The 46,088-nt window shown below is 51.9% G+C and carries 30 protein-coding genes and 1 tRNA gene; 14 read left to right on the plus strand and 17 right to left on the minus strand.

Going from position 1 to position 46,088, the window contains the following annotated elements:
- Positions 1–14: 14 nt before the first annotated feature.
- A complete protein-coding gene (locus AC5E51_RS05630; protein WP_491778247.1) occupies positions 15–1,994 on the minus strand; it encodes a sensor domain-containing diguanylate cyclase in 1,980 nt (659 codons plus the stop codon).
- Between the two features lie 163 nt (positions 1,995–2,157).
- On the opposite strand from AC5E51_RS05630, the gene AC5E51_RS05635 reads away from it, so the two are divergent.
- Both AC5E51_RS05635 and AC5E51_RS05640 read left to right on the plus strand, forming a co-directional pair.
- On the plus strand, positions 2,158–2,691 hold the full coding sequence (locus tag AC5E51_RS05635; RefSeq protein ID WP_491778248.1) for a TlpA family protein disulfide reductase: 534 nt from the start codon (positions 2,158–2,160) through the stop codon (positions 2,689–2,691).
- 35 nt (positions 2,692–2,726) lie between these two features.
- On the plus strand, positions 2,727–3,560 hold the full coding sequence (locus AC5E51_RS05640; RefSeq protein ID WP_068444101.1) for an SDR family oxidoreductase: 834 nt from the start codon (positions 2,727–2,729) through the stop codon (positions 3,558–3,560).
- On the opposite strand, the gene zapE is transcribed toward AC5E51_RS05640, so the two are convergent.
- Together zapE and AC5E51_RS05650 are read right to left on the minus strand one after the other, a co-directional pair.
- On the minus strand, positions 3,561–4,676 hold the full coding sequence (gene zapE, locus AC5E51_RS05645; RefSeq protein WP_068444099.1) for a cell division protein ZapE: 1,116 nt from the start codon (positions 4,674–4,676) through the stop codon (positions 3,561–3,563).
- A 106-nt stretch (positions 4,677–4,782) separates the two neighbouring features.
- Positions 4,783–5,418: an alpha/beta hydrolase gene (locus tag AC5E51_RS05650; RefSeq protein WP_068444097.1), complete on the minus strand. Its 636-nt coding sequence runs from the start codon at positions 5,416–5,418 to the stop codon at positions 4,783–4,785.
- A gap of 153 nt (positions 5,419–5,571) precedes the next feature.
- Here AC5E51_RS05650 and cysD point away from each other — a divergent pair, with 153 nt between their 5' ends.
- From cysD to AC5E51_RS05670, 4 genes are all read left to right on the plus strand, one after another.
- Complete coding sequence (gene cysD, locus AC5E51_RS05655; protein WP_068444094.1) at positions 5,572–6,480, plus strand: sulfate adenylyltransferase subunit CysD; 909 nt, start codon at positions 5,572–5,574, stop codon at positions 6,478–6,480.
- Positions 6,480–8,090 (plus strand): sulfate adenylyltransferase subunit CysN, encoded by a 1,611-nt coding sequence (gene cysN / locus AC5E51_RS05660; protein ID WP_491227614.1) that lies wholly within the window; start codon positions 6,480–6,482, stop codon positions 8,088–8,090. The genes cysD and cysN overlap by 1 nt, the downstream gene beginning before the upstream one ends.
- Positions 8,091–8,294: 204 nt before the next feature.
- Positions 8,295–8,371: transfer RNA gene (locus AC5E51_RS05665), tRNA-Met, on the plus strand.
- Between the two features lie 178 nt (positions 8,372–8,549).
- Positions 8,550–9,467, plus strand: coding sequence for a fructosamine kinase family protein (locus tag AC5E51_RS05670; protein ID WP_488045702.1), 918 nt, complete (start codon positions 8,550–8,552; stop codon positions 9,465–9,467).
- 62 nt (positions 9,468–9,529) lie between these two features.
- On the opposite strand, the gene pdxH is transcribed toward AC5E51_RS05670, so the two are convergent.
- Positions 9,530–10,168: a pyridoxamine 5'-phosphate oxidase gene (gene pdxH, locus AC5E51_RS05675; RefSeq protein ID WP_068444089.1), complete on the minus strand. Its 639-nt coding sequence runs from the start codon at positions 10,166–10,168 to the stop codon at positions 9,530–9,532.
- Between the two features lie 32 nt (positions 10,169–10,200).
- Here pdxH and AC5E51_RS05680 point away from each other — a divergent pair, with 32 nt between their 5' ends.
- Positions 10,201–10,716, plus strand: a complete 516-nt coding sequence (locus AC5E51_RS05680; protein ID WP_297531828.1) for an RDD family protein — start codon at positions 10,201–10,203, stop codon at positions 10,714–10,716.
- 6 nt (positions 10,717–10,722) lie between these two features.
- Here AC5E51_RS05680 and lptG read toward each other — a convergent pair whose 3' ends face one another.
- Together lptG and lptF are read right to left on the minus strand one after the other, a co-directional pair.
- The gene (gene lptG, locus AC5E51_RS05685) at positions 10,723–11,787 is read right to left on the minus strand and encodes an LPS export ABC transporter permease LptG (protein WP_297531830.1); all 1,065 of its coding nucleotides are present in this window, start codon (positions 11,785–11,787) and stop codon (positions 10,723–10,725) included.
- Positions 11,784–12,854: an LPS export ABC transporter permease LptF gene (lptF, locus tag AC5E51_RS05690; protein WP_301378352.1), complete on the minus strand. Its 1,071-nt coding sequence runs from the start codon at positions 12,852–12,854 to the stop codon at positions 11,784–11,786. The genes lptG and lptF overlap by 4 nt, the downstream gene beginning before the upstream one ends.
- 226 nt (positions 12,855–13,080) lie before the next feature.
- Between lptF and AC5E51_RS05695 the strand changes: the two genes are divergently transcribed.
- Positions 13,081–14,544: a leucyl aminopeptidase gene (locus AC5E51_RS05695; RefSeq protein ID WP_068444086.1), complete on the plus strand. Its 1,464-nt coding sequence runs from the start codon at positions 13,081–13,083 to the stop codon at positions 14,542–14,544.
- 25 nt (positions 14,545–14,569) lie between these two features.
- Here AC5E51_RS05695 and AC5E51_RS05700 read toward each other — a convergent pair whose 3' ends face one another.
- The 8 genes from AC5E51_RS05700 to AC5E51_RS05735 all read right to left on the minus strand — a co-directional run bounded on the left by AC5E51_RS05700 (position 14,570) and on the right by AC5E51_RS05735 (position 37,169).
- Positions 14,570–18,544 (minus strand): OmpA family protein, encoded by a 3,975-nt coding sequence (locus AC5E51_RS05700; RefSeq protein ID WP_491778249.1) that lies wholly within the window; start codon positions 18,542–18,544, stop codon positions 14,570–14,572.
- 190 nt (positions 18,545–18,734) lie between these two features.
- Entirely contained in the window at positions 18,735–28,949 is a 10,215-nt protein-coding gene (locus tag AC5E51_RS05705) for a DUF8202 domain-containing protein (RefSeq protein WP_491778250.1), read from the minus strand.
- A gap of 313 nt (positions 28,950–29,262) precedes the next feature.
- Positions 29,263–30,498: a substrate-binding periplasmic protein gene (locus AC5E51_RS05710; protein ID WP_297531840.1), complete on the minus strand. Its 1,236-nt coding sequence runs from the start codon at positions 30,496–30,498 to the stop codon at positions 29,263–29,265.
- A 104-nt stretch (positions 30,499–30,602) separates the two neighbouring features.
- On the minus strand, positions 30,603–32,180 hold the full coding sequence (gene guaA, locus AC5E51_RS05715; RefSeq protein ID WP_491778251.1) for a glutamine-hydrolyzing GMP synthase: 1,578 nt from the start codon (positions 32,178–32,180) through the stop codon (positions 30,603–30,605).
- 79 nt (positions 32,181–32,259) lie between these two features.
- The gene (gene guaB, locus AC5E51_RS05720) at positions 32,260–33,744 is read right to left on the minus strand and encodes an IMP dehydrogenase (protein ID WP_076517511.1); all 1,485 of its coding nucleotides are present in this window, start codon (positions 33,742–33,744) and stop codon (positions 32,260–32,262) included.
- Between the two features lie 73 nt (positions 33,745–33,817).
- A complete protein-coding gene (locus tag AC5E51_RS05725; protein ID WP_491778252.1) occupies positions 33,818–34,729 on the minus strand; it encodes an alpha/beta hydrolase in 912 nt (303 codons plus the stop codon).
- Entirely contained in the window at positions 34,713–36,629 is a 1,917-nt protein-coding gene (locus tag AC5E51_RS05730) for an Lnb N-terminal periplasmic domain-containing protein (protein WP_491778253.1), read from the minus strand. Before AC5E51_RS05730 ends, AC5E51_RS05725 begins: the two co-directional genes overlap by 17 nt.
- 66 nt (positions 36,630–36,695) lie before the next feature.
- Entirely contained in the window at positions 36,696–37,169 is a 474-nt protein-coding gene (locus AC5E51_RS05735) for a DUF3015 family protein (RefSeq protein ID WP_076517496.1), read from the minus strand.
- Between the two features lie 152 nt (positions 37,170–37,321).
- Between AC5E51_RS05735 and xseA the strand changes: the two genes are divergently transcribed.
- Genes xseA through AC5E51_RS05750 form a run of 3 tightly spaced genes read left to right on the plus strand, consistent with a single transcriptional unit; the run spans position 37,322 to position 39,783 of the window.
- Positions 37,322–38,713: an exodeoxyribonuclease VII large subunit gene (gene xseA / locus AC5E51_RS05740; RefSeq protein WP_491778254.1), complete on the plus strand. Its 1,392-nt coding sequence runs from the start codon at positions 37,322–37,324 to the stop codon at positions 38,711–38,713.
- Positions 38,703–39,554: a peptidoglycan DD-metalloendopeptidase family protein gene (locus AC5E51_RS05745; RefSeq protein ID WP_491778255.1), complete on the plus strand. Its 852-nt coding sequence runs from the start codon at positions 38,703–38,705 to the stop codon at positions 39,552–39,554. The genes xseA and AC5E51_RS05745 overlap by 11 nt, the downstream gene beginning before the upstream one ends.
- A 13-nt stretch (positions 39,555–39,567) precedes the next feature.
- Complete coding sequence (locus tag AC5E51_RS05750; protein ID WP_491778256.1) at positions 39,568–39,783, plus strand: hypothetical protein; 216 nt, start codon at positions 39,568–39,570, stop codon at positions 39,781–39,783.
- A 14-nt stretch (positions 39,784–39,797) separates the two neighbouring features.
- Here the strand turns inward: AC5E51_RS05750 and AC5E51_RS05755 are convergent, their stop codons facing one another.
- Together AC5E51_RS05755 and AC5E51_RS05760 are read right to left on the minus strand one after the other, a co-directional pair.
- Entirely contained in the window at positions 39,798–40,397 is a 600-nt protein-coding gene (locus AC5E51_RS05755; RefSeq protein WP_068437871.1) for an acyl-CoA thioesterase, read from the minus strand.
- Entirely contained in the window at positions 40,394–41,272 is an 879-nt protein-coding gene (locus tag AC5E51_RS05760; RefSeq protein ID WP_301387487.1) for an acyl-CoA thioesterase, read from the minus strand. The genes AC5E51_RS05755 and AC5E51_RS05760 overlap by 4 nt, the downstream gene beginning before the upstream one ends.
- Before the next feature lie 186 nt (positions 41,273–41,458).
- Here AC5E51_RS05760 and trmA point away from each other — a divergent pair, with 186 nt between their 5' ends.
- The 3 genes from trmA to AC5E51_RS05775 all read left to right on the plus strand — a co-directional run bounded on the left by trmA (position 41,459) and on the right by AC5E51_RS05775 (position 45,336).
- Entirely contained in the window at positions 41,459–42,565 is a 1,107-nt protein-coding gene (trmA, locus tag AC5E51_RS05765; protein WP_491778257.1) for a tRNA (uridine(54)-C5)-methyltransferase TrmA, read from the plus strand.
- Entirely contained in the window at positions 42,562–43,938 is a 1,377-nt protein-coding gene (gene dbpA, locus AC5E51_RS05770; protein WP_491778258.1) for an ATP-dependent RNA helicase DbpA, read from the plus strand. The genes trmA and dbpA overlap by 4 nt, the downstream gene beginning before the upstream one ends.
- Before the next feature lie 63 nt (positions 43,939–44,001).
- Positions 44,002–45,336, plus strand: a complete 1,335-nt coding sequence (locus AC5E51_RS05775) for an SLC13 family permease (protein WP_491778259.1) — start codon at positions 44,002–44,004, stop codon at positions 45,334–45,336.
- A gap of 93 nt (positions 45,337–45,429) precedes the next feature.
- Here AC5E51_RS05775 and AC5E51_RS05780 read toward each other — a convergent pair whose 3' ends face one another.
- On the minus strand, positions 45,430–45,975 hold the full coding sequence (locus tag AC5E51_RS05780; protein WP_491778260.1) for a hypothetical protein: 546 nt from the start codon (positions 45,973–45,975) through the stop codon (positions 45,430–45,432).
- Positions 45,976–46,088: the final 113 nt, after the last annotated feature.

The following is a 46,088-nucleotide window of genomic DNA, read 5'->3' on the forward strand; positions in this document are numbered from 1 at the left end:
TAAACAGGCGAGGATTAGTTCTTCGCCTGAACTTCCTCCGACCAGCACTCCACACGATTACGACCATTCTCTTTCGCGCGATACAGCGCTTCATCTGCTTTCGACAACCAGATTTCAGGACTATCAGTATCATCTGGAATCGCCGAGTGACAGCCGACGCTGATAGTCACACGGAAGCCATCTGCGATGCGGTCAAGATTGATAGACGCTACCGACAAGCGAATAGCTTCAGCAATGGATGCAACCTGCTCCTGATTAATCCCAGGAAGAACCACGGCAAACTCTTCACCACCGTACCTTGCGACCGAATCTTTATTATCGATCGTTTCACTGATAGCCCCGGAAATACAACGCAGAATCTCATCACCCGCTTGGTGGCCATAGGTATCGTTAACCTGTTTGAAGTGGTCGATATCTAACAAAAGTATGGAAAAGTTCGCCATATCGTGACGCGCTAATGCAAACTCACGATCCAGGAAATCATCAAAGAAACGACGGTTTCTGACATTCGTCAGTGCGTCTGTCGTACTCATACGCTCAAGCTGCTCGTTTACATTCTCAAGCTCCAGTGTTCTTTCCCGAACACGGCGCTCCAGTGTCTCTGTTGCTCTTTTTTGAATATCCAGTGCTTTTGCCTGTGCTTCCCGCGCAGCCCGCTCGTGTTCAAGGGCCTTTTCCTGCGCTTTACGCGCATTACGTTCCTGATCCAGGGCTTCAGTCTGTGCCTTGCGAGCCAGTTTTTCGTGTTCCAACGCACTGATCTGAGCTTCGTAACGCTCACGTTTTTCCTGATTAAGACGATCGGCCAATGCAAACGACAGCAGAATAACTTCCATTGCAGAGCCGATCTGAAGCGAATTTTCTGTAAAGAAGTTTCTGGGAATAATGTTGAATTTATTAAGGGCGAGAACGATGCCGCCAAGCAGGAAACTGGTCCAGGCAATGGTGTAATAACGCGCTGCGACAAACCCTTCAGCCCAACGCCTTACGCCAAGTACGATAGCGCCGATCATCGCAAGCATAGCGACAACAATCAGTACCCGAATCAGGGTGTGATAAACCACCAGGTTACTCAAAAATACGATGCCGATACAAATCAGAATCAGCAGCCCGATCAGCTTATTAAAGAACGACTGATCGGTATGAAGATAGAGAAATTTTCTCGTGAATATGCCGGCAAAAATAATGACGCCGGATAACAGCACAATAATACTTTGATCGTTCCAGTGAATCGCTGAGGGCCATAAGTACTGGAAATTGATGCCCTGCAAACTACCGAGAAAACCCGCCATACAGCCGACATAAAGAACGTAAAAAAGGTAATTCCCCTCTTTAACTGAGAAAAACACAAAGAGGTTATAAAACACCATGATGAGCATAATGCCGTAATACAGACCCAGCCCGAGAAGCTGATTCTGATCATGCACAAAGAAGTCACGCTCATCCCAAAGCGTCATAGGTACCTGCATTGAGCTGGAGGTTTCTACCCGGAAGACCCATTCCTGGACATCGCCCGGATCGATCTCGAACGGAATCAGAAAATGACGATGGGGCAACAGGCGATCACTGAATTCCTGCTTGTCTCCCAGACTAATAAGCTGCCACTTACCGTCGTTGGTCTTCCGGTACAGATCAATATAATCAAGAACAGGATACGAGATACTGATCAAGCGGCTGAGGTGCCTGTGACCGGAGTTGGTCAGATTGAATCGGAACCAGTAAACGGAGTTGGTGTAACCGAAGGATAAGTCCTCTCGAGCTGCTTTCCAGCCCAGGCTCTCTTCGTCACCAATCACCAGGTCGCCGGAGGTATCCTCAACGTAGCGGGTAATAAAAGCCAGATTCTGACCCGACTCTGCTTCGGCGACATCAAGCACATTGTTATCTGGAGAATAACCCGGTATCGAAGCCACTCGTGCTGACGCGTCGCTAATTCCAACCAAATGCAATAGTAAACCCAGCAGCATCGCAATCAGCGGCTTCTGTAATTTCATTCCTATTCCCTCTGCAAATACTCATTACAGTGTAGACGACACTGTCAGTCCTGCAGGGGCATAAACGAAAACCACCCGAAGAGGTGATCTGGCTGAAAAGCCCGGATTGTCAAATACAAGGATACCGCTCAGAATACAGTCTCAATTTTTCAGGGAAACTGTTATGCCAGTTGCTGCGCGTTTTGTGTCGATCATCAAAGTAATCACCCGCCTTCTCGCTCTCGTAGTGCTCACCGGGGTTGCCTGTGTTCACGCAGAAGGCAAGATTAATGCACCTGAATTCACTCTGAACACGCTGGACGAAGAACGCCAGATATCCCTGAGCGACTACCGAGGAAAGGTTATCTACCTGGATTTCTGGGCATCCTGGTGTGGTCCGTGCCGGAAATCATTACCCATGCTCAACGAACTCCGCAACGAACTTAGAGATCGAGGCTTCGAAGTTCTGGCTCTGAATGTTGATGAAACGCGTGAAGAGGGCCTTCGCTTCCTGAAGGAATACCCGGTTGATTACCCTACTCTGTTCGATAACGAAGGAACGGCAGCAACCTATCAGTTGCGAGGTATGCCAACCGCCTTTCTTATTGACCACAAGGGCAAGCTGCACAGTCAGCACGTCGGCTTCAACCCTAAAGATATGAGTAGCATCCGAAAAGAAGTCCTGGATTTGCTTGAAGCCGCAGAAGGGCCCCAATAACAAGGCACAACGGATTCCATGACGGAGAAACGGACATGACCACGAGAAATGTGTTTATTACTGGCTGTTCAACAGGTATTGGCAGAGCACTGGCGCGCGCCTGTATTTCTCGTGGAGATACTGTTGTGGCGACGGCCCGTAATGTGGATGACCTGCAGTACCTTGATCATGACAATGCCATACGGATGGCACTTGATGTAAACGACGACTCTGCCATCGAACGTGTTTTTGAAGAAGTAAGCGCACGACTTGGTCATATCGACCTTCTGATCAACAATGCCGGTTATGCCGCGATGGGGCCCGTGACCGAGCTATCCCGCGAGAAGCTTCTCCGTCAGTTTGAAACCAACGTACTTGCCCCTGTAAGTGTCACGCGACAAGCGCTACCGATGCTGAGAGCTTCAGATAACGCTCAGGTGGTTAACATTGGCTCTGTTTCTGGCATCCTGACGACTCCTTTCTCGGGCGCCTATTGCGCAACCAAAGCTGCTTTACACTCGCTGAGCGACGCCATGCGTATGGAGCTTGCGCCTTTTGGTATTGAAGTAATTACAGTCCAGCCAGGGGCGATTCAGTCCAGTTTCGGCGATAACTCCCTGGCAGGGGTCAGCGGCCTACTCATGCCCGATTCTTTATTTAAGGCAGTCGAAGATAAAATCCGGGAACGGGCGGTCGCGTCTCAGCAGAACCCCACCACAGCGGAAGCCTTCGCCAAAGAAATGCTACTGCGCATCCAGGGGCACCCTGCCCCTGAAATCAGAATTGGAAATGGCAGCACAGCATTACCGCTGTTGAAGCGTTGGCTGCCTCTACGTATGCTGGATCGTATACTCAGCCGTAAATTTGGGCTTGACCAGTTGAAAGGCTGATCAGTCCGGACGGTGCTCGCGGGCAAGATAATCGTGAGACTGCATCTCCAGCATCCGCGATGTCGTGCGCTGAAATTCAAACTCCAGTTTACCAGTGCTGTATATCTCAGGGATTGACGCATCGGCTGACATAATCACTTTCACACCGCGATCGTAAAACTCATCAATCAGATTGATAAAGCGGCGCGCAAGGTCGTCGTTCTTCGAGCCCATAGCGGGCACGTCTGAGACAATAACGGCATGAAATAGTTTGCCGAGTTCGATGTAGTCATTCTGTGAACGTGGTCCATCACAGAGGGCATAGAAATCGAACCAGGCAATATCATCACACACGGCTTTCGCCGGTATTTTGCGCCCAAGAATCTCAACGCTGGCGTTAGCTTCGACATGGCGCGGGTCGGCTATCAGTCCCTGAAAGCTTTTCTCCAGACTGGAATTCGCATCGCCATCGAGCGGGTAGTGATACAGCTCAGCCTGCTCCAGCGTACGCAAACGGTAATCAACGCCACTATCGACGTTGACCACTTCGGTAAATTGATTAAGAAGCTTGATAGCCGGAATAAATCGATCGCGCTGCAGGCCGTCCTTATACAGACCGTCAGGCACGATATTAGAGGTCGCAACCAGAGTAACACCTCGGTCAAACAGCTCCTGCATCAGGCCACCAAGAATCATAGCGTCACCGATATCAGACACGAAAAATTCGTCAAAGCAGATGACACGTGCTTCCTCAGCGATCTGATCAGCGACCACAGTGAGTGGATTCTTAGCACCCGCAAGCTTCGTCAGGTCACCGTGAACACGCTGCATAAAACGATGGAAGTGTGTGCGCATCTTGCGCTTAAACGGCAACGCGTCGTAGAAGGTATCAACAAGGTAAGTTTTACCTCGGCCCACGCCTCCCCAGAAGTAAATCCCCTTCTCTGGTTCAGGCTTTGTCCGGCTCAACTTTTTCGACAGCTTCCCCAGAACTCCCTGTTTTGAACGGCGCTGCTCAGCGGCCACAAGGTCATCGTAAAGACGCTGAAGATGCTTTACCGCCATCTCCTGAGCTGGGTCGTATGAAAAATCGTCGCGCAGCAGATCTGCCTGATACAGTTCCCACGGGGTAGACACGGACACTCTCCAATAAGGATTTTCGGGGGGCGAAATTTACCGCCCGGGCTGCAAAAGTGCAAATGAAGCGGGTCTCAGGCACCTGCCTTACTTAACATTCCTTCTATTAACCTTCGGCGAACACCGACAACTCTTCCGTCAGGGTGGACTTCAGATCGGTAATACGACCATGGAAAAAGTGACCAGCTCCCTCAAAAACCAACCAATGAGGTTGAGGAACCACCAGCTGAACCCACCCCTCTACTTCATCGAATGGCACAACCTCATCGGCATCGCCCATCAGGACCCAGGTTTCAATCCCCTGCGGCAAAGTAGTCGGAGCATCGAAGTGATGAACCGCAGGCGCGATCAGAACCAGTCCATCAATCGTTTCGGCATGATCACATCCATACAGACAGGCCATGCCGGCACCAAACGAGAACCCAGCGAGAATAATCCGCTCCCAACCAAGCTCTTCTTTCGCATAACGGACGGCTGAGGCGACATCCTGCTGCTCTCCAACGCCATGATCATGCTCGCCGTCGCTGCTGCCAACGCCCCGGAAGTTAAACCGGAGTGTGTTCAGCCCCAGGCCTTTCGCTGCCCGAGCTGCCGTTGTGACCACTTTATTGTCCATAGTGCCCGAAAATAATGGATGAGGGTGACACATCACCAGTCCGGTCCTGGCACCATCGATTTCCATCACTCGGGCATCAAGCTGTCCCTCCGGGCCCGGAATCGCAACGGTCCTCTCTGTTCCCATAACGCAACCTCTCTGAAATTTATGGATTCGAACACCATATTGTTATAGCTATTTGTTATCAATAGCGCCTTTTTATATACCTCACGCCTTGGTATATTTGCGTCAAATTTATTTTGCCGGTTTTATACCTTTCAGAGAGCTAACAGGCCAACCATGACCGACTACAATCTGACCCACCTGAAACAGCTAGAAGCGGAGAGTATGCACATCATCCGCGAAGTGGCTGCCGAATTCGACAACCCCGTAATGCTTTACTCCATCGGTAAAGACTCTGCGGTAATGCTGCATCTTGCGCGCAAGGCTTTCTACCCAGGCAAGCCGCCATTCCCACTGATGCACGTGGATACCACCTGGAAATTCCGGGAGATGATTGAGTTCCGCGACAAGATGGCGAAAGAAATTGGTATGGAGCTGATTGTTCATACCAATCAGGAAGGCGTTGAACAGGGTATCGGCCCGTTCACTCACGGCTCATCAAAGCATACTGATGTTATGAAAACCCAGGCGCTGAAGCAGGCCCTGGATAAGTATAAATTCGATGCTGCCTTCGGTGGCGCCCGTCGTGACGAAGAAAAGTCCCGTGCAAAAGAGCGCGTGTACTCCTTCCGTGACAGCAAACACCGCTGGGACCCTAAGAACCAGCGTCCAGAACTGTGGAACATCTATAACGGTAAAGTGAACAAAGGCGAAAGCATCCGTGTTTTCCCTCTGTCAAACTGGACCGAACTCGATATCTGGCAGTACATCTACCTCGAAGATATCCCACTGGTACCCCTATATTTTGCTGACAAGCGTCCTGTCGTCGAGCGCGATGGCATGCTGATTATGGTCGACGACGACCGTATGCCTCTTGAAGAAGGCGAAGTACCAGAGATGAAATCTGTACGTTTCCGTACCCTGGGTTGTTACCCGCTGACTGGCGCGGTTGAATCTGAAGCCGCAACACTCCCTGAAATCATTCAGGAAATGCTGCTGACCACCACATCAGAACGCCAGGGCCGCGCCATTGATCACGACTCATCAGGTTCGATGGAGAAGAAAAAACAGGAGGGGTACTTCTAATGTCACACCAATCCGATCTGATTGCTTCCGATATCCTTGAGTACCTGAAGCAGCACGAAAACAAACAAATGCTGCGTTTCCTGACCTGCGGAAACGTGGACGACGGCAAATCCACCCTGATCGGCCGTCTTCTGCACGACTCGAAAATGATCTATGAAGATCAGCTGGCAGCAATCGAAAAAGACAGCGCTAAGTCCGGTACTACCGGCGAGAAAATCGACCTGGCCCTGCTGGTTGATGGTCTCGCCGCTGAGCGTGAGCAAGGCATTACCATTGACGTAGCTTACCGCTACTTCTCAACCGCCAAGCGTAAGTTCATCATTGCTGACACCCCGGGACATGAGCAGTACACCCGCAACATGGCGACCGGCGCGTCGACCTGTGACCTTGCAATCATCCTGATTGATGCCCGTTACGGTGTGCAGACTCAGACCAAACGCCACAGCTTTATTGCTTCTCTGCTAGGCATCAAACACGTGGTGGTTGCGGTCAACAAGATGGACCTGATGGACTTCAGTGAAGACCGCTTCAATGAAATCCGCGAAGACTACCTTGAGTTTGCCGGCAAACTGAATCTGGAAGACATCCGCTTTGTACCTATGTCTGCCCTGGACGGCGATAATGTTGTAGAACGCTCCGAGCGCTCAACATGGTTCAAAGGTCAGACCCTGATGGAGATTCTTGAGACCGTCGAAATTGACGAAGATAAGAACCTCGACAACTTCCGTCTGCCAGTGCAATACGTAAACCGCCCTAACCTCGACTTCCGCGGCTTCTGCGGCACGATTGCCTCAGGCACGATCAAGCCGGGTGAAACCATCATGGCGTTGCCATCGCAGAAGACCAGTAAGGTCGAAAGCATTGTCACCTATGAAGGCAACCTGGAAGAAGCATTCGTTGGCCAGGCCATCACACTGACACTGGAAGACGAAATTGACATTAGTCGTGGTGACGTCATCGTTAAAGCGAATGACCTTCCAGAAGTAGGTAGCAAGCTGAACGCGAACATCGTCTGGATGACCGAAGGCGCAATGGTGCCGGGCAAGCCCTACGACCTTAAGTTTGCCTCCAGCGCGACTACAGGTACCTTCACCCAGATTCATCACCTGATCGATGTGAATACGCTTGAGCACAGCGCGGCTGAACAAGTTGCGCTCAATGAGATTGCCCTGGTTGAAGTGTCTCTGGATAAAGCGATTCCATTTGATACCTACGGAAAAATCCCGGGTACAGGCGCCTTCATCATTATTGATCGCCTGAGCAACGTCACCATCGGTGCTGGTATGATCGTTGGTGCTGCAGCGGCTGACGGCAGCAACACCTCGCCTGTGTCTGCTGACGAAAAAGCACGTCGCTTCAACCAGAAGCCTGCCATCGTTGCAGTGAACGCCGCTAATGCAGAAGACATCGTTAATGCTCTGGATCGTCGACTGTACGAGATGGGCCGTGTTTCCGGCATTGCTACTGCGGAAACCGCTCAGGTTCTGAAAGCGAATGGTCTGGTTGCTTTGGTTGCCGGCGGTGCTGACGGCGCTGATATCAGCCTGGCAGCAGATCAGGAGTCTCTGGACAACCTGGTGGCCGACCTGCAGGAGCAAGGTATTATCTGATCTCAGGTCAACGCTGATACCTGAAAAGCCCGGATTCCGGTGGCAGAGAAAGCCTCTGCCACCTGCCTTCGGGCTTTTTTATGCGTGTAATCCGGATATCCGGTAAGCCGTTGAAATTCATAACGAAAAACTGTTGACAGAGTTAAAAATGGTGGCATAATACGCGCCACTTGAGACGCACACGCGACCAAGGAAGTTTGAAGTGGCTATGTAGCTCAGCTGGTTAGAGCACAGCATTCATAATGCTGGGGTCACTGGTTCAAGTCCAGTCATAGCTACCACGAATTCTTAAGGCCCCGACGGTTAGTAACCGCTTCGGGGCTTTTTTTTGCCTGTTTACTTTCGTACACAAAACCCACACACGACCTTACCTGGGTTACGCTATTCTGAGAACTGATCATCATTATCGTCTTCAAGGCGATATATACTGATCAAATGTTCAAATAATGGTGTCTGCTTATGCCACTCCCACAGACTGCATCGCACAGTAATCCCGAGTACACGCTCACTCGCCTGCTTGCCGATGCGATTGACCAACGCAAGCTACCCGTCGGCGCGTGCGATATTCTTAACTATTGCCAGCATCTTAATAACAGTAAGCAGCAGCAGTTTGTCATTCACACCGAAGCAGGCGATTTTTTTCTGAAAATGCAGCCAGCATCCGGGCTGGCGAGTGAACAATTTGCCGCTGAGGTATCAGGCCTCCTTGAAATTGCCAGAACACAGGCCATCCGGACTGCCGTTCCCTATGCGACCGGTGAGGTCGACGGTCATTCATACATCCTGTTGTCTCACCTGCCGCTCGCAGTGCACGGAGACTGGCAACAAGCGGGAGTAGAACTCGCCAAGCTACACGGTAACCATAGCGATCAGGGCTACGGCTACGGCAAGACCACATTCTGTGGTCCTACACCGCTGAATAACAGCTGGCGTCATAGCTGGTCAGACTTTTTCGTCGAGCAGCGCCTTGAACCTCTGGTACGGGAGCTTGCTAGTCAGGGGGATGTGTTTGCCAGTGCAGATCGGGTACTGCATGCCTGTTCGAATGCCTTAAAAGATCACCAGCCGGATTCATCTCTCCTTCATGGTGACCTCTGGTCCGGAAATATCGGTTTTATTCCTGACAGTCGCGGGTCTCTCCCGGTTATCTACGATCCGGCATGCTACTACGGCGACGCCGAAGCTGATCTTGCGATGACAGAACTCTTTGGACGCTTCCCTGACGCCTTTTATAAGGGCTACCAGAGTGTGCGTAAGATCGAGGAGGGATACGAAGAGAGAAGAGGTATCTATCAGCTGTTCCACCTGCTGAACCATGCCGTACTCTTTGGTGGGCATTACGTCACTCAGAGCCGCGATCTGATGCGCCGGCTCTGAGGTCAGAAAGTTCAGTAAGTACCGCTTAAAGGCGGATTAAGGAGACTGACTAAAGAGCCTCATTAAGGATTGAGGCGCTGTTTAGTCCAGCCTTTAGCATCATGCAGATATTCCAGACGGTCGTGCAGGCGCGCCTCCCCTCCTTGCCAGAATTCGAAACGCTGAGGGCTCAGACGATACCCTCCCCAATGATCAGGTACTGGAATTTCACACCCTTCGTATTCACTTTTAAGCTTTTCAAAGCGGGCCTCCAGTTCAGCGCGGTTACCGAGCGGTGCACTCTGGTCTGATGCCCAGGCCCCCAACTGACTCTCGCGAGGTCGCGAGTGAAAATAGGCTTCGGTCTCTTCCCGGGAGATTTTCGTCACCACTCCCTGAACCATGGCCTGCCGCTCCTGAGCCAGCCAGGCAAAATGCAGAGCGGCTTTCGGATTATCCCCGAAGTGACGGGCTTTATTACTGGTGTAATTCGTGAAAAACACGAAGCCGTCTTCATCGTAACTCTTCAATAAGAGAATACGTTGCCACGGCTGACCTTCGCTGTCGCAGGAGGCGACCGTCATCATGGTAGGCTCGTCTGGGCTTGCAGCTTTTTGCTCTTCAAACCACGCATGAAACTGAGTCATAGGGTTTTCTGCCGCCGTATTTTCATCCAATCGCCCGGCCGTATATTCACGACGGATATCAAACAGATCAACCATAAGATGACTCCTGTAATTTTGGTCTTGGGCTTATGTTAACATTCCCATCCGGACGCGTCCTGACCGGCGTCAGTTACCAGATTGCAGAGGTTATTTACCCCATGTCGCTACAAAACTACCCTACCGCATCTCTTGTTCGTCGCCTTGCAGCCATGGCATACGATGCGCTGGTGCTTCTTGCTCTCTATATTATTCTGGGGGGGCTGCTGGTCACGGCGATATCGGCAATGACAGGTCAGGAAGAGATGGTTCGCCTGAGCCCGGCAATGGTCGGCTCTGTCTTTTATACGATCTGCTTTCTGTACTACATGCACTCATGGCGCCGTGGTGGTCAGACCATTGGCATGAAAGCCTGGAACATCTATCTGATTACCAATGACAACTCACCCGTCAAACTCAGTCACTGCATACTGCGCAGTGCGACTGGCTTTTTCTCATTAGCCATTGTTGGGCTGGGTTATTTCTGGATGCTGATCGATAAAAAAGAACGCACCTGGCACGACATTGCGTCGCTGACACGTATTGTTTATCGCCCGAAAGGCAGCTGACTTTCGTCAGCCGCTCTTACGAAGCAAGTACACTCCGATCAGTGCACTCAGAACAATGGGAATAATACTGGCCATAATTGGCGCGAAGCCAAGCACAATGCTGGCCGGTGCCAGCATCTCTTCCAGATACTTATACACCAGCCCCACGAGAATCCCTGAAAAGATCCGCGAGCCAGCAGTCACCTGACGCAATGGCCCAAAGATAAAGGCGGCACCGAGCAGTACCAGTGCAAAGGTACTCAGAGGTTGTGTCACCTTTTTCCAGAACGACAACAGATAGTTATCTGCATTGAGATCCTGATCGTCCAGATACTGCGCATAAGCGTACAGATTGGAGATCGACATATCGCGTGGTTCGATCATGACGACGCTCAGGCTCTCGGGAGTCAGTCCGGAATCCCAACGTTTAGAGCCGTATGAAGTCACGCTGCTTTGATCGTCGCTAATCAACTGCTCACGGACATTCTGCATCTGCCAGTGGCTACGCTGAAAGATCGCCCTCTCCGCACGCACAACGCGAGTCAGTTCTTTTTCTGGCGAGAAGTAAAAGACAGCAATACCGTGCAGAACACCATTAGGCTCAACGGCACGGAAGCGCATGAACTGGTCACCCTCACGGTGCCAATAGCCCTTGCCTTTATTCGACAGCAGCTCTCCTTTGCCTTGTTGCACCGCCTTCTGAGACTGAGCCATTCTCTCCAATGTAGGAATCGCATACTCCGCCAAAGCAACACTAAGAACCATCAATACCGCAACCGGCTTAATCACTGACCAGATGATACGGGTAACCGAGAGTCCAGCGGCTCTCATCACCGTCAGTTCACTACTGGCTGCGAGTCCGCCGAGACCAGCCAGACAACCAATCAGACACGCCATCGGCATGTACTCGTAGGCCCGGCGAGGTAGCCTCAGAGCCATGAACTCAAGCGCCTCGACGAAACCATAGGCGCCTTTGAGCTGATCCAGCTCATCTACTAAGGTAAAAATTGCATCGAGACCCACAATCACCAGAATAACGACCAGTGTGGCCATCAGGACGCTTTTACCAACGTAGCGGTCAAGACGGGTCATAGGACTCTCCCAGCCCGACGACGTCGGAGAATTTCAGGGCCAACCAGAAGCGCCAGCCCTATTAGCAGGTAAATTAGATGAAGTGCCCAGATAGCCATAGCCGGAACGCGCTCTTTCTCGAGCATACCGCGCATAGCGATGAGCAGAGAGATGTAGACCATAAACAGAATGATGGCTGGGAACATACGGGCAAAGCGTCCCTGCCTTGGATTAACCTTAGACAGAGGGAAAGCGATCAACACAAGCACAGGCACCATCACAATCAACGACAAACGCCAGTGCAACTGCGCCTGAAACTTAGGGTCTTGCGAAGACAAAAGATCCAGTGTGGCTACCGCATCCTTACGTACTTTACGACGATCCTCGGATTCATCCGCGATCTTCACACCGTAACGCTCGAACTCGAGCACCTGCAATTCCGCACTATCAGCAGCCAGGTCAAAACGCTTACCGTTATGCAGTTCCAGAAAACGCGAGCCGGTTTCCTGACTGAAATACTGGCTGCCTTTCTCGGCAAGCATCAAAGTATCACCATCTGCGATGAACACCTGGTTCATCACCGTCTTATTGTCAGACAATGATTCGGTATAGGTGACACGGGTTCCTTTCTTCATACTCTGAAAGCGGCCCGGGGCAAGTAACTCAAACTCGGTCATTTCTGCTTGTTTTTCGTACAGATCTTCCATTTTCTCTGCACCAAGAGGGCTGAGATATAACGAAAAAGACCCCACGATCACCATCACGACCGCGCCAGGAATCATCGTAAACAGTAACAAGCGACGGTCAGAAAACCCAGTTGCTGAGAGCACACTCATTTCGTTCTCTGAATACATACGACCGTACGCCAGCAGTACAGAGATAAACAGCGCCATTGGAAGGATCATTTCGAGGAACGACGGCATTCTCAGAAGCAGCGTGAAGAAAACGACTTCCAGAGGAATTTCACCGGCAGCCGCGGACGCCAGCTGATTGATAAGCCGGCCGCTCATCATGATCATGAGAAGCACGATCGTAACGGCGCCCATTGTGCCGAGCAATTCACGTGATAAATATCGGAATAAGATCAAACGGTGCCGCACCTGTTTTGTCTGGTCGTCATCTGCCTGTCGGGTCTGATTGGCATCTGGCAGTTGTCGTGTAAATCAGAGAGTAACCACAAGGCAGCATTGTACTGTTTTTTTTAGCTTCCGTTACCCCAGCCACTTGTATTTTCACGGTCTGGCCGCACACTTAGCTGGAACACTTTAATTCGCTACACCGAATACGACCGAACCTGCCCTCTAAGGAGCTACGATGGATTTTCAGATTTTCACCGGTAACCCTGCAGAACTGACTGCAGATACTCTTGTTGTCACGATTAACGATAACGGTGAGCTTTCTGCCTCTGCCGAAAAGATAGACACCGCATCGGCTGGCGCGGTTCAGGCCCGAATCAAGGCAAAAGATATTACTGGTGCCGCAGGTAGCTCCCTGACCCTGTATTCACTGGCCGGAACAGAAGCCAGCCGCACTGTGATTATTGGCGGTGGCAAAGACAACCTCAATGCCGTTGACGCCAACAAAATCGCCAGTGCCATAGGTAAAGCGATCTCTGGTAAAGAAGGTACCGCCGCGGTAGACGTCTCTGCATTGGCGACGGACAGCCGGCCACAAGCCTGGTGGGCAGAACAGATCGTACTCGCGGTTCACGCGGCACAGTACAAGTTCATTGCTACCCTTCCCGGTAAAGAGCCAACACCTGCGCTAGATACCCTGATCTGGATCGGCGATGACGTCAAAGATGCCCTGACCGTTGCCGACGCCAAAGGCCTCGGCACATCGTACGCCAAAGAACTCGGCAATATGCCACCGAACATCTGTACGCCGACCTATCTGGCAGACGAAGCACAGAAGCTGTCTGATGGCGCAGGCTTTACCTGTAAGGTGTACGATGAAAAAGAAATGGAGGAGATGGGCGCTGGCGCATTTTATTCGGTCGCCAAAGGCTCTTCAGAGCCTGGCAAGCTGATCATTATGGAATACAAAGGCGCAGGCGATGATGCTCCTCACATGATCGTGGGCAAGGGCATCACCTTTGATACCGGCGGTATCAGCCTGAAACCTGGCGCTAAAATGGACGAGATGAAGTACGACATGTGCGGTGCAGCTTCTGTACTGGGCACAATGAAAACTCTCGCCGAACTTAAACCGGCCATTAACGTAGTGGCTATCATTACCAGCGCTGAAAATATGCCTGCGGGCGACGCCAGCAAGCCGGGTGACGTAGTAACAACCTTATCCGGTCAGACCGTGGAAATTCTGAACACTGACGCCGAAGGCCGACTGGTGCTGTGCGATGCTCTGACTCTGGGCATCCGTGATTACAAGCCGGCCACCTGTGTGGATGTTGCCACCCTGACTGGCGCCTGTATGGCGGCTCTCGGGAAGGTGAATTCTGGCTTGTTTACCACAGATGAAGAATTGGCTACTGAGCTGAATACTGCAGGCGCTTACTCCGGCGACCGCGTCTGGCGTTTACCACTGGAAGACGATTACCAGTCACTGCTCGACAGCAACTTTGCTGACATCGCTAATATCGGTGGCCCACTGGCGGGCGCGACAACAGCGGCTTGCTTCCTGTCCCGCTTCACCGAGGGTACCCGCTGGGCTCACGTTGATATTGCCGGGCCAGCATGGGGCGGTGACGGCACCAGCAAAGGCGCAACAGGTCGCCCTGTTCCTCTGCTTACTACCTATCTGTTGAATAAAGTAAGCTGATATCAGAGCTGACTTTTCGCCCGCATCAGCGGGCGAAAAATACCTCGGCGCGGTGCTCAGATGCCGCGTCGTCAACCGGACGCGTTGAAATCACAACCCGGTTAGACGGCACTCCTCGTCTCACCAGATATTGATACACAGCACGGGCACGCTGATAAGCCAGATCATCGCGACGTGAGTCCTGATCCAGGCCGGCCTGTTCTCCTGTTCCAACCACAACGAGTGTTACCCCCGGACACTTAAAGAAGTCGTCGCTGATTTTATCTAAACGAGAGAAGTATTCACGCTGCAACAAGTAAGAGCTCTCTGAGAACTCTACCTGAGCATTCTTAAGCTGCAGCCCACAATCCGCAACATGAGTTCTGGCAACCCGTTGGCTGGCCACCTGATACGGCTGATACAAGGGTGTGCGTTCTTCGTCTGGGTCATAGCTACGCCCGGCTTGACCACGGCTTGCCGGAGCGTATGGATACCAACTGAGCCCCAGCCCCCAACTGAATACATCACCCGACAGTCTCTCTGCGGTTGCTTTCAATTCAACACCGGAAGAAAGACCGTAGGTCACACCGCCACCAAGCGACACGTTGACCGGGTTCTCCAGCTCATTGTTAGCACTTCCAGAAACAAACATGCGGCTAACGCCGCTGGAAATGAACCAATTCAGTTTGTGAGGCCAGGTATCATCATAGCGCCGGTTCGAATACCAGATGGATGGATACCAGGCGACAGAGGCTGCCGCAAAACTGTATTCAGCATTCTCTACCGTATTGTCTCTTAGGGCCTGAAGCTCACCCTTCTGACTGAAGTCGAACTCCATCGCCCACTGATCAAACAAGTCATAGCCTGCACCGAGACTCACACCCCAGTCATGTCGGTCTGAGACTGTGTATACGCTGTCCTCTGTCTCCGGGCTGAAACGAGAATATTCTGCACTGCCCGTCATGTACAGACGTTGTTTCGACCATTCGGCCGCTGTCGCAGGCACAGTCAGCATGGTGCTTAAAATAAGGATCAGCGCGATTGAACCGCGACGAATTAACAGAAGAGCAAACATTCCCCAAAGCACTGAGAAAGCGCCGACACCAGTTGAGGAAGTCATATGATCTGACAGGGCCTCTGGTGCCTCCGGAGCCTGCTCGCCCTCCCCGTCACCGGAATCTGTATTTTCATCCGGAGCCTGATACTGGGTGTCATCGTCCAGATAATCCGGAATGCCGTCGCCGTCTGAATCCGGGCATTCACCAGCCACCGGGCACTCTTCTGCGTCGCCAATACCATCGCCGTCCGAGTCGCCACCACCAGGAGAGGTGTCCGGATCTTCGGCATCGGGAATACCATCGCCGTCACTGTCTACCGACATATAATCCGGTGTACCATCACTGTCGGTATCGCGGCAGTAAGGATAACCTTCAGGGCACTCCTCTGAATCGGCCAGACCGTCCCTATCGCTGTCTCCGCCATTCTCCCCTTGCGACGCATCAACTTGCGATGGAATACCATCACCGTCTGCATCATCAGTGAGTGCACTGCCGAACAGGGTCTCGTCCTCATCACTGACGCCGTCATTGTCACTGTCGGTGTCCGCATAATCGGGTTGACCATCGCCATCCGTATCAAGAGGCAACCAGTTGTCGCGCAAGCCATTACTGTCAGCATCCGGACCGTTGTCCAGAACGCCATCTCCATTTATGTCGGCGTCGTAGCGGTTGTCATACCCGTCGCCATCATCATCTGCCGGGCTGATTATGCCTGCCTCATAACCATCAGGAATCGAATCAGAATCACTGTCTGACTGCATATAGTTGGGAACACCGTCCTGATCGGCATCACCACAGCATTCGAAAACATCAGGTAAGGCATCAGAATCGCTGTCACCACTACCCAATGAATTATCGGAGTCACGAACATCGGCGATTCCATCATCATCAGTATCATTCAAGGTTTCGGTCAAGTCATCGATGCCATCAGCGTCACTGTCGGTATCCAGCAAGTCTGGGGTCCCATTGCCATCGGTATCGCGAAGTGCAAAATCTGTGATGCCATCACCATCGCGGTCCGCTGCACCGGTGGAGTCCGCATCCATAGCATCATCAATACCGTCGTTGTCAGCGTCGCTACCGGCCAGAGTGACCGCCAGCTCCTCGTCATCGCGGAAGTCATCACCATCAGAGTCACGGCGTGTCGGATCAGAGCCTATTAAGGTTTCTACATAGTTCGATAAGCCGTCGTGATCCGAATCATTAGTCGGTGTAAAGACATCAGCGACACCATCACCGTTCTCATCCCGCGGGTTGCTCGCATCGCTACCGACTTCAGCGCCATCAAGCACCCCATCATTATCTGAGTCGGGGTTTTCCGGGTCAGTCCCTACGAGCGCCTCATCCGTGTCGCTCAGCCCGTCGTTATCATCATCGGTGTCTGTAACGTCAGAGATACCATCGTTATCGTTGTCCGCCGGCACACTGCTATCGTCCTTGGGATCAGAACCTGCGAGTACTTCGTCATCGTCGGTATAACCATCACCATCATCATCGGAGTCTGCATTATCACCAATGCCATCGCCGTCGGTATCTTCTGTTTCGATAGGATCATTCGGGAATGCGTCTTCAGGATCGATCACGCCGTCTTCATCGGAGTCGAGGGTGATAGCCAAGGTGAAATAATCGCCGTCGGTTAATTCAATGCCTGCTATTTCACCGGTCGAAGCGTTCACTTCACCAAGAGTCACTGCACCAGCAGAAAAATCATCATCAGCATTACGACGCACCAGATACACCTTTGACCCCGGTGCCAGAGCAGGCAGGTCGAATTTCATGGCAAGCGGAGCGATAAGACTGCTTGCCTGATACAGCCACACACGCTCTGACCGATAAGAATATGATCCTGAAACATTCGTGCTTGAAAAAGACACTGCACCACCGTTATGCCCCATCAAGGCGAAAGAGCGGTCAGCGCCAAGGACCGGACGAGCAGTATTATTACCGGAAGCAAAATCAGTCGTCGTAGAAACGGTCAGTTCGGGAGAAGTAACCGACCGGGAAATAAGCTGGTTCAGGCCACTCGTATCATCCCGCCCGAGGCCAAAAACGTCGGTGTTATAGGCTGAGTTTACGGTCGACTGCCAGACAACGGTGTTGTCCGAAGCCAGGTAGTCACTTGACAGCCCGATTCCGTGTTTTACGGCCAGGTAGCTATTCACCCGCATTAATTCATTGTCAGAGAGAGCGGTTTCAAACCAAAGCACTTCCATGATGTCGCCGTTAAACCCAACAGCCTGGTCGTAGTAAACACCGTATCCTAACGAGAAATTATCACCATCAATGGCGGCTGGGCTGTCCAATACACTAAATGAGCTCTCGTTGTTAATACCAATGGTCACCTCGGTATTGTTAGATCCCCCGACTTTTGCATAGGTAATCGAAGTGTCGGAGAGAGGCACAGGCGAACTGTAGAGATAATCGGGAGCAGTATAAGGGTCAGACATAACCCGTAGCTCAACGCGTCCAGGATAATCCGAATCTGCACCAGTGACAGAAATGCCCGGCTCGTTAGCCTGCGACCATACCGAGTTACTGGAAACCCCCATAATACGAGCAACGCTGTCGGTGTCTGGCAACTCAGATAAACGGGTAACCGCAATCATAGTCAGAGGAACAATAACTCTGTCATCGGCGACGAAAGATGCGTTACGCTCCCGGAAGAAACGGTCTTTGGTAAACCCTGTCGCATATGGATGAAAGTTGTGTTCCGCGTCTGGGGAAGTCATAGACCATGGAACGGTATCGTATTCCGCTTCAACGCTGTTTGAATGTCGGGAGTGATCTTTCCAGGCATCCCATCGATCAGGATCAGTAGGGTCATTAGAAATAATTGCATCGTCAGATTTGAGCCAAAGCCCAACATCTTCCGAGCTGACACCACCCGGCGCGGCCTGAACTGAAACAGAAAAAGTACAGAGTACCGACAGCAAAGAGGCCGCCGACCATTGAAACGCCTTCATACAATTATCTCCGTCCCGTCCACGTGTGGGGATCTGTCAGCTGACCGTTATTATTGTTAAATGCCGACAGCAGTGGCGGTAAGGATGTATCTTAAAAAGACAGCCCCCAGATTACAACGTGTAACCTGAGGGCTTACATATGATTTACGGGTGTTCATAGAACAGCACGGCAACGCTGCCGCCCTATAGATCACTCAGAGTGGTCACCGAAATAGAGTTCCACACGACGTTTCTCGTTTTCGCTCAGACCTCTTGAGACATCGATACCTCGCGAGATTTTCACGATACGGTTAGAAGGAATACCTCGCTCCATCAGGTATTGCGCCACAGATTCTGTGCGCTTCAGAGCAAGCGCTTCGTTGTAGCGCTTCGAGCCACGGCTGTCGGTATAACCAATCAGTGTGATCTCGAGATCAGGACAGGTGAAAAAGTCTTCTGCCGCCCTATCCAGGCTTTCATCAAACTCGGAAGTCAGTCGTGAAGAATCATAGGCAAACAGAACATCCGCTCGTGAGCGCTCTACCTGGCACACCTCCTCCGGGCCTGCGGCAGTAGGTTCGATCACTACGACCGGCTTAGCAGACGGAACAGCAACATCAACCGGCGCATAAACCGGCAGTGCGGCCTCTTCGATCACCTGAGACTCACGTTTCCAGGAACGACTTTCGGAAGCAAACGGATACCAGATCAGACTCAGACCGTAAGTCAGGACATCGCCGGAGATGCGATCCAGTGATCCACGCAACTGAAGCTTAGGCGTCAGACCATAGGTCACACCGGCGCCATACATGATGTTCATTGAGTTCTCACTCTCCGACAGAGCATCACCTGAAGTATTCAGGCGCGACACGCCACCGGTAAGGTACCAATTGAACTTCTCTGGCCAGTCTCCAGCATAGCGGTGATTCTCTCTCCAGATCGCAGGGAACCACTTTGCCGACAGCACTGCAGCATTGTATTCAACACCGACATCGTTACCGCCGGTCGCGGCTTCCAGCTCACCTTTAGCGGCATAAGAGAACTCAATCGCCAGCTCATCCAGCACGTCGTATCCCACACCCAGTCCAGCACCCCAGTCATGACGGTCAGTAATTCTGATACCGCCACCTTCCGTGATAGGCGCAAAGCGTGAGTACTCCAGTGCACCGAGTACATAAAGACGCTCTTTATCAACTTCTACCGCTACCACTGGTAAAGACGCTGCTGCAAGTAGCACCGCCAGGTGCCGGCGGCGAACCAGAAGAAGAGCAGCAGCCATCCAGAGAAGGCTCATAGAACCCGACCCTGTTGACGTTCGCAGGTAGCCTTCATTGCTATCGACCACGCCATTCTTGTTGCTGTCTGTATTTTCCTCACCATCTTCAATGCCATCTCCATCAGAGTCTGGGTTCAGCGGATCGGAACCCGCAGCCACTTCGTCGCCATCAGACACACCATCGTTGTCCGAGTCTGCATTGTTAGGGTCAGTACCAAGCTCGTCTTCTTCTTCATCGGTCAGGCCATCGTTATCGGTATCTGTATTACCCGGGGCCTGATCGATGCTGTCATCAGTGTCATCAAGATAATCCGGCGTTCCGTCACCATCACTGTCTTCACAGTTCGGGTAACCCGCAGAACATTCATCTTCATCACTAATGCCATCACCATCGCTGTCACCGCCAGAAGTACCAGCATCACCGTTGTCACCATCAACACGATCAGGGATGCCATCACCGTCGGTATCACGATCCGGGAAGGCGCCATAGCCAGACTCTTCCTCGTCAGGGATACCATCGTTATCGCTATCCGTATCGCGATAATCAGCCAGGCCATCGCCATCTGAGTCTATCGGCTGCCAGAAGTCGTTGATGCCGTCCAGGTTGCCGTCAGGACCATTATCGACGTTACCGTCACCGTCTATGTCGGCGTCATAAGTGTCATCGTAACCATCCAGATCAGTGTCATTACCACTGATGCCAGCTTCAATTACGTCGTCAATAAAGTCACTGTCGGTGTCTGTCTGCATGTAGTCAGGCTGACCATCACGATCGGTGTCGTAGCAGCACTCGATCGCATCCGGGATAAAGTCACCATCGCTATCACCACCGCCCACTGCAGTCACAGGGTCTACCAGATCAGGAATACCATCACCATCCGCGTCGGCCAGCGTTTCATTGATGTCATCAATACCATCATTGTCGCTGTCTGTATCTAGCAGGTTAGGTATGCCATCACCATCCACATCAACAATTGCGAAGTCAGCTACACCGTCACCGTTCTCGTCGGGTGCTCCGATGACGCTTGCATCCAGCGCATCATCAATACCGTCTTCATCAACATCCTCGCCAGTCAGAACAACAGCAATCTCTTCATGGTCGCGATAGCTATCGCCATCACTGTCACGAGACTCTGGATCTGAACCAATCAGAGTTTCGAGATAGTTTGAAAGACCATCGCTGTCACTGTCATTGGTGCTATCAAGAGCATCTGGAGTACCGTCACCATCTTCATCAGAAGGGTTGTTGGTATCACCAATTTCAGTGCCATCATCAACGCCATCACCATCTGAATCAGGGTTCTTCGGATCAGTACCGAGGTTCTCTTCATCTTCGTCAGAAATGCCATCGTTATCATCGTCGTCATCGTTAACATCAGAGATGCCATCACCGTCGTTGTCCGCAGGAACATCGTTCGGATCCAGTGGATCAGTACCATTCTGAGTCTCATCGTCGTCAGAGTAGCCATCGCCATCATCATCAGTATCAGCGTTGTTACCTATGCCATCACCGTCGGTATCCGTATCTTCATTCGGATCGTTCGGGAAGGCATCGTCTTCGTCGTTGACACCGTCGTTATCATCATCGTCGTCGTTAACATCAGAGATACCGTCACCGTCGTTATCCGCTGGAGTATCGTTCTCATCCAGAGGGTCCGTACCGCTATCGATTTCGTCCTGGTCGCTGTAACCATCGTTATCGTCGTCGGTGTCGGCATTATTACCTATGTCGTCGCCATCGGTATCCGTATCTTCATTCGGATCGTTCGGGAAAGCATCTTCATCATCGTTCACGCCGTCGTTGTCATCGTCGTTGTCGATGTTGTCAGGCACCCCATCTCCGTCGTTGTCATTTCCAACATCGTTCGGATCAAGCGGATCTGTTCCGGCTGCAACTTCGGTCTCGTTATTAATACCGTCATTGTCTGAGTCGTTGGTCGGATCATTATTCGCCGCATCCAGCTCATCCGATACACCGTCGTTATCTGCGTCGTTATTGGCAGATTCAAGCGCATCAATGATGCCATCACCGTCAGTATCCGTGGTGCCTTCAGCGCCGTCGTTTTTGCCATCACCGTCTGAATCACCATTCAACGGATCAGTACCGTTGGTCGCTTCATCCGCATCCGACACACCGTCGTTATCATCGTCGGAATCGATGTTATCTGGCGTACCGTCACCGTCGGTATCTGTTCCAACACTGCTCGGATCGAGCGGATCAGTGCCTGCAGCAACTTCGGTCTCGTTATTAATACCGTCATTGTCTGAGTCGTTGGTCGGATCATTATTCGCCGCATCCAGCTCATCCGATACACCGTCGTTATCTGCGTCGTTATTGGCAGATTCAAGCGCATCAATGATGCCATCACCGTCAGTATCCGTGGTGCCTTCAGCGCCGTCGTTTTTGCCATCACCGTCTGAATCACCATTCAACGGATCAGTACCGTTGGTCGCTTCATCCGCATCCGACACACCGTCGTTATCATCGTCGGAATCGATGTTATCTGGCGTACCGTCACCGTCGGTATCCGTACCCGCGTCGTTCGGATTCAGAGGATCGGTACCCGCCGCAACTTCAGTCTCGTTATTGATACCGTCGTTGTCCGAGTCGTTGGTCGGATCATTATTCGCCGCATCCAGCTCATCCGATACACCGTCGTTATCTGCGTCGTTATTGGCAGATTCAAGCGCATCAATGATGCCATCACCGTCAGTATCCGTGGTGCCTTCAGCGCCGTCGTTTTTGCCATCACCGTCTGAATCACCATTCAGCGGATCAGTGCCGTTGGTCGCTTCATCAGTATCCGATACACCATCATTATCATCGTCGGTATCGATGTTGTCTGGCGTGCCATCACCGTCGGTGTCAGTACCCGCATCGTTCGGATCAAGCGGATCAGTCCCGGCTGCGACTTCGGTCTCGTTATTGATACCGTCGTTGTCAGAGTCGTTGGTCGGATCATTATTCGCCGCATCCAACTCGTCAGATACGCCGTCGTTATCCGCATCGTTATTGGCAGACTCGAGCGCATCAATGATGCCATCACCATCAGTATCTGTGTTGCCTTCAGCGCCGTCGTTTTTCCCGTCGCCGTCAGAATCAGCATTCAGTGGATCAGTGCCGTTGGTCGCCTCATCAGTATCCGATACACCGTCGTTATCGTCGTCGGTGTCGATGTTATCAGGCGTACCGTCACCGTCGGTATCCGTACCCGCGTCGTTCGGATTCAGAGGATCGGTACCCGCCGCAACTTCAGTCTCGTTATTGATACCGTCGTTGTCCGAGTCGTTGGCCGGATCGTTATTCGCCGCATCCAGCTCGTCAGACACACCATCGTTATCTGCATCTTCGATAGATGATTCCAGTGCATCGATGATGCCATCACCATCAGTGTCGGTAGCGCCGTAGATATTACCAATTTCAGCCTGGTCACCTTTGCCGTCACCATCGGTGTCTGCGTTCAGAGGATCTGTTCCAAGAGCTGATTCGTCAGTGTCATTCACGCCATCGTTGTCATCGTCAAGGTCAAGCGTATTTGGTATACCGTCACCATCCGTATCGGTCCCTGCATCGTTCGGATTCAGAGGATCAGTGCCTGCCGCAACTTCGGTCTCGTTGTTGATACCGTCGTTATCTGAGTCGTTCGTCGGGTCGCTATTCGCCGCATCCTGCTCATCAGAAACACCGTCGTTATCTGCGTCGTTATTAGCAGATTCCAGTGCATCGATGATGCCGTCACCGTCAGTATCTGTGGTGCCTTCCGCAGCATCGCCTTTGCCGTCACCGTCTGAATCAGCATTCAGCGGATCTGTGCCGTTAGTCGCTTCGTCTGCATCCGATACACCGTCGTTATCATCGTCGTTATCGATGTTATCCGGTGTGCCGTCACCGTCGGTGTCAGTACCTGCATCGTTAGGATTCAGAGGATCAGTACCCGCCGCAACTTCAGTCTCGTTATTGATACCGTCGTTGTCAGAGTCGTTGGTCGGATCGTTATTCGCCGCATCCTGTTCGTCAGATACACCGTCGTTGTCTGCGTCGTTATTGGCAGATTCCAGTGCATCGATGATGCCGTCACCGTCAGTGTCGGTAGTACCTTCAGTGCCGTCGTTTTTACCATCGCCATCCGAGTCAGCATTCAGCGGATCAGTGCCGTTGGTCGCCTCATCAGTATCCGATACACCGTCGTTATCGTCGTCGGTGTCGATGTTATCAGGCGTACCGTCACCGTCGGTGTCAGTACCTGCATCGTTCGGATTCAGAGGATCAGTACCCGCCGCAACTTCGGTCTCGTTGTTGATGCCGTCGTCGTCAGAGTCATTGGTCGGATCGTTATTCGCCGCATCCAACTCATCAGATACACCGTCGTTATCTGCGTCGTTATTGGCAGATTCCAGCGCATCGATGATGCCGTCACCGTCAGTATCTGTGGTGCCTTCAGTGCCGTCGTTTTTGCCGTCGCCGTCGGTATCAGCATTCAGCGGATCTGTGCCGTTTGTCGCTTCGTCTGCATCCGATACACCGTCGTTATCATCGTCGGTATCGATGTTGTCTGGCGTGCCGTCACCGTCGGTATCCGTACCCGCGTCGTTCGGATTCAGAGGATCGGTGCCTGCCGCAACTTCAGTCTCGTTATTGATACCGTCGTTGTCCGAGTCGTTGGTCGGATCGTTATTCGCCGCATCCTGCTCATCCGATACGCCGTCGTTATCCGCATCGTTGTTGGCAGATTCCAGCGCATCAATGATGCCGTCACCGTCAGTATCTGTGGTGCCTTCAGCGCCGTCGTTTTTGCCGTCGCCGTCAGAATCAGCATTCAGCGGATCTGTGCCATTGGTCGCTTCGTCAGTATCGGATACACCGTCGTTATCATCGTCGGTATCGATGTTGTCTGGCGTGCCGTCACCGTCGGTATCCGTACCCGCGTCGTTCGGATTCAGAGGATCGGTGCCTGCCGCAACTTCAGTCTCGTTATTGATACCGTCGTTGTCCGAGTCGTTGGTCGGATCGTTATTCGCCGCATCCTGCTCATCCGATACGCCGTCGTTATCCGCATCGTTGTTGGCAGATTCCAGCGCATCAATGATGCCGTCACCGTCAGTATCTGTGGTGCCTTCAGCGCCGTCGTTTTTGCCGTCGCCATCGGTGTCACCATTCAATGGATCAGTACCGTTCGTCGCTTCGTCAGTATCGGATACACCGTCGTTATCATCGTCGGTATCGATGTTATCTGGCGTGCCATCACCGTCGGTGTCGGTACCCGCATCGTTCGGATCAAGCGGATCAGTCCCGGCTGCAACTTCAGTCTCGTTATTAATACCGTCGTTGTCCGAGTCGTTGGTCGGATCGTTATTCGCCGCATCCTGCTCATCCGATACGCCGTCGTTATCCGCATCGTTGTTGGCAGATTCCAGCGCATCAATGATGCCGTCACCGTCAGTGTCGGTGGTACCTTCAGCGCCGTCGTTTTTGCCGTCGCCATCGGTATCAGCGTTGAGTGGATCAGTACCATTGGTTGCTTCGTCAGCATCCGATACACCATCGTTATCATCGTCGGTATCGATGTTATCTGGCGTGCCATCACCATCGGTATCTGTTCCTGCATCGTTCGGATTCAGAGGATCGGTACCCGCCGCAACTTCAGTCTCATTGTTGATGCCGTCGTTGTCGGAGTCGTTAGTCGGATCATTATTAGCCGCATCGAGCTCGTCAGACACACCATCGTTATCCGCATCTTCGATGGAAGGCTCCAGAGCATCGATAATGCCGTCACCATCGGTGTCGGTAGCGCTGTATATATTGCCAATTTCAGCCTGATCACCTTTGCCATCGCCATCGGTGTCAGCATTCAGAGGATCAGTTCCCAGCGCTGATTCGTCGGTATCATTCACACCGTCATTATCATCGTCCTGGTCCAGGCTGTTCGGCGTTCCATCACCATCGGTGTCAATGCCGGCATCGTTTGGATCAAGCGGGTCAGTGCCTGCTGCAACTTCGGTTTCGTTGTTGATGCCGTCGTTGTCAGAGTCGTTGGTCGGATCGTTATTCGCCGCATCCAACTCATCAGATACACCGTCGTTATCTGCGTCGTTATTGGCAGATTCCAGCGCATCGATGATGCCGTCACCGTCAGTATCTGTGGTGCCTTCAGTGCCGTCGTTTTTGCCGTCGCCGTCTGAATCAGCATTCAGTGGATTGGTGCCGTTGGTCGCTTCATCAGCATCCGATACACCATCGTTGTCGTCATCGGTATCGATGTTATCTGGCGTACCATCACCGTCGGTATCCGCTCCAACACTGTTCGGATCGAGCGGATCAGTGCCTGCCGCAACTTCGGTCTCGTTGTTGATGCCGTCATTATCGGAGTCGTTGGTCGGATCGTTATTCGCCGCATCCTGTTCATCAGATACACCGTCATTGTCTGCATCATTGTTTGCAGATTCGAGCGCATCAATGACGCCGTCACCGTCAGTATCGGTAGTGCCTTCAGCGCCGTCGTTTTTACCGTCGCCATCCGAATCAGCATTCAGCGGATCAGTGCCGTTGGTCGCTTCATCAGTATCCGATACACCATCATTATCATCGTCGGTATCGATGTTGTCTGGCGTGCCGTCACCATCGGTGTCGATACCCGCGTCATTCGGATCAAGCGGATCAGTTCCGGCTGCAACTTCGGTCTCGTTATTGATTCCATCGTTATCAGAATCGTTGGTCGGATCGTTATTCGCCGCGTCCAGCTCATCAGAAACGCCGTCGCTGTCCGCGTCGTTGTTGGCAGATTCGAGAGCATCAATGATGCCATCACCGTCAGTATCTGTGGTGCCCTCAGCGCCGTCGTTTTTGCCGTCGCCGTCGGAATCAGCATTCAGTGGATCTGTGCCGTTTGTCGCTTCGTCTGCATCCGATACACCGTCGTTATCATCGTCGGTATCGATGTTGTCTGGCGTGCCGTCACCGTCGGTATCATTACCAACACTGTTCGGATCGAGCGGATCAGTGCCTGCTGCAACTTCGGTCTCATTATTAATACCGTCGTTGTCAGAGTCGTTGGTCGGATCGTTGTTGGCAGCGTCCAGCTCATCAGAAACACCGTCGCTATCCGCGTCGTTGTTTGCAGATTCGAGCGCATCAATGATGCCATCACCGTCAGTATCTGTGGTGCCTTCAGCGCCGTCGTTTTTGCCGTCACCATCAGAGTCAGCATTCAGTGGATCAGTACCATTCGTTGCTTCATCAGCATCCGATACAGTGTCGTTGTCATCGTCAGTATCGAAAGCGTCTGCAATGCCATCACCGTCGGTGTCTGTTGGCGTGCTGTTAGGGTCAAGAGGATCAGTACCGAGCTGTGTCTCCTGAATATTGCTGACGCCATCGTTATCAGAGTCGTTGTCAGGATCGTTATTGGCCGCATCCTGATGATCCATTACACCGTCACTATCAGTATCGGTGGTGTTGGACTCGAGTGCATCAATGGTACCGTCATTGTCGGTATCTGTTGGAGAAGCAACACTACCGACTTCGGTCAGGTCGTCGATACCATCGTTGTCAGAATCGGTATCAAGAGGATCAGTACCCAACAGACCTTCGTTGTCATCACTCAGGCCATCGTTATCGTCGTCAGTATCCGCGTTATTACCTACGCCATCGCCATCTGTATCGACAGTTTCATTCGGATCAAGAGGAAATGCATCCTGGAGATCTGGCACACCATCATTATCGTCGTCAGTATCGGCATTGTTACCGATACCATCGCCATCAGTATCTACTGACTCGTTCGGATCATTAGGAAACGCATCGTATGGGTCCAGCACACCATCGCCGTCAGAGTCGACAGTGACCGCCACAGTAAAGTAATCGCCTGAACTCAGACTCACGCCATTGATAATGCCTGTGGCCTTATTGATTTCACCGACCGCAATTGCGCCTGAGGTAAAGTCAGAGTTAGTACTTTTACGAACCAGATAAAGACGCGCACTAGCCGGCAATCCCGAAGGAATCGCGAACTGCATTGATACCGACTGGCTGAAACTGCTCTTCTGAACCAACCATTCGCGTCCAATACGATACGAATAAGGAGCACTGATTTCCGACGTCTGCAGGCTGTAGGCGCCTGCATTACGCCCGACAAAGAAGAAGCTGCGATCAGCTGAAATTGCTGTTGTACGTGCAGAGGCAGAGTTAGCTGAGGTGAAATCGTTCTGTGTTGCCAGAGTCAGACGCGTACTTTTGACTGAACGGGAAACTTTCTGGTTAAGCGTTGCTGCGTCGTCACGACCAAGGCCAAATACCGCATCCTGGAAGTTAGCATCCAGTGAGTCATCCCAGACGGTGGCGCCTGCACTGTTAACGTAGTTACCCGCAAGATCGATGCCGTACTTCACGGCCAGATAAGAGTTAATTCTTTGAGCTTCTGCGGAGGATACGGCACGCGTGAACCAGATGACCTCCATAATGTCGCCCTGGAAGGCATCGCCGCTGTCTTTGCGCCCATAGCCAACCAAGAGGTTGTCTCCACGGGTGACAGAAGCAAAGTCTGAGTTATATACATAATCCGCACCATTCATCCCCAAGGTGAATGTACGATTCTGGCTACCGCCAATAATCGCCGAACCTAAGACATTTTGCGACAAAGGAGCCGGCGTCGGGAACTCTACATTGATATCACTGCCTGAAGATCGCTCTGGTCGCAGTAGGAACTTACCCGCGCCGCTATTGCCGGTGCCCTGCAACGAATAACCGGGCTCACCCGCATAGTCCGTAGTGCTGTCGAGGCCGGTGATACGCCCTGAATTTCCGCTGACGTAAGAGCTTGTGCGAGTTACCGTAAAGATTGAAAGCGGAGTTTCTCTTTCTCCGCCCTGAACAATATTGGTGCGGTTGTTTCGGAAATGGCGACTACTGGTGTAGCCAGTAGTGTATGGATGGAAATTATGAGCGGCATTGGCCCCCGACACAGACCAGGAACCCACAGCGTCGATATCGCGCCCATTCCCGGAGCGGTCAGCCCAGGCATCGTTAATGTTGCCCGCATCATCTGACCTCAACCAGAGCGCAGAACCACTTACACCGCCTGGCGCTGCGAGAGTGATACTGGATACAGATATAGCTGCCCATGAGGCTACGAGAGCCAGGCCCTTAGAAAGTTTCATACGATCGCTCCATACCGAACCAGTTCGTCAGAATGAGAACTGGCTCACAATCCATTCAGATGTTTTTGCGGGATTCTATCGGCTGTGATACCCGCCAGCAATAGGCCTTAAGAGGTATATCCGGCATAGGAGCCACACAAACACTCCGAAAGGGCCATAAATTGGCCAATTAGTGTCATGTGGCGATATTAATGAACAACTGTCTGATTCACAAGATGTAACGAGAAGTAACATGCTGACATTTACGTATAAACGACAAAAGCCACATTCAGCGGCTTTCAAAGGGGCACTTACGGGAGGATTGTCTGTTCTGTCACTGGTCACTCCGAAGCGCTTCTTCCACATCAATCCCAAGGATCAAGATACCCTTTCTCTCTCCCCGGCTGTCTTCAATTGTCCAGCTCACCTTTACCTGAAACTTGCGCGATGACCCATCATAACGGATACCATCAATATGATATTCGGAGGACGGGTTGCTGATTAACGCTTTCCATGCAGCCTCATCGGCTTGATAGTAATCCGTGGTTATATCACTCTGAGCGGCATTAAGACCTGCACTTCCCACTAGAATGGCTTCGGTAATTAACCCATTACTGAGCTCCTTCACCGACCTCAGATAAGCTGACGTTGGTCTACTGATAGTTTCACTGATCAACGGCTGTTCTGTTGCAGAAACCTCGTGTCGCCATTGCACATCAAGCGCATCAATAACATCAGGAGCCAGTGTCCTTTGCATCTGATTAGAGATATCTAAAGCTGCAACAAGCCTATCATCATCGATGATGGTCCTGATTCTTTTCGCTACAACGGAAAGGAGGTTTTCCCTCTCAAAATCATTCAGCGCGATGGTGTCACCAGCGCAATCAGATATCTGCTGATCAAACCGTCCGATAAACTCAGGATGCTGCTCGAGAAATTGATTAGCAAAGTACACCCCCAAAGGCATGTATCGGACAAAGGTTTTATCCAGATAACTGTTAAAGTCAGAAGCCTCCGATACTAACTCTTCAAAATAGCGCGAGTCCGCAATAAAGGTATCTATCCGCCCGGCCTGAACAAGGCGTACTAACTGCATCCCTTCATTGACCAGCTCTGTGACAGGAATCCCCTCAGTATCAAGCCAGGTCGCCTGATTGCTTGATCTGACCGCACCGATTCTCAGAGATTTCGGGTTCTTCAGGTCGATGGCGCGGGCATGGTACCAGTACCACTTTTCCAGAGCGAAAGGAGCCGACATGGTCGCGACCTTGTCTAGCTCAGGTGAAGGCCCGGAAGTAAAAATACCATCTGCAACCGAGTGTTTAATATCCTGAATCGCGCGCTGCCACGGCATGACCTGCACCGAAAATGATTCATTGATATCACGAAAGATACAACGCAGCGTCTCGGTCGACTCACCAGATAACTCCCCTTGCAGCATCATCTGATACGGAGGCCAGATCGTGGTCCGCAACTTCACCGCACCGTACGTCGGTGCAGGCGCCAACTCTGCTGCAATAACACTGACAGAGAAGAAAGTAAGGCAGAGAGAAATTAGTCTAAATTTCATGACCTTAGCCCAAACGGATAATTGCTCTAATAATAGCAGGCCCTACGAAAAAGCCCGGTCAATGACCGGGCTTTTTCGCGTTCTTTAGTGACGACGCGGTGTAATTATTCCCACTCAATCGTCGCTGGCGGCTTACTCGATACGTCGTAAGCAACACGAGAAATGTGCTCGATCTCATTAATAATACGATTTGAGACTTTCTCCAGCAGCTCATAAGGGAGGTGAGCCCAGCGTGCTGTCATAAAATCAATGGTTTCTACAGCGCGCAAAGAGACAACCCACTCATAACGGCGCTGGTCGCCCACTACGCCAACGGATTTCACCGGCAGGAAGACCACGAACGCCTGAGAAGTTTTGTGGTACCAGTCGAAGTTATGCAGCTCTTCAATGAAGATGGCATCCGCTTCACGCAGCACGTCAGCGTATTCTTTCTTCACTTCACCGAGGATTCGCACGCCCAGACCAGGCCCAGGGAATGGGTGACGGTAAACCATGTCGTAAGGGAGGCCGAGTTCCAGGCCAATCTTACGCACTTCGTCTTTAAACAGCTCACGCAGCGGTTCAACCAGATCCATCTTCATGTCATCTGGCAGGCCACCCACATTGTGGTGTGACTTGATCACGTGCGCCTTGCCGGTTTTCGCCGCCGCAGACTCAATCACGTCTGGGTAAATAGTGCCCTGCGCCAGGAATGGAACATCTTTCAGTTTGCTGGCTTCTTCATCGAAGACTTCGATAAAGGTGTTACCGATCACTTTACGTTTCTGCTCAGGATCAGACACGCCTTCCAGCTTGCCAAGGAAGAGCTCTTCCGCGTCGGCACGGATGACTTTAACGCCCATGTTCTTGGCGAACATGTCCATCACCATGTCGCCTTCGTTCTTGCGCAGCAGACCGTTATCAACAAACACACAGGTCAGCTGATCACCAATGGCTTTGTGCAGCAGCGCCGCCACAACTGATGAATCCACACCGCCAGACAGGCCCAGGAGAACCTTCTGGTTACCGACCTGCTCACGAACACGTTCGATCTGATCTTCAATAATTTTCGCTGGTGTCCACAGTGCTTCACAGCCACAGATATCCATGACGAAATGCTCCAGCAGGCGCTTGCCCTGCAGTGTGTGCGTCACTTCTGGGTGGAACTGTACACCGAAGAAATTTTTCTCGGCATTGAACATGCCTGCAATCGGGCAGCTCGGCGTGGTTGCCATCAGCTCAAAGCCTTCAGGCATCGATGCCACTTTATCGCCGTGGCTCATCCACACATCAAGAAGACTTTTACCGTCTTCACTGACGTGGTCCCGGATGTCTTTAAGCAGTGCGTTGTTCGTCTCAACCTGAATCTGGGCATAGCCAAATTCACGGATATTGGAGCCCTGCACACTGCCACCCAACTGCTCTGCCATTGTCTGCATGCCGTAGCAGATACCAAGCACTGGCAAACCAAGCTCGAACACCACCTGAGGTGCACGCGGCGAACCCTCCTCTGTCACAGACTCAGGGCCACCTGCCAGAATAATACCGGACGGGTTGTACTCGCGGATTTCCGCTTCGTCCATGTCCCAGGCGCGGATTTCAGAGAACACACCGATTTCACGCACACGACGTGCGATCAGCTGAGTGTACTGTGAACCGAAATCCAGAATCAGAATACGTTGAGCGTGGATGTCTTGTGACATTGGGCTTTCCAGATAAAAGATTTAAAAACAAAAGCGGGGATGACTCTCGTCATCCCCACGTCTTAGCATTTTTCAGCGATCAGCCTAAGCGATAGTTTGGCGCTTCTTTGGTGATCTGTACGTCGTGTACGTGTGATTCGGACATACCCGCCGCCGTGATACGGACAAACTCAGGCTTAGTGCGCATCTCGTCGATCGTCGCGCAACCGGTGTAGCCCATGGAAGCACGTACACCGCCCATCAGCTGGTGAACAATGTTCGTCAGTGGACCTTTCACTGCGATGCGACCTTCGATGCCTTCAGGAACCAGCTTATCAACACCGGCTTTTTTATCCTGGAAGTAACGGTCAGACGAACCCTGGCTCTGCCCCATAGCGCCAAGAGAACCCATACCACGGTATGCCTTGTAAGCACGTCCCTGGAACAGTTCAACTTCGCCCGGAGACTCATCAGTTCCCGCCAGCATAGAACCAACCATAACGACGCTTGCGCCAGCAACGATGGCTTTAGAGATGTCACCAGAGAAACGGATACCGCCGTCAGCAATCACAGGCACATCGTATTTCTTCATAGCTTCAGCCACATTAGCAACCGCTGAGATCTGAGGCACACCCACACCAGCAACGATACGGGTAGTACAGATAGAGCCAGGGCCGATACCGACTTTAACGCCGTCTGCACCGGCTTCAGCAAGCGCGATTGCCGCTTCAGCAGTCGCGATATTGCCGCCGATCACCTGAACTTCAGGGAAATTCTCTTTCACCCAGCGAACGCGGTCGATAACGCCAGTGCCGCCCGGGTTCGATGTATGGCCGTGTGCGGTATCAACAACGATCACGTCAACACCGGCTTTAACCAGCGCTTCGACACGTTCTTCAGTGCCTGCACCTGTACCGACAGCAGCACCAACACGCAGACGACCCTGGTCATCTTTTGCAGCACTAGGGAAGGCTTTGGCCTTCTCGATGTCTTTTACGGTCATCATGCCAACGAGCTGTTCGTTGTCATCAAGAACCAGAATTTTCTCAATGCGGTGAACGTGCAGAAGATCCTGAACGTCCTGGGGGCTGGTGCCTTCTTTAACGGTAACCAGCTGCTCTTTCGGCGTCATCACCGAGGCGACCGTCGCATCCAGGTTTTTCTCGAAGCGAACATCACGGCTGGTAACGATACCCACCAGCTCTTCGCCATCAACCACAGGCATACCAGAGATGCTGTGCTGTTGAGTCAGTTCGAGAATTTCGCGGATGGTGCTCGTACTCGGCACAGTGATCGGATCTTTGACCACACCGCTTTCGTATTTCTTGACCTTACGAACCTCAGCAGCCTGTTCCTCGATGGTCAGGTTTTTATGGACGATACCTAAGCCACCTTCCTGAGCAATTGCAATTGCCAGGCGCGCTTCAGTAACCGTATCCATCGCGGCAGAAATAAGGGGAACGTTCAGCTCAATGCCTTTGGTCAGGCGTGTCTTCAGACTAACCTGGTTTGGCAGGACCTCGGAATAACCGGGCACTAGCAGCACGTCATCAAAGGTGAGTGCATCTTGAGCGATTCGCAACATAGAAGAGCCTTCCGAATGAGGTTGTAGGAAAGGCGGGGCATTATACCGGAAGGTCATTCGCCGGTAAATCCCGCTACGGATTCTGTTTTGATGTATCCGCCACGACAGGCGGACACACTCCCCTGACCAGAAAATCCGCGACCTGTTCCCGGAACTTGTTGTATCGGAAACTGGCGATATGAGGCCCCTGCGATGCGACGTAACACCGCATGCTCTCTGGCAGCGCGTCATACAAGGCCTGCCCTTCAGCCACAGGCACAACCTCATCCATGCGACTGTGCAGCTGCATGACCGGAATGTGGATATTCGGGGCGCGATCCTTTGGGTCCCAGTCTGACGGAATTAAGTAAACAAGGGGTGAGACAATGGTACCGACCACGGTACGCTGCAACATCTCTCTGGCCACACTGCGAAATCCGGCAAACGGCGCTTCGAGTATGAGCTGAGAAACGTCATAGTCACGGCCATAGTCTGCAACGAAATTGACCGCGAGCGCTGCCCCCATCGACTGACCAAGAACAACCAGAGAGTGATCCGGGTAAGCATCCCGCAGCCAGCTGGCGCCGGCTTTCGCATCCATAAGAACGTCCGGCAGAATAGGCCGCCCCTGTGATGCGCCAAAACCACGGTAATCAAGGGCCAATACGGTATAGCCCTTCTCAACCAGCCAGAAAACACTGCGCGAATGCGTCGAGATATTCTCAGCATTGCCATGCAAATAGAGAATCACCTTAGCCTGCTTGATTGTTGGCTCGGGCTTGAGTAACCAGGCATGAAGTTCTGTGCCGTCATCCGCACTCAGCCAGACATCTTCATAATCGATGTCAAAACGGTCCGGCGTCTGTAACCAGACTTCTTGCGGGTGAAAATACAGGGTCGTCAGCGAGGCGCAACCACTCAGCCAGAGCGCCGGAACCATAACTAGCAGCGCAACGGATAAGCCTCGTAACCAGCGGCGATACGAAAAATCAGAAATACCAGGCATAAGTCAGCTTCCAGCTGTTGGCAGCCTCAGACGACGCCCACTGACGACTGAAGCCGAAACGCAGCTGAACATTGTCAAACCCATTAAAGGCCTCTTCTACTGTCAGCTCCCGCCGGGAAGTATCGTCCCCTAAAGCTGCGGGTTGCCAGCGAAACTGAATCAGTTCCTGATTCAGACGTCCCTGCCACAACCAACCGGCACGCAAGCCTGCAGATATCTGATAACCGTCATCAAATTGATTATCCGCTCTCGCGGTAAGATCGCCTAATGCAAACAATCGAGCGCTGCCCAGTCGCTTACCATCACGAAGTCCAAGTGGCAGCTGCCACGCACGACCAAATCCAAGATTGAAACGGCTATAGAGCTCACTGCCCTCGTGATTAAACCGATCAAGACCAGCACTCACTGTCCATGCAACCGGGTTCTGAAAACGCGTTTTATGACTGAGGGACAGTACATTTACCAGAGTCAGCTTCTGCAAACGGACATCGCCGTCCTCTGTGACGCGCGTATAAAAATCCCCCATCTCTATCTGCGCACCGGGCGAAAAGCCCTTCGATGGATCAAGGACGTCGTGGTAAGCAATGCGCCAGTTAATATCACCGTGCCATTGCTCTCCGGTATAACCACCACCCACACTTAAACGCGCTGTGCCGTGCCCCTCATCATCACGAAACTCTGGCTTTCTTGGTGCAGGAAAAACATCGCCCGCCGGAAGCTTGCTGCGAGCAGAGAGAATCTGCAGTGTTCGTTTACGAAGCACCGGGTTCGCCTGCTTTTTCTTAACCGACAAATAACGTGCGTAGCTGTACGCCAGCTCAAGGACACGGGTTTGTGATTCTTCAGGCACCCCTGCCAGCAGGTCGCCAATGGGGATATCACTTTCGACCAGAGTACGAGCAAGGTCCGCCTCTTGTTCTGACGCCAGAGCCGCATTTGACTCCATCACAGACGCAGCAGAAGGCCGGTACACCTCTCGCGAGACAAAACCAGCGCTATAAAGAGCACGAATGGTGTCGACCGGCACCGCCTTCATTTTAAAGTCAGCCGCCAGATCTGATCGCGAGGACGCCGCATCGAGCATCGTCAGCAATCGGTAGGAACAGTTTTCATCAAAAAAGAAATAATCGAACGCCGTGTCCTGCAACTCCCAGACATGCCGCACGAACTGATCCACTTCCGCGCTACCGAAGTCAAGCTCGTACTCCCAGGTATCACGGTATTCCATATGCTGGTACTGATTGGTTTTGACGTAATACGGCATCACCGAGACTTCACCGGGATAACCACCAGAAAGCCCCTTGTAACTGAACACCAGCTCATTGTCGGTAGGGTCAGCGTTGGCCGCAAAATTAACACTGTAGGCGAGCAACTTACTGCTGGACTGGTCTTCTCTGTCCATGCGCACCAGCGTATGTCCGTACATGGATGACGGCGAATTGATATGAGAGGCAGGGAAAATCAACGTCAGGCGGTGAGCGTTTAATTCATCACGCCACTCATCAAACTCTGAACATGGCTGGTCAACAAAACCAACCTGCGGAAGTCTGTGTTTTAACCAATGGTACCGCGCTGGAAAACGACACTGCGCAGACGCATTATCGGCCTGATCCGTTAACAAGAAGGCACTGAGATCGGCTACCAGCTCTTCGTGAGCATTGGTTTTCCCCTTCTCAGCAAGAAAAAACTCTGGTGAATCATTCTGACTGATGAAGCGAAACGTATACGGGTGTTGTCGATAATGAAGCAGATGCAGCCATTGCTGATGCAACGCCAGATCGCGAAGCTCATCAGCCGGAACAACTTTGACTTGACTGGTATCAGAAGCAGCGAGAACAAATGAGGAGGAGAACATTGCCAACAAAGCGGCAATCAGAATCAGCTTTAACTGATGACCCACGGAAAATCCTTAACAAACAACACTGAGACGCAAAGAATGCGCCTCAGAGTATGACAGACTGATGTATCAGCCTACGTATTTCTGCAGAGCTTTGTCCTGAGACATTGCTTCAGTCAGAGAACGGAACGCATCACCAGCAGTCGCTTCGGTAGTAAACATGCTATCGAAGTTAGACTGAACAGTTGCGCGGAAAGCAGCAGTATCAGCCGCTTCTACACCCATAACCTGAGCAAGTGCGTCGAGAGTTTCACCCTGACCACGTGCACTGTCAGCAGCCAGCTGATCCATATTGTCGTTCATAAAAGCTTCAGCCGCTTTCAGTGGGCCATTTGCTGATTCACAACCCAGGGTGCCTGAAGTCATACCAAAAGTCTGGTTACCAGAAGTACCATTGGTGGTCGCAGCCAGTACGTGCTCGTGCCATTCGTTAGCATCTGGGAAGACAACCGCAGTACCCAGACCACAGCCCGCAGGACCGTTGTCAGCCATTGCGAAAGAAGACGCAGAAATCAGTGCTGCAGCAGCAATCAGTTTTTTCATGGATCATTTCCTTGTTCTGATCAAATTAGGTCGTTTTAAAAACGACCCGACTAACCTAGAACGCTTTTCCGCCGCTGTCTAGCATCATGACAAAAACTGGCCAAAAACACCTCCTTATGTCAGCCTTTGACTATCTAACCAGCAGATTGTTTATGTATCAGACAGACCACCCTCGCGATCCCGGTATATTTACCGTCTCGGATCTGAACCGCCGCGCAAAACAAATGCTCGAAGTTTCCTTCGCATCTGTGCGCGTTGAAGGTGAAATTTCCAACCTTGCCCGCCCATCATCTGGCCATTGGTACTTCACATTGAAGGACAGTGGCGCGCAGGTGCGTTGTGCCATGTTCCGCTCACGCGCTGGCATGGTTAAATTTCAACCAAAAGAAGGCGATAAAGTTGAAATCCGCGCCAAGGTCAGCCTTTACGAAAACCGCGGTGACTATCAGCTGATTGTCGATGCGATGAAGCCCGCCGGCGAAGGCGCCCTATTGCTCGCGTTCGAACAACTCAAACGCAAATTAACCGCAGAAGGTCTGTTCGCTGAAGAGCGCAAAAGACCCCTGCCCGCCGTAAAACGGGTAGCAATTATTACCTCGCCAACCGGTGCAGCCATCCACGACATGCTGACGGTGCTGAAGCGGCGCTGGCCCATGCTCGAAGTGGATCTCTACCCTGCTGCTGTTCAAGGAGAAGAAGCACCACAGCAATTAATCAACGCGCTGTATCGTGCGAACCGCGACAACATGGCCGACGCTATTATTATCGGCCGTGGCGGCGGTTCACTCGAAGATCTCTGGGCATTTAACAATGAGATTCTGGCGTGCGAAATTGCCAACTCTCAATTGCCTGTTATCAGTGCTGTCGGTCACGAAGTCGATTTTACCATCGCAGATTTTGTCGCCGACATGCGGGCACCGACTCCCTCGGCAGCGGCTGAACTGATCAGCCCGGATGGTCAACAGATACTGCGCTACGTTAATGATCTTCAGCAACGATTGATCCGTAATCAACGAGAGCGCTTTATGCATGCACAGCGCTCTCTGACTCAACTGCAGTCACGATTGCGTGGCCCAAGACAAGCACTGCAATCCAGAGCCCAGCATCTTGATCAGCTGGAAATACGCCTCCAACGTGCGATGACGTCGCGCCTGAAAGAACCTCAACAACGCCTGCAACGACTCCAGACATCATTAGCGCATCTGCATCCACAGCGCGGACTTAATCAGAGTCAGCAATCGCTGAATCAGATACGCGGGCGCCTCGAGCGTGCGATGCAGCAACAACTGCAAAAAAAGAAAACGGAACTTGGTGCCGGTATGCGACTTCTTAACAGCGTCAGCCCGCTTGAAGTCCTGAGCCGCGGTTATTCTATTACCCGAAAAACCGATGGCACCGTAGTACGTGATACCAAAGAGCTGAAAGCCGGCGATGAAATAGAAACACTGATCCGCTCGGGCACACTCACCAGTACTGTGACTGGCGTTCAGAATGAAGCCCAAAAGCAAGAAGTGAAACAAGAAGCGAAAAGAAATGATGATTAAAAAGACAGGCCTTGTACTCGCACCTGTATTGCTCTCAGCATTCATTCTCAATGCGACTGCCAGCCAAACTATTGAGAAATCAGACAGCTCAGAATCAGCACTGCCGAATCATCCAATCGCTGGTGGCATCATCTCCATGCCGTTAAATGAAAACAGCAAAGTTACCTTGAACGACAAGCCCGTTCTGACAACAACGGTAGACGGCCAGCGTTATGCCGTTATTGGTGTACCGCTAAAAGCAGAAGAGAGCCTGCAACTTAAAATCGATGGCAAAGAACAGTCTCAGATTCTTGAAGACTTTGCGTACGAAGAACAGCACATCGAAATTAAGAATAAGCGTAAAGTTAATCCGCAGAAAAATGATATGGACCGCATTGGCCGCGAGTACAACCAGATGACTCCGGTCTACAAAAGCTTCTCGGCAAAATTAACGCCCGACTGGAACCAGATGATCCTGCCAACTACAGGGCCATACAGCAGCGCCTTTGGCTTAAAGCGTTTCTTTAATGGTCAGGCGCGCAACCCGCACAGCGGAATTGATATAGCCGCGCCCGAAGGCAAAGACATCGTTGCTCCTGCAGGTGGCAACGTTGTGTTAACGGGTGATTTTTTCTTTAACGGAAACAGCGTCTTTATCGACCATGGTCAGGGGCTTATCAGCATGATGTGCCATATGAGTCGTGTCGACGTAAAAGAAGGCGATGTCATCAAACAAGGCGACTTATTGGGTGCCGTCGGTAAAACCGGCAGAGCCACCGGCCCCCACCTGCACTGGACGGTCAGCCTCAATAACGCACGCGTAAATCCTAAGCTACTGCTCAGACAAGATCAGCCTAAATGAACGAGGTACTGCCATGAAAAAAGCCCCCGGCACTTCAGGACTAATGCCTGTCAAAGGCAGTGGGTGTGGCATACGCCCAAACATTGAAGAAATGGAAGATTCTGAAGGCTTCGATTTCTCTGCAGCGAGTGAACTGCTACAGGAAGATGAACAAGAAGATCAGGCCTCAGATGAGAAGGATGATTCTCAATCTGAGGCCAGAATGAAACCAGGGAGCAAGTTAGATTAAATCGGAAGGTTAGACTAAGAAATAACCTTATTTTCTTCCGAATCTTTTTCAGCCTCGGCCTGGGCGCGCGCCAGTTCAGCGTCACGCTTTAAGGTCAGCAGATCAATCTTAGCCTGGATTTCAGGCGTTGGTTCAGGGGCGATGTATTCCCCCGGCTCTCGGCCATGATACTTATCAATGGATTGCAGCAGCGAGCTGAAACTGCGCACACGACCACCACGAACCAGAGCAATTCGCCCCAGCGCTTTGCAATGCAGCTTGCCTTCCACCAGAAAACGATGCTCTGAATACAGGTACTTTCTGTCCCAATACAGAACCCGACTCTCGATATCTACCTTAGTGAACGGCTTAATTTCACGCACAAAGGTCACGGTCTGACTGGCGACGACCGTGCGCCAGCCATTGCTCATGATCAGTGGCAGTAAACCAATTTCCGCAAACCACTGAACCCGGCCCACATCAATCAAAGCCGGATACCGTGTATTGGTCAGATGCAGGTTAAGATCCATATCCCAGGGCATCACCCGGAATTTATAGGTCGTCATGGCCAGAGGGTCTTTATTGTCGTTCCACTTCTGGCGGAAGAAAATAAAGATAAAACGAAGCAGCATCATGATTTTTCTTCCGGCTCGCGATAGCGGATCAGGCCTTCCTGAGCGACGGAAGCGACCAGCTCACCTTTCTGGTTAAATACCTGACCACGGCAGAATCCACGGCCGCCGCCTGCGTTCGGGCTATCAATGGCGTACAGCAGCCACTCATCCATGCGGAACGGACGATGGAACCAGACGCTGTGATCAAGACTCGCCATCTGCATCCCCTTCTGCCCGTAAGAACGCGCGTGTGGATGCAACGACGTTGGCAATAGATTGAAATCAGATGCGTACGCCAGAAGCTTAGCGTGCAGATCAGTATCTTCTGGCAGCGAACCGTCGGCTTTCATCCAGAGGTACTTCACTGGATCTTTCTTAGTCGGCGCAAAGATATTGACCGGATCAAGCACTCGCATTTCGATCGGCTTATCGGCGGTATAGATATCGCGTACTTTCTCCGGGAAGTAGTCACGGAACATACGCGCCAGCTCAACCTGCGAAGGAATACCATCCGGTCCCTTCACTTCAGGCATCGCAGCCTGGTGCTCAAAGCCCTCTTCGGTCTGCTGGAATGAACAGATCATGGTCAGAATAGCGCGACCATTCTGAATCGCCTTCACCTGACGGGTGCAGAAGCTACGGCCATCACGCAGTCGATCAACCTCAAACTCAAGATGATCAGTCACCGTTCCGGCCAGCATGAAGTAAACATGGAACGAGTGCGCATGCCACTCGCCTTCAGGCAGCGTCTTGAGCGCAGAAGACAGGCTCTGAGCCATCACCTGGCCGCCGAACAAAGCCCGGAAACCTAAGTCCTGAGTCTCGCCACGAAAGGTGTTTTCCCCGATCCCTGTAGGTTCCAGCAGCTCTACTAACCCCTGTAACACGTCACTCATACACACCTCTCTATTCTCGTCAGACATTTACAACGAATAATTTATAGCAATTATTTACAACTATGATTGGAACAATACCCGATAGAAATACCCAATCATTGGCCGAAATGACATTATGCGCCACACTCGCACTCTTTGCGGGGCCGCGTATAATACCGGCCCTTACGCTTAAGCCCCGGTTATCTCATGTCAGAAATCTTTCCAGATCCTATCAATCCTGCGGAATACGATACCCAGCTTGCCGAGAAAAAGGCACGCCTGAACAGTCTGTTCGCAGAATTCGCACCGCCCGCTCTGGAAGTCCACGACAGTGCTGTGTCTCACTATCGCCTGCGCGCCGAATTCCGCCTCTGGCACGAGGGAGACCGCTGCTTCTACGCCATGTTCGAACCGGGCAACCGCAAGAAAGCGTACGAAGTCCGTGAGTTTAATATAGCCTCTCCGCTCATTAACGAACTGATGAACAAGCTACTGGCTGAAATTCACACCAGTGAGCTGTTACGTCGGCGCTTGTTCCAGGTCGAATTTCTGACCACGTTAAGCGGCGACGCCCTGATTACCCTCATCTACCACAAGAAGCTGGATGACGTCTGGGAGAGCGAAGCGCGCGAACTGCAGGAACGTCTTGGCTTCCCGATCATAGGCCGCTCACGTAAGCAGAAGGTGGTGCTTGAGCGCGATTACGTGACTGAAGTGCTCAAGGTCGATGGTAAAGAGTTCAGCTATCGCCAGATCGAAGGCGGCTTCACCCAACCCAATGGCGAAGTGAACCAGAAGATGCTCAGCTGGGCGCGCTCTGCCTCTGAAGGCATCGGTGGTGACCTCGTTGAGTTGTACTGCGGCAACGGCAACTTCTCAGTAGCATTAGCTGACAAATTTGACCGCGTTCTTGCCACTGAGATTTCTAAAACCTCAGTGAATGCCGCGCAGGTAAACATTGCCGACAACAGGATCGACAATCTGATTATTGCGCGCCTGTCGTCTGAAGAGTTTGTTCAGGCCTTACGAGGCGAGCGCAAATTCACCCGCTTAGAAGGCGTTGACTTAACCAGCTACGACTTCCGCACTGTATTGGTTGATCCGCCTCGTGCTGGGCTGGACGACGAATCCGTGAAACAAACCGCCGGTTACGACAACATCATTTACATCAGTTGTAACCCGGACACTCTTCACGCGAACCTGACCGAACTCTGTAAAACCCACGACATCGTGCGTTTCGCCATGTTCGACCAGTTTCCGTATACACACCACATCGAAACGGGCGTCGTTCTTAAACGCAAGGCAACCGCGTGAGTACTTCATTTAAAGATATAAAAGGCATCGTCCCAGCGATGCAGGACAACCTGCAAAAGCTGGGTTTCAACGACGCGACTGACATCCAGGCACAGTCGCTGCCCATCAGCATTGCAGGCAACGACGTACTGGCACAGGCAAAAACCGGCAGCGGTAAAACCGTAGCATTCGGTATTCCGCTGTTGCAGAACCTGAACCCTAAGTTCTTTGGCATTCAGGGCTTGGTGCTCTGCCCCACTCGCGAACTGGCAACCCAGGTCGCCGATGAGTTACGTAAGGTCGCCCGCTTTACGCCAAACATTAAAATCGTAGTTATATCGGGCGGCGTCTCAATTGGGCCGCAAATCGGCTCGCTTGAACGTGGCGCACACATTGTTGTCGGTACTCCGGGCCGCATTAAAGACCATCTGCGCAAGAAAACCATGTCGCTGGAGCACGTGAGTACACTGGTTCTCGACGAAGCCGACCGCATGCTGGAAATGGGCTTTGCCGACGACATCCGCGACATTGCCTCGCATACCAAACACAAGCGTCAGACGCTGCTGTTTTCGGCCACTTACCCAGACAACATCAAAGCGCTGAGCAAAGACCTGATGCACGAGCCTGAGACGATTAAAGTCGAGGCCGTTCATAAAACCGATCATATCCGCCAGCAGTTAATTGGCTGCGATAAATCAAGCCGCACCGATGCTCTGTTAGCCGCCATGCAGCACTTTGCCATCGAGCAGGCAGTAATTTTCTGCAACACCAAACAGACCGTAAATGAAGTCTCTCAGGCGCTGCGCCATGCCGGATATTTATCCCTGGGTCTGCACGGTGACCTCGACCAGCGGGATCGTGATCAGACTTACATCCGCTTTAAACAAGGCAGTGCCCATTGCCTGGTCGCCACCGACGTGGCGGCACGCGGGCTGGATGTTGATGAGCTACAAGCCGTCATTAATTACGACCTGCCACGCGACCCTGAAGTATATGTACATCGCATTGGCCGTACTGGTCGTGCCGGCAGCGAAGGTCTGGCCCTGAGCCTGTTTACCGAGCGCGAGCAATACAAGCGCGAAGCGATTGAAGACCTGCTCAAACACAACATTCCGGCCATGCATCAGAGTGACCTGACAGATTCGCACGACACGGCTAAGCCGCCGTATGTGACCATCTGCTTTGCGGAAGGCCGTAAGAACAAGCTACGCCCGGGCGACATCGTCGGAGCGATAACGGCTAAAGGCAAAATACCGGGCACAGTGATTGGTAATATCACCGTACTGGATTTTGTCGCCTTCGCCGCCGTAGAGCGTGAATACGCTAATGAGGCACTGCGCTTGTTGGAAAAGAGCCGGATAAAGGGGCGCCAGATCAAGGTCCGGCGCATCTGACACCTTACCTCGTTCGTTATTTTTCATTACTCTCTATAGATAATAAAAAACAACGGATGACGTATGCCGGGCTCAAACCTTATTATTCTGATCAATGCTGCACTCTTCGTAGCTCTGCAACTCTGGCTGCCGTTTGAACCAGCCATCGTTGACGGCCTGAGCATCCTGATCTTTATCGCTGTGCTCTGGTTAACTGAAGCACTCGACGTCAGCATTACAGCCCTTTTAGTCCCCATACTCGCTGTTGCTTTCGGTGTGCTCGACACCACCAAGGCACTCGCCAGCTTCGCCAACCCGATTATTTTTATCTTCCTCGGTGGCTTTGCTCTCGCCTCAGCCCTGCATGCTCAGAAGATAGATACCGCCATTGCTAATAAAGTACTGACCCTGGCACGAGGTCGGTTTAACGTTGCCGTGTTTATGCTGTTTGCCGTGTCGGCCGGACTGTCGATGTGGATCAGTAACACAGCAACGACCGCCATGATGCTCCCCCTGATACTCGGTGTCTTACATCAACTTAATGAAGAAGAGCAGCGCCCTACTTATATCTTCGTACTGCTTGGTGTCGCCTACTGCGCAAACATCGGAGGCATTGCCACCTTAGTAGGCAGCCCACCTAATGCTATCGCCGCGGCACAAAACAACATGACCTTCGCGAACTGGCTGAGCTTAGCCGGGCCGCTGTCGCTGATTCTGCTACCCGTCATGCTCGCGGTTCTTTTTATGGTTATACGCCCGAATCTGAATCACCACTTTTCCACCGGGCATGAACCACTGGAATGGACACAGCCGCGACTACTGACACTGGGCATATTTGGATTAACCGTACTCTTCTGGATATTCAGCTCACCGATTAACAAACTACTGGGCGGCTTACCTAAATTCGATACAGTGATCGCTATCAGTGCCATCGTGGCGCTGGGACTCAGCCGCGTCGTCACCTGGAAGCAGATCGAGAAAACTACCGACTGGGGTGTGCTGATGTTGTTTGGCGGTGGTATCTGCCTGAGCGCCGTACTCAAAGCCACAGGCACCAGCGTTTTTCTGGCTGATCATATTGGTGGCTTCTTGCAGGGCGCGCCGTTAATTCTGGTGATTATGGCCATCGTGACTTTTGTGGTGTTCTTAACCGAGTTCGCCAGTAACACCGCCAGTGCGGCTTTACTTGTGCCCGTGTTTGCCGCCATCGCAGAAAGCTTAGGGATTCCGGCAGTAATACTGAGTGCGTTGATCGCCGTATCGGCGTCCTGCGCCTTTATGCTGCCGGTCGCGACGCCGCCAAATGCCATTGTTTATGGCAGCGGCCATGTCGCACAGAAAGATATGATGCGTGCAGGATTCCGGATCAACCTGAGTTGTATTGTCGTGATCAGTGGGTATGCGTGGGTGGTTTGGTGAGGTTTCCGAAGCGGATGCTATCTAGTTCAACTTCGGTGTCCGTTTTATCGGGGCAAGATCACCAGTCCGCCAACATGTGCTTGTTAGGCAATTTCATTCACCCCACTTGGCCTTAATGTGTTTGCCAGAGCCCTTTCTAAAGCTCTTTCGATCGAGCATTTTTGCTTTAAACTCGAAGTCTTTGTTTATTTTCACGATAAGAAGTTTGCTGAAATTACCGGCCCGCTTCACTAGCACGGCATTGTCGGACTTAAATGGACTAATTGTTTTTATTTCGACAAAATCGTTTCCCAATTTGCCATCGGAGCCTCGTGTATAAGGCTTATGCCTTTTGATTCCGTATTTAGCTTCACCGTATAGCTCGCCAAGCTCTCCATAAATTGGCAGATGCCGACCTGTGACTTCGAAATAATTTCGGGCGGTTTCAACCAATTCATCTAGCAACTCCCATAGCTCTAGAGTCGTTGGGTTCTTTGGCTCACTATCAGAATCCCAGCCCTCTTCATCGTCAATAAACTTCTCAATGCTATCCCAATCGCCATGCTCCCAAGGGTTATAGCCACAGGCAGCAGCATCCGCAATCTGCTCTGGGCTAAAGCCCTCATTATGCATATCGTGCAGAAAGTCCCAGTCGCTCATATTTTCCTCTTGCCTAACGCCCGCATTTGCGGCTGGGTTGGAGCGCAGCGGAAAACCAGTGATCTTGCCCCGATAAAACGGACACGTTCGTTTTCATGCTGCTATTCGCTCGT

The sequence above is a fragment of the Thalassolituus sp. genome (genome assembly GCF_984348125.1).

Excerpts from the sequence above, each read along its gene's own strand:
- AC5E51_RS05630 (WP_491778247.1), bottom strand. The coding sequence starts at position 1,994 with ATGAAATTACAGAAGCCGCTGATTGCGATGCTGCTGGGTTTACTATTG.
- AC5E51_RS05635 (WP_491778248.1), top strand. The coding sequence starts at position 2,158 with ATGCCAGTTGCTGCGCGTTTTGTGTCGATCATCAAAGTAATCACCCGC.
- AC5E51_RS05640 (WP_068444101.1), top strand. The coding sequence starts at position 2,727 with ATGACCACGAGAAATGTGTTTATTACTGGCTGTTCAACAGGTATTGGC.
- AC5E51_RS05650 (WP_068444097.1), bottom strand. The coding sequence starts at position 5,418 with ATGGGAACAGAGAGGACCGTTGCGATTCCGGGCCCGGAGGGACAGCTT.
- cysD (WP_068444094.1), top strand. The coding sequence starts at position 5,572 with ATGACCGACTACAATCTGACCCACCTGAAACAGCTAGAAGCGGAGAGT.
- cysN (WP_491227614.1), top strand. The coding sequence starts at position 6,480 with ATGTCACACCAATCCGATCTGATTGCTTCCGATATCCTTGAGTACCTG.
- AC5E51_RS05670 (WP_488045702.1), top strand. The coding sequence starts at position 8,550 with ATGCCACTCCCACAGACTGCATCGCACAGTAATCCCGAGTACACGCTC.
- pdxH (WP_068444089.1), bottom strand. The coding sequence starts at position 10,168 with ATGGTTGATCTGTTTGATATCCGTCGTGAATATACGGCCGGGCGATTG.
- AC5E51_RS05680 (WP_297531828.1), top strand. The coding sequence starts at position 10,201 with ATGTTAACATTCCCATCCGGACGCGTCCTGACCGGCGTCAGTTACCAG.
- lptG (WP_297531830.1), bottom strand. The coding sequence starts at position 11,787 with ATGACCCGTCTTGACCGCTACGTTGGTAAAAGCGTCCTGATGGCCACA.
- AC5E51_RS05695 (WP_068444086.1), top strand. The coding sequence starts at position 13,081 with ATGGATTTTCAGATTTTCACCGGTAACCCTGCAGAACTGACTGCAGAT.
- AC5E51_RS05700 (WP_491778249.1), bottom strand. The coding sequence starts at position 18,544 with ATGAAGGCGTTTCAATGGTCGGCGGCCTCTTTGCTGTCGGTACTCTGT.
- AC5E51_RS05705 (WP_491778250.1), bottom strand. The coding sequence starts at position 28,949 with ATGAAACTTTCTAAGGGCCTGGCTCTCGTAGCCTCATGGGCAGCTATA.
- AC5E51_RS05710 (WP_297531840.1), bottom strand. The coding sequence starts at position 30,498 with ATGAAATTTAGACTAATTTCTCTCTGCCTTACTTTCTTCTCTGTCAGT.
- guaA (WP_491778251.1), bottom strand. The coding sequence starts at position 32,180 with ATGTCACAAGACATCCACGCTCAACGTATTCTGATTCTGGATTTCGGT.
- guaB (WP_076517511.1), bottom strand. The coding sequence starts at position 33,744 with ATGTTGCGAATCGCTCAAGATGCACTCACCTTTGATGACGTGCTGCTA.
- AC5E51_RS05725 (WP_491778252.1), bottom strand. The coding sequence starts at position 34,729 with ATGCCTGGTATTTCTGATTTTTCGTATCGCCGCTGGTTACGAGGCTTA.
- AC5E51_RS05735 (WP_076517496.1), bottom strand. The coding sequence starts at position 37,169 with ATGAAAAAACTGATTGCTGCTGCAGCACTGATTTCTGCGTCTTCTTTC.
- xseA (WP_491778254.1), top strand. The coding sequence starts at position 37,322 with ATGTATCAGACAGACCACCCTCGCGATCCCGGTATATTTACCGTCTCG.
- AC5E51_RS05745 (WP_491778255.1), top strand. The coding sequence starts at position 38,703 with ATGATGATTAAAAAGACAGGCCTTGTACTCGCACCTGTATTGCTCTCA.
- AC5E51_RS05750 (WP_491778256.1), top strand. The coding sequence starts at position 39,568 with ATGAAAAAAGCCCCCGGCACTTCAGGACTAATGCCTGTCAAAGGCAGT.
- AC5E51_RS05755 (WP_068437871.1), bottom strand. The coding sequence starts at position 40,397 with ATGATGCTGCTTCGTTTTATCTTTATTTTCTTCCGCCAGAAGTGGAAC.
- AC5E51_RS05760 (WP_301387487.1), bottom strand. The coding sequence starts at position 41,272 with ATGAGTGACGTGTTACAGGGGTTAGTAGAGCTGCTGGAACCTACAGGG.
- trmA (WP_491778257.1), top strand. The coding sequence starts at position 41,459 with ATGTCAGAAATCTTTCCAGATCCTATCAATCCTGCGGAATACGATACC.
- AC5E51_RS05775 (WP_491778259.1), top strand. The coding sequence starts at position 44,002 with ATGCCGGGCTCAAACCTTATTATTCTGATCAATGCTGCACTCTTCGTA.
- AC5E51_RS05780 (WP_491778260.1), bottom strand. The coding sequence starts at position 45,975 with ATGAGCGACTGGGACTTTCTGCACGATATGCATAATGAGGGCTTTAGC.